This is a genomic window from Flavisolibacter nicotianae, from assembly GCF_003628535.1.
Taxonomy (GTDB): domain Bacteria; phylum Bacteroidota; class Bacteroidia; order Chitinophagales; family Chitinophagaceae; genus Flavisolibacter; species Flavisolibacter nicotianae.
In genome coordinates, this window is record NZ_RBCI01000018.1 from 1 (window position 1) to 57,671 (window position 57,671).

Consider the following 57,671-nt stretch of genomic DNA (forward strand, 5'->3'; position numbering starts at 1 on the left):
TCACTTCCCCTGATGCCCTCTTTGGCCATCAGCGAAGGATTGGTGGTCACACCATCCAGTATGCCCAGCCGGGCCGCTTCACGGATCTGCAAAAGGTTCGCCGTATCAATAAAAAATTTCATGCGATAATGTATGTATTTTGAAGTGATGAATTAAATGCAACCTGGAACAATTGGCTTTTCCTCTTTAAGAACGGAGCAACAAAGAAAGAACGCAACGATCCGGTCGTTTATCATATCCACAGGTTTATGGTTGACGATTCGGCAAAAATTGCAACATCTTTGATAGAAACAGAAAAGAAAAGAGTCCGCTGTAGACACAGCGGACGGATGATTGATACTGCTATATGAGAGATTTCTACTTTTCACTATTTCTACCAGTTGGTTTATAGTACACAGATTATTCAAAACGTATCCAGTCAGCTTCAACCGGATCCTTCCCTTTCGACACAATGAACAGGTGGTGAACGCCTGGACCGAGCTTTTGAACAGGTGCCTTTATCACTTTCCAGTCCTTCCCTGCAGGCACCTTCACCTCTGCGATAACCGGCCCTTTGAGGCCATCGGTGCGTATTTGCAAGACGCCACCGGAAGGTGATGCCGCTCTCGCCGAAACAAACCTGGCAGGCTTCTTTCCAAAATCCACGCTATTGTATTGCAGCCAGGCATCCGCCGCATTAAATACAGTTTTCCATCCCTGGAACTTGTTGAGCGTATCGAGGAAGGCGATTGACACGCCCTGGTCACTGGTCCGGCTGAACCGGTCGATCTGTATGTTTTGCGTTGCGTTCGTTAAGCCGACGCCTCTTAAAGTCGGAATGACCTTTCTGATGGTACCGTCTTCATTGAAAAACAAACTGTCAACCCTGACAGAGCGGGCCTTGTCAAACTGCGGAGACAGATCATTGTGATGATAAAACAAGTACCACTGATTTTTGAATTGAATGACAGAATGGTGATTGGTCCAGCAACCTGTCGGCGATTCGTCCATGATCACACCGGTCACTTTGAAAGGGCCTAAGGGGTTGTTGCTTGTTGCATATTCCAGTCGTTCGGTTTTGTTCGCCACATGCGGATAGGTCAGGTAATAAAGGCCGTTCCGTTCAAAGAGGTAAGGCCCTTCTTTCAATCCTTTTGTTGGCAGTTCCTGCAGAATGACCGGATCGGATGCCAGTTCCAGCATATTCTCTTTCAGCCTGGCACCGTAAATGTTTCCGGCTGACCAATAGAGATAAGCTTGTCCGTCTTTATCAATAAAAACATTGGGATCGATGCCGTGAACGTTTTTGATGGGTGTTGGCTGCGGAACAAAAGGGCCGGTTGGTTTATCGGCTATGGCAACACCAATGGCAAAGCCGCGACTGTATGTAGTGGTATCCTTCGGCGAGGTGGGAAAATAGAAATAATATTTCCCATTCCGCTCAATGCAATCCGGTGCCCACATGCTGTAGCTATCCGGTTTCACCCAGGGCACCTTGTTCTGCTGAACGATCACTCCATGATCTGTCCAGTCGGTCAGATTTGCAGACGAAAACACATGGTAATCTTCCATGCAAAACCAACCCACCCTTCCTTTGCCCGGAGTGGCAAGAATATCATGGGAAGGATAAACATACACCCGGTCACCAAACACCCTCGCCGACGGATCGGCGGTGTATTGCGTTTGAATAAACGGATTTTGGGCAAACGCACCTGTTGCGGTGCCACCGATGAATGCACTAAGCAAAGCGAGTCGATGGATGCTGCGTTTCGTTCCTGGTGTAAATAGATTGATAAGCCTTTTCATTTTATGCACCCGGTTCATGATTAATTTGTTGATGGTTGGATGACCTGGTATTTCCCACTGAGATGCAGCAGGCTGAATATGTACAGCAAGCCATCGTAGTACGGATCGAAGTAGCCATCTTCATACGGTTCCAGCCTGGCCTCCCAGAGTGCACGGACAAAGTCAAGGCTGTTCTTGTCCCCCTTTATAAGCGAAGTGGCAGCAGCGGTAGCAACCAGGCCCAGTGAATGCCTGAGCTTTTTCACACTGCCGGCCTGAAGAATGAATTCGGGCCGGGAGCCATCGAGGTTGAACTGGTCGTCAAAGCTGTTGATGCCTTTTGAGCGAAGAAAACGTTGAAAGCGGTTCGCATAGTCTTCCTGCCACCGCCTGTCTTTTCCAAACCAGTTGTAATCCATGGCGATGTTCATGGGCACCCGCCAGGAGTCGTAGCGAAAACCAACCGGCATCCAGGGGGCAGGATGAGGAACTCCGCTGAACTCCATGTAATCCGCATTGAGTCCTGTTACCGGGTGACAGGCCCGGTGCAGAAAGGCACGGGAGGTATCGGCGCAGTCACGGTAAAACTGTTCGTGTCCATCCTTTGCGTACAGGGCCCACACCTCCATAAACGCCGGCAGATGGTAGGACGGATCGGTCCAGTTGTACATGTCGCCTTCGGGGACAAAGGTGATTTGTTTGTGTTCCGTGTTAAAGAGATTTTTGATGCCGCCGGTGCCGTCTTTTTTCCACATGGCGTCCAGTATTCTTCTGGCCTCGCCGTAATAATCAATGCCGGTGTTATTGCCCCAGCGGTTGGCAGCAAATAAGAGACTGGTGACAAAATACAACTCTCCATCGGACGCCGAGCCTTCGGAATTCTTCTTTAGCGTTTGCGAATTGATGCTCCAGGCAAAATAGGCTTCCCTGGGTCCTTCCTGGTGCTGCAGGTATTTTTTCGACCAGCGCCAGATGCGGTCAAACACATCTTTTTTGTTCAATTGCACGGCGATCATCATGCCGTACGAAAGCCCTTCGGTGCGGGCATCATGATTCTTGATATCCGATACATAACCCATCGAATCACCCACTTCGAAATAAACGCGGTTGGGTCCTTCGAAAATATCGTGGTAAGCCTTGGTAACTTTCTCATCAATTGCTGCCTGGCTGTAGCCGGCTTCACGAAAAAGATTGCGGTACGTGCCAGTGTAAAATGCAGGTTGAGCTGCTGCCTTTTTCGGCTGCTTTTTGCTTTGACTAAAGGTTTGATAAGGAACAAATGAAGCACTGAAAAGCAGCAGCAAAAAGCTGAACGTAAAACAGTGATTAACGGTTGTATGGCGAGGGTTTCTATGTAGCATTATTGGTGTCAACTTCTGGTTGATTTGTTTTAAAATCAGGATTGCAAACTGCTGTAACGTTCTTCTCCAAGTCTGATTTCACACTTATCCAAATGGTATTTCCTCCTACTTTATCATTTTCGGTCCGTTTAAAAAATCAGTGGTCAGATAAAATCCTCTACAAGTGCATTCGTGAGCACCTGCAGAGGATGGAGATTATAAGAAATGATGAAACTCAACTTTGAACACTTCGGTTAGTTAACAACGACCGGATTGAACGTTTCCATTTTCACACCTCTGTCCCGAATCACGATGGTGTCGGTGATGGTGTGTACTGTCGTTCCAAAATTAACCTGGTATTTCAGGTGCAGCACATCGCGTTGTTGATTTCCCCACATGTCACCCTTCTTCACAAACTCACCATTACCGGTGATGGTGTAAGTGGCAGTAGCCGGGTTCGAAACAGTTACCTTGCCCTGGTTATCAAACTTCAGGACCAGTTGAAAGGGTACGTCAAGATTACTGCCCTTGTTCCTGGTGGTTAAAGTAACGGAGTTTTCGTCGAGGGCTCTCGTCGCCAGACTGACCACCTGATCCTTCTCTACATACGGAGCGTGGTAGATAAAATTGGTATCAAGCGCCGTGTTTCCACCCGCACCTGTTACCACATCAACACCTCTGCGCAAATACGAACCATGGTAAGGATTGATGTATTTAATGGCATACAGGGTAAAGTCTTTAGGTGCAATCACCCAGTCACCCGGCTTGCGGCGATCAGGCGAGGCCAATTCAGTTCTACCACGGAGTACCGAGTCGGCACCTGTTACGGAAGCGATCCGTAACGGGATCACAAAGGTGTTTTTAATGGACCGGGGATCCTGAAAGAATGCATCGGTCAATTGCACTTCTATACCACCCATCAGTTTGCCGGAAGGAATCACGATCTGCTTATCCTTAGGCAGTGTATAATAATTGGAGGGCAGGACAAAGACACTGTCGCCGGAGGGTGTCTCAAATTTGAGATGCTGGCCAAGTGCTTCGTCAACCTCTAAATTCAGCGTGATGTTTTTCTTGTTTTCATACACACCACCCATGGTCGCCATGATGAGAAATTTGTGCTGGTTGTCCAGTGTATTGTCGTAAATATCCTCGCCCAGCACCAGCGTTCTTACCGGCGACTGGTACGGGAAATAAACCGTGGTGTATTTATAGTCCGGAAACTCCCAGTCCTTGTTACAGGCGGTTAGCACTGTAAGTAAAACGGAGGCTATCAAAAGTGTTCTTTTCATTTTTCTGTGTTTGATTAGATTTAAAGATTGGCGTTACCACCCTTTATTTTGCTGGAGGTTTGCTTTCAACGCTTCACCGTAAGGGATTGGACCATAGTACATGAAATCGGCATACTGCCTGTTTTCAACCGGCATTACCGTGTAGGTGTTGTTGTTAATGATGACTCCCCTGGCAGGCTCCGTCAGTCTTTCTTTCCATCGGCGCAGGTCCCAGAAGCGGAAACCTTCAAAGCTCAACTCGAGTCTTCTTTCGTTGCGGATCAACTGGCGCATACCTTCCTGGCTGCTGATAGAGGCAAGATAGCTGTCTGGTTGTGCAATCCCGGCTCTCTTCCGAATGGCGGCAATCACATCGCGGGCAGAGTAGCCTTGCGTGCCGGTACCATCGGGTCCCCATGCTTCGTTGGCCGCTTCGGCATAGATCAGGAAGATCTCGGTATAGCGGATGTGTACAGGATAGTGCTTTTGCGCCGAGCTTGATGTGGGATTTGCATTCACATCTTCCCGCAACAACTTGCGCAGGTAATAGCCGGTTCTTGTTGAGGTGGGAAGAAAGTTAACCGCATCGCTGGTTGGATTGTCAATTTTGGTCCAGATGGTTTTGCTTGACATTGTTCCACCGTTCACCAGGATGTAGTTTTTCAACCGCGGATCACGACCCGCATAAGGATCGGTTGCAACATAACCACTGGCGGGATCTGTTATCGGATAACCATTCGCCATCGGAAATGCATCAACCAAATTTTGTGTTGGATTAACCCTTCCGTTGCCAAACAGTGTTGGCGGAAAGTTTGCGATCTCCATGTTGTTGCTACTTGTTTGATTGCTACCTCTCCACAACATTTCTTTTTGGTCAACGTTGTTGGCAAGGTTGATCGAATTCACATTGCTTGCGGTATAAAACAAAGCACCCTTAGGATCCAATCCGCTAACACCGCCAATAAGGCTCAACACATCACCGGCATAATTGGCTGCATCTTCCCATTTGGTAAACGTTCCTTGCGGGTTGTAAGCTGGAGAGGCTGCCAGCAAAGCTGCTTTTGCCCTGATGCCCTTTACAATCCGGCTTGAAACGCGTTGCCTGTCAACAGAACCAAAAACACTGTTGTAATCCGTTACAGCTGCAGCAGCGGCAGCGGCGTCAGGTAAAGCCATGCCACTATACCGGGAGGGCATTTGCGAAGCGTTGGAAATATTCGCATAATCCAGCGGCAAATATTTCTCTGCTTCGGCCAGATCGCTGTAGATCTGTTTCATGCAATCGTCAAATGAATTGCGGGGCCGTTTGAAGTCGGACGACGCATCGAGGGCTTCCGTAATAATGGGAACACCCAACAGTTGCCCGCTTGCCGTTACCCCTGCATGTGCCTGCAGCAGATTTAAGTAAAACATTCCTCTCAAAGCAAAAGCCTCTCCTTTCAAACGGTCCTGAAACATTGTCCTGCGATTCTTGCTCAACGGCGACCAATTGAGGGTATCTACCTGTTGGAGAAAACGGTTGATGTACATGATGGCCGTAAAGGAGTTGTTCCATTGGTCCACCGGGTTGTTGAAAGCCGACCAGGCTCCCGTTGCCATAAAAAGATAGTTGTTTGCCTTATCATTTGTTACGGCATCGTCGGTGGCCACTTCATTAAACGAGTAGCTGTTAGTCGGAAGCCTTGTGTAGGCATTCATCAGGAGTCCTTCAGCAAACAAAGGATTGCCGGCAACATCTTCCGGTGTAAGGTGGTTGTCGTCAAGTGGCGTAAGCAGCTCCTTTTTGCAACCCGCAAAAAAGACGGCCAGCACAACCAATACCAATATATTTTTTTTCATCGTCATGATTTAAACGTTTGTGATATGCTTTTAAAATCTGGCCCTGACACCAACCGTATAACTCCTGAACTGCGGCGCAGTGCTGATATTCAGATTCAGTATTTCACGGTTTTTTGAAAAGGTGATCAGGTTAGCGCCGGCCACATACATTCCCAGATCTTTGAAAAATGTTTTGCGCAGAATGTTGCCCGACAGATTGTACGTCAGTTGAACCTTTTGCAGGTTGAAACGATTTGTTTTGTACGTCCAAAAATCCGAATTGCGGAAATCGTTGTTGTTCTGCTGAGAACTGAGGCGGGGAAATTTAGCCATTTCCTTTGTTGTCGGAGTCCACCTGTCTCTTACAACCTCAGCGTATTTTTTATCACCAAAAGCCCAGTAGTAATCATTGTTCTTCAAGCCCGTACCGCCATTGTTTCCGGTGCCCAATACAAAAAGATTGAAGTTCTTATACGATGCGCCAAAGGTGATGCCATAGGCAAAAGGTGCAATGAAACGGCCGATCATAATTTCATCACGCTGGTCAATGAGATTGTCACCGTTTTGATCGACATACTTAATGTCGCCGGGCTTCACTTCGCCAAAGAGTTGTTTTGCGCTTCTGTCTATATCGGCCTGGTCGGCGAAAAAGCCATTGCTCCGGAGCCCAAAGATGGCATCAACCGGCCGGCCGGTCCTGTTTTGATAAGCATCTGCAAACAGTTCGTCACGCTTTACAACTTTCGAATCAGCATACGTGGCATTCAAGCCCAGGTTCAAACCCACAGCACCAACTTTTTTGTTTACGTTCAACATCAGGTCAAAACCCGAGCGTTTGTTTGCATTGTAGTTGGTGTAGGGGATGAAAGAACTCATGTAGCCCGGGTAACGTGAAAACTGTTGTGTCAGAAGCCCATCCATCCGGTTGACAAAAAAGGTTGTCTGCAGTGTCAGCAGGTTGTTGAAGAAAGCGCCTTCAAGGCTTGCATTCAGCTCTTTTCTTTTAGGAAAGGCCAGGGCGGGATTACCGGTGAAGTTGGAAAATGTAGTTTGGTTACCGGCCTGCACACCGTCATTCCAGGTAAAAGTGGTTCCTCTGTTGAAAACGTTATCGTACAGATAAAAACCGCTGATATCAAGGTCAGTGTTCAGGATGCCTGCAGAAGCAGACAGCTTCAGGTAGTCCACAACCTTCGATTGGGCCAGGAAGCTCTCGGAGCTTAACAACCATCCTAGGCTTACGGTTGGCGAAAACGCCGTCCGGTTGCCGTCGGGCAATTTCGTAGAGTTCACATAAGCGCTGCTGAAATCAACCCAGTACTTATGTTTGTAGTTGTAATTAAGCTGTAATCCCAGGTGGGCATTGGAGGTTGCCTGGTAAACATCGTTGGTTTTGATAGTTGAACCAAAACCCAGCAATGTTGCTGAAAAATTATGTGTTTCGTTCAACGATTTCTCGTAATTCAGCCAGGCGGAAAGCCCAATGTTCTGCAATTGCGTTGTACCACTGATATTTTGTGTGCCCGGACGCAGATCGGCTCCAAATTTTGCAAGCCCGTTTACGGAGTCAGCCGTCGCACTCCATGTAGGAGCATACGTTGCATACGTGTTCGGTGTCGACTGTATGTACGAATTGTTATAATCAAGATTGAACAAGGTGTGGAAAGACAAACCCTGCAAAAGATTTTTCAGGTTGAAATCAATCCCGTCGGTGACTTGGAAGGAGCGGCGGATGAATTTATCGTACCCGCCAACATACAAATCGGCAAGCGGGTTTGTGGGGAACTGCTGTGTGCCGCCCAACAGGTACTGACCGTCAATGATGTTACGGCTGGCTTTAATATAAGCCTGGGCCGTTGTGCTGCCCGGTGCGATCATGCTTAACGGAATCAGTGGCGTGAATCGGTTTGGCAGCAACGTAGCGGCATTGCTCCAATAGTTGGTCCGACCCCGGCGGCTGTCGTTAAAAACAGTTGACAAGGAAATGGAACTGCTGATGTAGTCATTCAGTTTAAGGTCGATGTTGCCCCTTACATGAAAACGGTTGTCTCCTTCGTTTTTTCCTTCGCCGGCATTCAACAGCGTTGAACTGTTTGCCCAACCAATGTTGGAATAAAAGCGGGCAATGTTATTCCCGCCGGAAAATTCTGCATTGGCATCTGTTGCAGTCTGGAACTTTTTCAGGTATTCTGAAGAGTAGTAGTCCACGCTGGGAAAGCGATAGGAGTTACCGGTGCGGTAATTTTGAATGGTAGCCGCGTCATACAACTCGGCAAGGCCATCGTTGCGGCGGGCTTCGTTGTAAAGCGTCATGTATTCCGCCGAACCAAGGTATTGCGGCAGTGCTTTGGGCAAAGCAACGCCGGAGTTCACCCTGACACCAATCTTACGGCTGTTGGCATCGCCTCTTTTGGAAGTAATCAAAATTACGCCTTTAGCCGCCTGGCTGCCATAAAGTGCCACTGCGTTCACGCCTTTCAAAACAGTGATCTGGTCCACTTCGTTCAACGTGATGTCGCTGAAATCCCGGCGAACACCATCGATCATTACGATGGCATTTTCCATTCCCCAGATGTTGTTGCTCCACAGCAAGCCGGCAACCCTGCCGTTCATCCCCCCTTCCACGGTAAGGTTATAATCCTGATCGATGTATGTCTCCGGGTTCAATACGCTGATGGCACCGGGCAAATCCTGCTTCTGGACTTTTTTATAAACAACATCAACGGGATTTGTTGCCGCTTGTAAAAGCGTGATTTTTTCCGGCACGGTGTCAACCCTAACACGTTGCGGCTGGAAACCGTTTGCTGCAATGACCAGGAGCGTTTTATCGGGCACGGTTACGGTGAATTGCCCCGTCACATCGGTTGTGGCTACAGCCTTGCCTTCGCTGTTGGCTACCAGGGCGCCGGAAACCGGCAGCCCCTGATTGTTGTATACGGTTGAAGTGAAATTGTGGCTGCTGGCATTTTGTGCATTCACATTGCCCGACAGGCAAGAGAATAGTCCACAAAAAGCCACCCCTATTTTGATATAGTTCATTCGTTTGATTTTAAATAATGTGACCTTTTCTTCGTTGCTGAATAACAGTGTGTTTAGCCGTTACCATCCCGGATTTTGCCCGAAAGATGGGTAGAGATTTACCTGGCTGAGTGGCAGGGGAAGCCAGTTGTGCTTTTTTTCAAATACCCGTGTTATCACCACTCTTTCCCGCAGGTTGACGGGTTTGCCATTTGCACCGCGATCAAAATCGACCGCTGTTTTCTCCTTGTATTTTTTCTCACCGGCAAGATTCCATCTGCGCAGGTCGTGCCAGCGAAGACCTTCGAAGGCAAGTTCCACTGCTCTTTCCCGGATCAGTTCACCCATAAAGGCCTCTTTTGAGGACGTAAATTTTGCATCAACATTCGAAACACCGGCCCTCTCCCGCACTTTGTTCACAGCCTGTTCTGCCGTCAGATAACCATTGTGGCTGCTTTGTGGCGTACCGTATCCGTTCAACACGGCTTCGGCATACATCAGGTAAACATCGGCAAGGCGCAGGTAAGGAATAATGATACTGATGTTGTTCCATTCGTTGTCAACATCGTTGCATTTGTTGGTAACAAATTTGCGAAGCAGATAGCCGGTGCGGCTTGCATCATTGTCCCGGCGCAGGTTTCCTCCATTGTAAAGATTGGCAAAACGGTAAGGTTCTTTATTGGCAGGCGCACTTCCCTGGATCATTTGCTGACCATCGTACGTGATACACTTGTAAAAACGCGGGTCGCGATTAGACCATGGATCGGCAATGTTGTAGCCCGAGTTAGGGTCATCAAGCGGAAGACCATTGGCCATGCCAAAATAATTTACGTAGTTGGCTGCAGGTGATGAAATGGCAGCCTCGCCACCCAGTTGCGGTGGAATAAACATGTTGACCAACGACCAACGGGATTCCCAGTTTGTGTAAACCGGCGGAGCCAAAAGCGTCTCGGGATAGCCAGGAACTTTGTTTTGACCGGAGGAAATGGTGTACCAGTTTTCGCTGTAGTTGGTGAAAGGAAGCAATTTGTAAATGGCTGATCCATCATCGGAGAGCTTCAGTGTTCTGTAAAATGCATCGGCTGCCTGCTTGCACAACTCCGCATCATAGGTCGCATTGCCGGTAGCTTCCTGGTTCATCATCGGGCTGGCTGCGTAAAGCAGGTCTTTCCCTTTAAAACCGAGAGCAACCGACTTGGTGATACGTTGGTTGTTGTTACCCTTTGTTGCAGCTCCTACAGTTGTATTGTCCCAGTTAGCCGGCAACAAAGCTGCAGCATCTTCCAGATCTTTTGCAGCACGCAAGGCCGTTTCCCTATAACTCAACCGTGGCAGGGTCAAAGGCTCATTGGATGGCAGCACCTTGTCTATATATGGTAGGCCACCCCAGAAACTCATTAATTCGAAATAGAAAAAGCCACGGAAAAACAAGAGCTGTCCTTTAACGATGTCCTTTTCTTCCTGTGTGGCATCCACCAACTTATCCAGGTTGGCCAAACCGACATTGGCTTTGCGAATGGCATACCAGGCCAGCGGCCACAGACCTTTGCCGTGCGCTTCGTTGGGGTTTGTCTGTGGGCCGGCACCATCCAGCCAGCTGTTTGCCCAACCGCCGCCGCCGTTGTTCCAGGCCCAATAGTTTCCGTTGTCGAACTCCATATTCAACCGGTAGTTTGCAACAGAGGTTGACAGGACGTCGTCGCCGAAATTCCATTCATTGTTCCAGGTGGCTTTCGACATATCCGGAATACAGGAATACAATTCTTCGGTAAAGCCCTGGAAATTCCGGAAGTTGATAAATACATCCTGCTCCGAAATGCTGGCTTCAGGTGATTTGTCCAGGTATTTCTTACAGGACACCATTCCCAATACAAGGAAAAGCAAACCTGCAGAGAAAATTATTTTCTTATAAGATTTCATGCTCTTGTTCATTTATCGTTTATAGACTAAGGTTCAGACCTAAATTGATACGGCGAAGCGTTGGGTAAGCACCCTGGCCAGAATAGCCGGCGCCGCCGATATTGGCTTCACGGTCATCCGGCATTTTACTCCAGAGAAACAGGTTGTTGCCATTGAGATAAACCCGCATGGATTGAATGCCTCTTTTCCTTAGCCATTCAGGATTGAAAGAATAGGCGATTTCGGCTGATTTTAAGCGAACGTAAGAGGCATCAAAGTAGTAGAAATCGCCTCTGCTATAATTCAATGATTTCCATCGCGGCAGCGGCGAGGCTGCAGTGGGATTGTCCATTGTCCAATAATCGCCTTGCTTGTAAACCGCATTCAGTGATCCATCAAAGCTGCCTTGCGTCAACTCCCGGCTAACATTGTTTACGCCATAGAACTGAACAAAGAAAGAAAGCCGTTTGTAGTCGAAGCCAATTGTGCCCGTGTAGGTATTCTGTGGCCTTGAGGGATAGGCATAGGGTACATTATCATAGCCATCGATAACGCCGTCGCCGTTGAAATCTACCAAATTGAAATTCCCGGGTAATTTTTGGATGTCGTATTGATTCACCCTGCTGCTGCCATAAACCTCATCCCAGGTATTGTAATAGCCTGCACGGAGTGTCGACCTTGACTGACCGATCTGGTAATCCTGCCTCTTTAAATAAGCGTCCAGCAATTGCGGATCATCGGCAAAAAGAATTTTATCCTTTGCGTGGGTAGCAGCCATGTTGGACCACAGGCGCCAATTTTTATTGAACCGCTTGTTAAACTTCAGTTCAACTTCAAAGCCTCTCACTTTTACCTTTCCCAGGTTGGCAACCGGCGGGGTATTACCAAAATAGGCAGGAACAGCCCGCTGATTACCGGGTAATAAAATATCGTAGCGGTAATCCTGGAACAAATCAAAACTACCTTCCACAAGCCCATTCAACAGGGAATAGTCAACGCCAAAGTTTGCTTTTGTCGCCGTTTCCCAGTGCAGGTCGGGGTTTCCAATGGAAAACTCCTTGTACCATACATAAGGGCTGGTGATATAGGCCTGGTCGCCAAGACGCGTCTGTCCGCCAGAGGACCATTGTGTTTGGTACAACCAACGGAAGTTGGTGGCCGGCCTGTCGTCTCCTACAAGTCCGTATGAGCCACGGATTTTCAGATTTGTTAACCAGGAAATATTCCGCATAAATTTCTCATTCGTCACCGTCCAGCCTGCGGCCGCAGAAGGGAAAAATCCAAACCTGTACTCCGGCGAAAACATCTCGGAACCATTGTAAGCACCATTGAACTCAGCAAAATACCGGTTGGCATAATTGTATGTCGCTCTGAAAACCCAGTCTTCTCGGTAGTGAGGAAACTCGCTTCCTCTTGCATATTCTTCGCGTTGAACCAGCCCCATTTCGGTGAGGTTGTGCTTACCGAACCGTGCGGAATGGTTCACTTGCGCCTGGTAAAACTTCCTTCTATAGGTCGAAGGATTTTGCATAGCATCGGGTCTTGTAGACCATAATGGCAATACATAGTCAAATTGGTTCGTTCCCGCAGTGTTTTTGTACGTTACCCGGCCATCACGGTCAACGTATTTGAGAATGGCACTGCCATCATCAAAAATGCCACCTTGTGTAACGAAGGTGTTATCCATCGCAAAAGTGCCCTTTACACTGAGGTTCTTCATAAGCATGCCCAAATCTTGGGTCAAGGTAAAATCGCTGTTGATCTGTGTGGTTTTTGTATTTCTGACACCGCTATTGGCAAGTACCTGAAGGGTGTTAGTGCCTCTTACCGGATCATTGGGATAATAGCCCCAGGAGCCATCACTGTACCGTGGATAAAAAATATCGGGAGCAAGGGCATAAATGGACTGATACCAGGTGTATTCAAAACCGTTCCAGGTATCCTGCTTATTGCCGCTAAGCCCTGAAAGGTTAGCTGCCAATGTGGTGGTGCTGGTTAATTTGAAATCAAGGTTGGCCCGGACATTCAACCGGTTGTAGTAAAATCCGGGTTTATAGCCCTTACCATTGTCCGGCACTTTCATGATGTCGCCTTCGTGAAGTAGATCCAAGGCTGTATAGTATTTGACAAATGATGAACCGCCGGAGATGTTCACGTTCAGGTTATTCGAGGTGGCAAAATCCTTCACCGTCTCATCCTGCCAGTCAATATTGGGGTATTGTTCCGCCTCCTGTTGATTTGCCGGGTGGCGGTATTTATCCAGTAAAGCATAAGGCGTGTAATCGGCCCAGGAAGAAGGGTTCAGCGCCAGTTCCCGTTCAATGGCCCAGTTTCTGATTTTCAGAGCGTCGTATGAATCGTACTTCTGCGGAATGCGGGAAGGGATCTTCACGGTTGTGTTGGCGGTAACGTTGATGTTTGCCTTTCCTTCCACACCTCTTTTTGTTGTAATGAGAATGACACCGTTGGCACCTTTTACCCCAAAAACGGCTGTCGCGGATGCATCTTTTAATACGGATATGCTTTCAACCGAACCGACGTCCACCCCACTCATCGGACGTTCAATGCCATCAACCAATATCAGCGGGTTGCTGCCGTTCATGGTACTCTGGCCTCTTATATATATGGTGGGGTCTTCGGCTCCGGGAGTACCGGACCCCTGTACCGTGATCACACCGGGCACATTGCCGGTTAGTGCGCCGCCTATGGTGGACACGCCGCCTGCTCTTTGCAGCACTGCGCCGGTTGTTTGCGTAATGGCTCCTACCACACTTTGCTTCCGCTGCCGTCCATACCCCACAACAACGATGCTGTCCATGGACAGCTGCGACGGCGCCAAGTGAATGAAAATATCGCTTTGTCCTTCATTGACGGTCACTTCCTGCTGCGTATAACCAACAAAGGAAATCACCAACACAGCCTTGTTTTTTGAAACAGTTAGCGTAAAGGAACCATCGCTCTTTGTCAGTGTTGAATTTTTTGTTCCTTTTTCTGTAACAGTTGCCCCGCCAAGTGGTGTTCCTTTGTCGTCCACGATTTTTCCGGTTACGGTTAAAGCGTAGGCGAATTTGCCCTTACCGCCGGTGCCCGCAAAAGAATGTACCGGGCAAAAGCAAAAAAGCGGGATGGCAAACGTTGCCATCATTAGACAGTTTACAGTCAGGCGGAACCCGTCAAACGACGGACCTCGTTTAATTTTTTTCATTTCTTAGTCTAGATAAAGTGATAGGAATTTACTCAGGCATGAGCAAGTTGTATCTCTCGAAAATTCAGTGGAGAAAGCCGGTGCATTCTCCACTTTTACAGGTGCCAGCAATCAGGTAACTTTTTTCATACAGCAGTCTTTACGTTTAATTGGGGTTTAAAAAATAACTATGAGCAATCTGGTATTGATGTGCGTATCAGGCCAAAATCATCCGTAAACCTCTTTTACCCCTTTTTCACCTCCCTCATTCCGAGTTCCGCCGTTTTCTTCTCCCGCCTGCCTTCCTGGCAGCCGGGCAATAGACCTAACCTGTTGTCTATTTTCGTCGAAGTCGTCTAAATCTCATAAGGTGTATCTTAAACATTTCTCGTGCAATCACGGGTCCGGTCATCGTCGACCGGCCTTTATGTCTTTCCGGATTTTCCGCAAGCCAATCTCTCTTTCCCGAAAGCAGGCATTCACCCGTGCTTCTGGAAGTGTTCCAAAGCTAATCGCCCAGGGAGATGAAAGCGGGTTGATTTGTTGAAACTTATGGAACAAATGTCTAGCTTCAGAAATTTTAATCGTCAAACAGACGTTTTTTCCAAGATTAATTATATTTGATAGCTGATGTGGATGCGGGGGACGATTCCCATGCACTGAATCAATCATTGCTATTCATTTCCAAAACACATAACCTGTATACCCGGTAAGACCGGAAATGCAGCAGCTTTGGGGAGCAGTTCCTCAAGCATCTCTTTTATTTCTAGTCAACGTGACTTTATTTATGTGTACAACGCTAAGAGGGAATACAATGGTAGATAAAGACAAAATGGCACCAGTTTCGAACCTGCCTTTTTTTCTTCTGTGTTTTTTTAAAAAGCCCCTGCTGACTTTCTTCTGTATAGCAGGATGGGGCCTGCTGGTTTCTGCGCAACAGACCAACATCAATTTTACAGCCTTAACCACCAAGGATGGCCTTTCTTCCAATACAGTAAATGCTATTCTCAAAGACCGCTATGGCCTGATTTGGTTTGCAACGGAGGATGGACTGGATAAGTTTGATGGTACCAATTTCACCGTCTATCGTCATAAGCCGGGTGATCCGGCCAGCTTACAGGCAAATGAAATCTTAGCGCTTTATGAAGACAATTCCGGGAATTTGTGGGTTGGTACAAGCGGCGGTTCCTTAAGTCTTTATGACCGAACCAGGGACGCTTTTCTTAATTTCCCCGCAAACGGTTCAGCAAACGCCATTAGCAACAATGTCATCCGTGACGTTTGCAGCGATTATCTTGGCAACATATGGATTGCCCATTTTGGGGGCGTGAATATCCTTGACCCGGTAACAAAAAAAGTATCGCAAATGGATATACGCTCCGGTAATGCAGGTTCCAGCCTTACAAAGCCCGGTCTCTGTCTGTTCGAAGACAGTCAGCACCGGATGTGGATCGGCACTACCGAAGGGCTGTTTCAGTATAACCCGAAAACGAAATCCCTGACACAGTTTGTCCATTCCGACAACGACCCACGCAGTATAAGCGGAAACAACATCAATGCAGTCGTCGAAGACAAAGCGGGAAATATCTGGATTGGCACGAATGGCGGTTTAAGTCTTTTTAAACCTGGTGCGAATGATTTTATTTATTTCGGTAAGACCACTAAAAACGGACTATCCTTAAGCAGCAATTTCATTTCTTCCATTGCTGTGGACGGCGACAGGTTGTGGCTGGGCACCGGTGACGGGCTGGACATCCTGGACACCAGGACGGGCGGGATCGCGAAATACAGTTTTGACTACCGTAATATCCATAGCCTGACAGCCAAATCGGTTCGTTCTATCTACATTGACCGGCAGGGAATCTACTGGCTGGGCATGATTGGTGGAGGCGTTAATAGATATGACAAAAACCTGAATCTTTTCAATTATGTAAAAAGCAATGTCTTTGATGAAAAAGGGTTAAGCGCTCCTGTTGTCAATGCGTTTGCCGGGGACAAAAACGGCAATGTTTACGTTGGTACGGAAGGTGGCGGCCTTAGCCTCTTCGACCGCAAAACAGGATTGTTTCAACCTGTCTCTCTTCGATCCGAAAGAAAAAATGCTGCCAGCAGCCTGACTGTTCTTGCCCTTAAAATGAAACGGAACAATCAGTTACTGGTGGGAACGTTTTCAGATGGGTTGTTTGTCTTCGATCCGGGCTCGGGAAGCTACCGGCAACTGCTGCAGGAAGACAAGACCGGAGACCTGAATTCGAACGATATTTTTTGCATAGAAGAAGATCACCAGGGAAAAGTGTGGCTGGGTACTAACGGTGGCGGCATAAAAGTCCTGAATGACGAAAATAAAGTTGTTATGCACTACACGCCGGTCCCGAAGGCAGCAACCGATGTTCTTTTACCCATCAACGGATACATCCGGGATATCGAGGAAGACAGGGAAGGCAATATCTGGATTGCCACCCATGGCGGGGGTATCGCCGTTCTTGATCCTGTTTCGGGAAAATTCACCATTTATAACTCATACAACAGCAAATTACCAAACGACAAGGTGCTATCCTTATTGGAAGACAGCCGGGGGAATATGTGGGCGGGAACTTTCGGCGGAGGCTTGGGTTTGTTCAACAAGCGCACAAAACAGTTCGTCACGTTTTCAGAAAAAGACGGTCTGCAAAACAACGCCGTTTACAAAATCCTGGAAGATCAAAAAGGTTTACTATGGCTCAGCACGAACAAAGGGATCAGCAGCCTTGATATCGGCACCAAAAAGATCAACAACTACAACTACCATAACGGGGTACAGAACAACAACTTTGTTCATGGTGCAGGCCTGCGGATGGCGGATGGAGAATTATTTTTTGGTGGACTGGAAGGCTTCAATTATTTCAACCCTGCTTACCTGAAGAAAAACAGCAATATCCCTTCGATCCTGATCACTGATCTACGGGTGGCAAACCAATCGGTTGCACCTTCGGAAGACGGCCCCATACACGAGAACATTGCTATTGCCAAAGAGATCGATCTCGATTATAAACAAAATTTTGCGTTGAGTTTTGTGGGCTTAAACTATACGTCGCCGGAACAAAACCAATATGCCTACAAACTCGAAGGATTTGACAAGGACTGGAACTACGTGGGAAACACCACGGCTGCTTCGTACACCAATCTCGATCCCGGAACATATGTGTTCCGAGTAAAAGCCAGCAACAACGATGGCGTTTGGAACAATGAGGGTAAAACCATCCGCATCATCGTACATCCACCTTTCTGGCGCACTACGATTGCTTATATTTTTTACGTACTGTTCCTTGGCGGCCTTGTGCTTTACTTCCGTCACCGGAGTCTACAAAAACTGAGGCGGACGTTTGCCTTGGAGCAGGAACGAATGCAGGCAGAACAGGAACGCAAAGAAACCGAACGGATACGTGAACTTGACCAGCTGAAAATAAAGTTCCTGACCAATTTGAGTCATGAATTCAGAACGCCGATTTCGTTGATCCTGGGTCCGGTAGATACCCTGCTGTCGCAGGAAAAAAAGGAGCAGTCATCGGGTCAGCTTCAAATGATCAAACGGAATGCAAGGAGGCTGTTGAATCTCGTAAACCAATTGCTTGACTTCCGCAAGATGGAAGAAGATGAGCTAAGACTGCAGGCAACCGAAGGTGAGTTGGTAGCTTTTGTGAAAGAAGTGTCCGACTCCTTTAAAGACCTTTCGGAAAGAAAGCAAATTGATTTTGCCTTTGAGAGCCGCATTGCACAATTGAACACCCTGTTTGACCACGACAAGGTCGAGCGGATCTTGTTCAATCTTTTGTCCAATGCCTTTAAGTTCACACTGGAAGGTGGACACATCCGTTTGCTCGTCGACCAGGAAAAAAAGGCGTCCGATCCATCACAAACCTGGGTGACCATTAAGGTGAGTGATACAGGCATCGGTATCCCTGCCGATAAAAAAGAAAAAATTTTCGAACGCTTTTTTCAAAGCCCCACAGCGGCCACCATCCTCAACCAGGGAACCGGCATTGGCCTAGCCATCACAAAAGAATTTGTAAAAATGCATGGCGGCAGCATCGAGGTGGAAAGCGAATTGGGACAGGGTACAACCTTCGTCCTTCATCTTCCCTTTGTTCCTCTCGAAGCGCCGAAAACCGGCGGTGAATTGCAACAGAAAACGACAAATCCCATTATTGAAACGGAACAGGTGGAAGAGCCAACGGAGGAACTGGGCGAGTTGGTCCCGGTAAGTGGCAAAACAGAATTGCCTTTGATTTTGATTGTGGAAGACAACGATGACTTCCGGTTTTATTTGAAAGACAACCTTCGGCTGCAGTACAAAGTGTTTGAAGCAGCCAATGGAAAAGAAGGCTGGCAAAAAGCCCTGGCCCATCACCCGCAGTTGATAGTCAGCGACGTCAACATGCCCCTAATGGACGGAATTGCCTTCAGCAAGAAAATCAAGTCCGACAAACGGACCAGTCATATACCGCTGATCCTGCTAACGGCGTTAACAGGCGAAGAAGACCAGTTGCGGGGATTGGGAACCGGTGCCAACGACTACATCACGAAGCCTTTCAATTTTGAGTTGCTCAATGCAAAAATCAAAAACCTTCTCGTGTTGAACAGTAAATTGAAAGACACGTATACCAGGCAAATAAAAGTGCTCACGCCGGAAGTAAACGTTGAGTCGGAGGATGAGAAATTGCTGGCAATGATTATGCTTTACCTGGAAGAAAACCTGACCAATCCGCAACTGTCGGTGGAGGAGTTGAGCCGGCACGTGGGCATGAGCCGGAGTTCGTTGTACAGCAAGCTGCTGGAATTAACAGGTCAGACACCGGTAGAATACATTCGTTCAGTAAAGCTGGACAAAGCCGCCGTTTTGCTGGAGAAGAGTGATCTGAACATTGCGCAGGTGGCCTACTCCGTTGGCTTTTCCACACCGAACTATTTTGCCAAATCCTTCAAGGCGAAGTTTAACATGCTGCCGTCGGAGTATGTGAATAAGATGCGGAAGGAAAGAGAACAGAAAGATGCCTAATCGGAAAGGAAACTGTTTCAACGTGCTGGACAGGCATCTCCCGGGGTTCTTTCAACTATAATTTTGTCTTTTTTCTCTTCTCTGATGCGTCACCCACAGTGGCGCCTTGCACCTTTTTCAAGTTTGCGTGGGTACGCATCGCTGTGGGATCTTACGCTAACCGATGCGTCGCCGCTGCGGGTTTCACTTTGAAGCAAGCACTGTCAGCGGAAGACGCATCGGAAAACACTCTTTCCCTTCAATGAATTTTGTTAGCTGGATTTGGCTTTGAGGAAGCGGTTGACATCCAGCCAGTGCATAAAAGCATCAAACCAACGATTACTTGTCCGGTCGGGATTTCCAAGGCCGAAACCATGGCCACCGTTCTGGTAAAGGTGAAACTCAACCGGTATGCCTGCTTTGAACCAGGAGTCAATCACACCAAACTGACCGCGGAAAAGAAAATCATCGGAGGCGATCACATTGAACATCGGAGGAGCATTCTTCGGAACCTCAACCGGACCCATTCCGCCATAAATCGGGCCGATAAAAGCCAGTTTCATGTTCTTTGAGTGAAGTGTTGCATGCATCGTTAAACCAGCGCCGGCCGAAAAGCCAATCATGCCAATTCTGGCCGTATCAACCCCCCACTCTTTGGCGTGTTTGAGAATTAGGGCATAGGCGGCTTCGGCGTCCGCTAACTGGTTAGACAGATCCAGTGGTGGCGGAGGTGCTGGTGTTGCACTTTTCGACGAATCCGAAGACGCGGCTGGTGCCGGGCGGGGCCGGTTCATCCAGGCTTTAAAGTCTTCGAGCGATGTAGGGGTCGGGTGAAGCCGGTACTTGAGCACAAAGGCGGCAATTCCTTGCTTCGCCAGAGCCTCTGCGACTTCCCAGCCTTCGTTGCCCATCGAAAGCCACCGGAAACCACCGCCTGGTGCCACGATAACGGCCGCGCCGTTCGCCGTGCCGGGTTTGGGCAGAAAGGGAGTAAGGGTGGCTGTAGTGATGTTCCGCGCCATGGGATCGCCCCACTGGCGGAACCAGGTCTCGGGGGCTGGTTGATTGGCGACACCACCTGTGCCGAGTGGAATGGCATTCGGCTCTGCAGGGGTTTGGAGGGGATAGATGGTTCCGTCCTGTGCCATTACTGAGGCGGAGAAAATCAGTAAGGCGACTAAAATGGACGACTTAGCAAGGCTTCTACGTTTGTCAGTCATAAAGATGTTGTTACTAATTTAAAATTAAAATATATCCTGTTGCAGTGTCTTTAACGCCAGATGTCTGTTCTCTATCTACAATAATTTTCACCCGGTGCAAAACGCAATTGAACAGAGTAATTCCGGGAATGACATCTCCCTCCATTCTGGTAAATCCTGTATTCGCTGTAGCTCTTCTTTCCCCGAACTCAATATCCTTCCTTCGGAGCATACCCCAACAACGAAAGCATTTTCAACCCATACCGCTTTCCAAACTCACGGTAACCCGCTGCCGTAAAATGCAGCTTATCGCCCCGTTGCGGTAAGCCAGCCGATGAAATGACATACGCATTCGGAATGGTATTCGGCAAGGTGGCAATGATCTTGTTCATGCTGGCACAGGCACCCCCCTGGTCGGCATTCACCGTTTCACCGGCCAGCAGCGGCACGGCCTTTGGTTTCAGGTGTAAATCCTTCAGTAGATTGTCGTAGACCAGTTTCACCTTTTGCGGCCAGGTGGTATCGCCGGTGTTGGATTCGCCCTGGTGCAACAGCACACCTTTGATCACACCGTCTTTCTGCGCCAGCTTCGCCATTTCCACCAGCCGTTGATACGGATTACCATCGTATTCTTTGATCATCGGGATCATCCACGCCGGTGCTTTGGATACATAAGACTGAAGGCTGTCCTGCATGAATAACTCGATCTTGCACCCGCCGATGGCCACATTGATCACACCCACGGTGACGTCCTTCGGTAGATTGGCTACCAACGTCCGGCCAAAATAATCGGCCGGCGAAAGGCCGGTGCGGCAACGGCACAGCGGCGGAAGGGCCGTGTACCACTCTCCTTTCTTCCGTCCAAGGTTCGGGCAATCCACAGCTTCCAGCACTTTGAACCGGCTATCCACGCCGGCAGAATCCACCGCTTCCGGTCTGGCGTTGCCTTCCATGTTCGACTGGCCAAAGCAGAGGAAAATATAAAATTTCTTATCCTGCGAAAAGCCTGTAGCACTGAAGCAGTGCAAGGCTGTCAGCGTCAATAAACTGTATATGATTTTGCGTTTGTTCATGTTTGTGAGCAGGTGGTTTGCGTGTTTATTACCGGGTTTGTAACTGCAGGATAGTGACCGAATACGGGTCGAGTGATCTGGTAAACACCGGTTTGATACCTTTTATTTTCGTCGTTACCGGCACGATCTTTTCCGGCTCAGTGAGGGTGTTGGTCGCCTCGGGCTTATCGCCTTTGACCACCACCAGCGTTGCCTCCGGCGATACATTGGCCAATTCGTTCAGGTTGATGTCCACAGCTTGCTTTTTGCCGGTGGTGTTGACTAACTTCAAATAGATAGCGCCTGTCTTTTCGTCCTTTGTGGCCGCATAGAACAACGTCGGAACGGGCTTGGGCTTTGTGTTTGCGGCGCTGTCTCTCCTGCTCATCGGCCTGTCCTGCATCGGTACATTTTCCGCTGTCACCGGCACAATCTTATCACCCAGGTATTGGCTGAACAACTTCTGTACATAATACGAAGGCGAACCATAAGCCGTCAGCGCATTGTAGCCAATGAGGTCCGAGTCCCATTGCCAGGCTTTGGGAGCGGTGGCGGTAGCCGTGTTCACATTCACAAACAGGGGTGCATAACAGGACATGATGATATGGTCTGCATTGCGTTCCATGCCCGTCATCCAGGCGGCATCGCCAAGTGCTGCATTCAGGTTGGTGGTGGGTGCGCCTTCCCGTGTGGCCCATTCACCGACAAAAATCTTTGGACCATTCCGGTCGTAGCTGTCGTATTGCGACGCGTTGGCCCACATGTCCCAGGAGCTGCGGTAGTAGTGCTCATCGAGAACAGCCGGCTTTTTGCCCGAGGTAACTTTCAAGTTCGGGTATTGTGCATCGGCGATGGTAGAGATGCAGGTCAGTTGAGGGTATTTTTTTTCAATGGCCTCGCGGAATTGCGTAAACCGGCCGTCGTAGCTGCCCGAACGGTCGAACCAGTCTTCGTTTCCAACTTCCACGTACTTTAGCTTGAAAGGCTCGGGATGACCATCGGCGGCCCGCTTCGCACCCCAATACGTATTGACATCACCGATGACGTATTCAATTTCATCCAGGGCATCTTCGACATAAGGCTTTAAAAGCGGACCCGCGTCAACGTGATCGCCCTGTAAGGAATAACCGGCATACACACCTAACAGCGGTTCTGCTCCGATGTCTTCACACCACAATAAAAATTCAAGCAGTCCCATACCATCGGAAGCACGGTAACCCCAGGAACCTTTGTGACCTGGCCGCTGCTCCAAAGGACCCAATGTTTGTTTCCACGGAAAAGCATCAGTAATGAGTGGTCCTTCCAGGTAGTTGCCGCCGGGAAAACGCAGAAACTTTGGCTTCATGTCCACCATCATTTGCATCAGGTCCGGGCGGTTGCCGTTAGGCCGATTCTTGTAAGTTGGCGGAAACAAGGAAACCAGGTTGAAATAATATTGACCGATACGATTGGTTGAAATGACAAACCGTGCATCTGCCGTGGGTTTTACATTCGCTGCCGTGGTCAGTGTCAGGTCATATTTTTTCCAAAAAGGGCTTTTTTCAAGATTGATGACACCCGAAGCATAGATTGTTTTGCCATCCCTGCTTTCAATTGTAACCGTTATTGGTCCGGGGGTATTGTTTTCAATCACCGGGAGCGGTGGCGTGGTCGGCTTTGGCTCCCAGGCATTCCGGAATGGTTCCCTCCGGTCTGTTCCCTTTAAATAAAAAGATGCTTTGTAGGCGGTGGAAGGCTTTACCGGAATGCCCCAATAGCCATCATTGGCGATGCCTACTCTGCCGGCAGCTTTCTCGACGGTCAGCCGCAAGCACGTGGAGAGTGCACCATTGATGGCAAAGCGACGCTCTTCATAAGGAACATGTTCTTCGGACGTACCAATCAGTTTTATGCTCGCTTTTGCGACCGAATCATCCCGAACAAGACTCCATCCTTCCGGTATATTTTTATTGTCCTTGAATATACGGTTGCGTATCAGTTCGGCGTACAAACCACCGTCATACGAATGGTTGATTTCCTCTGTCATCAATCCATACAACATCGGGCTGACAGTGGCACCGGGCTTTGTTAGGTCCAAGGTGAGCTTTGGTTTTTGCGCTTGCGCACCGGGAACGATCAAACCAGAAAACAACAGCACGCAAAAACCCAGTTTTAATATACCTTGTTGAAACGTATTCATTTTCGTGAATTCTTTTACTTGAAAAACTTTTTGTCTTGTTATGAAAACTACAGAATCATGTGATTTTTCTGCACCTTATTTTGCCGCATCAAAACGCACCACATCCCAATATGCTTTTTTGGGTTGACGGTTTGTATCGAACAACAAAGGATAATTTTTTCGGCCTCTTCCATCCAGCCAGGAATAGCGGTCGCTGAGGTTCCAAAAGGTGATGCCGGTAAGCTTGCCTTTGTACTGACGGAATACATCGAAGGCCATTTTGTATTTCTCCCGCTGCTGTTCTTCCATTTCAGGAGTAAACGCCGATGCTGAGTCACGGCGCTGTCCCTGTATGAGCTGACCACCCTGCCGGCCCGCATACACCGACACGTCCAGCTCCGTGACCTGTACTTGCAAACCCAGGGAGGAGAACATCTTGATCGACTTTTCCAGTTCTTCCCGCGACGGATTGTTCACCGACCAGTGGCCCTGCAAGCCTACCCCATGAATGGGAATACCCGCTTCTTTTAACTTCTTTACCATCTGGTAAATTTTTTCCCGCTTCTTTGGGTTTTCGGTATTGTAATCGTTGTAGAAAAGAACAGCTTTCGGATCAGCAGCGTGTGCATACTCAAACGCCTTAGCAATGAACTCTTCGCCGCAGATGCGATACCAGGCCGACGGACGATAAAAGACATTCTCCCTGTCGTCAATGGCTTCATTCACCACGTCCCAGCCATAGACATAATCTTTGTAATGCTTCACCACGGTGGTGATGTGGTCTTTTAACCGTTGCAGCAACACTTCTTTCGTTACGGTATCGCCGTTTGCATTCTTGAACATCCAGTTAGGAGCCTGCGCATGCCAGCACAGGTTGTGGCCCCTTAACCGCAGTCCGTGCTTTTTGGCAAAGAACGCAATTGAGTCGCCATCTTTCCAGAAGTATTCGTTTTCCCTTGGGTGAAGAGGTCCCATCTTCATGGCGTTTTCCGCGGTCAGGCTATTGAACTGGTTTACGATCAGTGCCGAATCCTCACCGTGCAACATGCGCGGCGCAACGGCCACGCCGATGGGGAAAAAATCCTTGTAGTAATCTTTCAATCCTTTGGTGTTGGCTGTACCGGGCTTTTCACCGGTTATTTTCACGCTGCTGGAGCAAGACGCAAAAAACAGCGTTACGGCAAGCACAACGAGTGTTCCTTTGAGTGTATTCATGTTTGAAGAAATTGCGTTGAAATAAATCGTACAGGATGGACAGACAGGGTCCTCCCCTTTTATTCAAATACGGCGACAAAGCCGTCGTTTGCTTTTAATGTGATGTTCGTTTTGCCCGCGGTTGACAAGGTGACCGGCGTCTGTTCAAACGAGGGTTCGTCGCCTGTGACAGGACCTGAGGCAATCAGTTTTCCTTTTTTGTTTTTCAAAAAGGACAGGTCAAGCGTCAATTGCTTGTCCCCGTTTTCACCGTTGATGCCGGCGACGTACCATTTATTTGCAGCCTTTCTTGCCACCACGTAAAATTTGCCAGGATAACCGTCAACGAACCTGACATCGTCCCAGCTATCGGGAAGCTTCCGCAAAAAGTCTTTTACATATTCCGGTACATGGGCCATCCCGTCCGGGCTTTCGGCATAATGCTGAATGCCCGATAAAAACAGGACGGACGTTGCCAGTTCAAAAGCGGCTGTCGTCACCCGTTTGATGCGGGGGATTTTGTACAGGTTCATCGGTGTGAAATCCATCGGGTCAAACGCATTGCGAACCATCGCAACCATCGTGGCATGAGAAGGAAATCTGTTGGCATCCCCCTGGTTGAATGTAATCATTTCATACCCTTGCACCGCTTCCGTGGTCATTAAATTCGGATAGGTCCGGTGCCATCCTCTTGGCAGCGTGGCACCATGAAAATTGACCAGTAACCGGTTGGCCGCCGCATCTTCCAAAATGTCCTGGTAATAGTTAATCATGGACTGACCGTCGCCGCCGAAAAAATCAACCTTGATGCCTTTCACCCCCATTTCATGCAGACGGGAAAACTCTTTCCTGCGGTCTTCATGCGTGAGCAGCTTGTCTTTCGGGGTCATTTTCACGGTGTTCCAACTGCCTGCGGAATTGTACCAAAGCAAAAGACCCACGCCTTTTTGTTTGCCATAGTCAGCCAGCAGTTTCACTGAGTCATAGCCAATCCGTTTATCCCAATCTGCATCAATCAGGCAGTATTGCCACTTCATGCCGGCGGCAAAATCAATGTACCGTTTTTGTACGCTGAAGACTGTCGAATCATCTTTTTTCAACACCCAGCTCCAGGATGCTTTACCCGGTTTGATAAAAGAAGGATCCATTCTCTTCGCCGGCAAAGCCAGGTCGGTTCCGAGCGTGGATTCTGTGATCGTTTTTAAATTACCGATAACAATGATCCGCCAGGGTGTTTTCCAGGGCAAGGTGGACTCCGGATTCAAGGTTGGCTTTCCATTGGTAAACACTTCTTGCGGTTCAGGAAAATTGATTTTGTATTCGTTATCGGGAGAAAATTGTTGCAGGGCCGTACCGCAATAGGTTCTTCCCAATGCCGCTTCGGTAATCAGCAGCCAGGTGTCGTTGTACCGAAACAAAGCCGGAAAAACCCATCCGTTCTTCCCCGGCGAGGGTGTGCCCGTTGCAATATCCGTCATGTAGTGTGCTTCGTACGACGGGTTGGTATGTTCAAACCCGGTTTGCGCTTCAGTTTTAGGTTGCAGCCATGCCCTTGTGCCCTCGTTGAAATGAAAAGACGTTGCTTCAGCGCTGATCTTCTTTACATCAGTTGAGACCTCCGGAAATTCGTACCGGAACGCTACGCCATCGTTGGATACCTGGAATGCAATGTTCATCCGTTTTCCGGAAGCGGTCTTGGTTTCAATGACTCTCCGGGTAGCTGTATAGGTGATGTTTTTCTTCTTTGCCGTCAATAGCGTATAACTGTCTTTTACCGTCGCAGCGGGTGAAGCGTTTACCACCTTCAGGTTTCGGGAAAAGTCTTCATCGTCTCTGATCAGGCCAAGTTTTGAATCGGCAAGAACAGTTTGCCCTTTGTACTGAATCTTGTAAACGGCCGCAGCAGGAACGCAGCTGACAACAATGTTTTTATCAGGGCTGGTGATCGTGTACGTTTTCTCTTGTGCGCTGGCAAACAAAAAGCAAATCACAGAAAGGACTAAAAGGCTTGCGTTCTTCATTTACGGCAATCGTTAGCTGGGTTGTTCAAAAAAACGGTTTGTCTTATTTCGTTGGTGAGATTTTATCGGCGATGCGGAAATAATCGAAGTCCACGTATCCGCCGGCTTCTTTGGTGGCATAATTGAACAGGCCAAAGCGGTAGCCCATGAAATGCGCCAGTGTATAGACCATCTGTATCGGCGCACCGAGCGGCGTCCATGTTTTGCCGTCGAGGCTGTAATAGAACCGGCCTTTATCGGAACGGTTGGTAAAATCAGCATCGGCTTTCAGGTACAGCTTTTTTTGCGTCAGCGGAACACGCTCCACTTCTTCCGGCGCCGCTTTTTCGCCACTTACCATCACGATGTATTTTGCGCCGCCCTCAGCCTTTACACCCACCCAGCCGTATTGCTTTGACCAAAGTGTAAGACCCGCACAGTCACCGTCCTTCATATTCTCCACGTCAATAGCCGTAGTACCGGAACAGACCGGGCCCACGGTGCGTTGCGTGAGCATATTGCGGGCAAAGTAAATGGAGGTGTCCACCCGGCCGGTGGTGAGGCGTAGAAAGCCTTTCCGGTCTGTAACCGACCATAAACTGTTATCGGGATTGTGGTTCCATTGCCAAACCAGGGACAATGCTTGCCTGCCTTTTTTATAGTAAAATTCATCGGAGGCCACAATGCCGGGGATCAAACCTTTGCTGGCAGGCAGGTCGAGTGTTCCGGGCACTTTTCCATCCACGCCCAGGACAGGCCAGTTATCTTTCCACTTTACCGGAACCAGGTAGGGTATCCGGCCCACCGCACCGTAGTCACGAAACAGGTAAGCAAACCACTCTCCTTTGGGCGTGTTGATCAATCCACCCTGCGCCACGCCCAAATCCTGCAGCGCCACCCGGCCTTCCCAGGGACCGGTAATTTTATCGGCCCGGTGTATAACAACGGTGCGCATGCCGCCTCTGGGCCAGGTGATGTTGAAGAGGTAATATTTACCGGCCACTTTAAACAGTTGTGAACCTTCGGCAGGCAAACCAACATTTGCACCGGAAGGTGCGCTGGCATTTTCAATAATGACTTGCTCCGTTGTACCGGGCTTTACACCCGAGGCATCGGCTGTGAGCTCTACCAAACGAAGCCTTCCGCCGCCATAGACCAGGTAAACCCGCCCGTCGTCGTCAAAGAACAGGGAATGGTCGTGGAAACTGGGCTTGAAAGAGGATACCTTCCAGGGGCCTCGCTCTATGTTTTTTGTTGAATAGATGTAAGTCTTCCCGGTGGTCTGCGCAAAAGTGGAAACATAAAACGTGCCTTTGTGGTAACGCAGGCTACTGGCCCAGGAGCCTTTTCCATAAGCGCTTTTCCCGTTTTCCAGGTTGAGCGCATCCACATTGGCCAGCGTGTCGTAAGCATAATTTACCAGCTTCCAGTTCACCAGGTCTTTGGATTTCATGATGGGCACACCGGGGCTCAGGTGCATGGTGGTGCTGCTCATGTAATAGGTATCGCCAACACGGACCATCGACATGTCCGGCACATCGGCATAAATAACCGGATTGGTTGCTTTCTGCGCTTGCGCTTGCGACACAAGAAAAAGAAAAGCAGGAACAAGAAACCCATATCGAAACAACCGTCTCTTCATTTGACTATTTTGTTTAATTGGTGGCAAACCCATACCACTTCTCCTGTTTCTCCTATTGGCTCAGACAGCTGAAAGATAGTTTCCAAATGCCTCAACCTCCTCATATAATGACTGCCTTTTTAGTTCTTACGACGCTTCATAAACAGTTATTGCATAATTGCACGTTTGCCTCATTCTGCCTCTGGCACCTTACGCTATCGGGGCTGGCTGCATACCGGACCCTGGCTTCAATGGTAAGCGCACCCAAAAAAGAGGCAAGCAAGTACCGCAATCCTGAGGCTCATTTTATCCTGTCAATTTGGCTTGAAATGGGTCGTAAAAGTAGATAGGCCAGTCCCGCTGCAATGGCTGAATTGTTGAAATGAATGGGACAAATGTTCGCAAACGAACTTTTCTGCCCTTTTTACTGGCTAAGCGTCGACCTTACTGATAAAATCCAAAATCTTTTTTTGGAGGAATCAGCCCTTGGATTTGAGTGTGTCTAAACCAACTTCCAAAAAGGATGATAACTTGCAAACAGTCTTCGGCCACGTACGTTGCCGCTAATAACGTCCTATTCTTAGATCCTGTATGTTGCATTGCTTCAATCGGTTCAGCTTATGGAGCTCTCATACCACACCGGGTACTCCTCATTGGAGATCTGATCGACAATTTTTGGGTAACACATAGCAACCCATTTACATTCGTTGCAGTTGGCAGGCATGACTCAAAAATAATCGTGTAATGATCGTAGGCGTAGAAGTTTAAGTTACCGGACCTTCCAAATGGGGTCTTATGCCGCCAAGCTTTACGCGGATACGGTTCAGCGCCGTGATGGGAAGGTTATACATATCAGCAGGGGTGGAAGATAAACGGTATGGGTAGAGTTGTTTGTCGCGTCATTTGCCACCTCTTTTTTCGAGGACCTATGATAGAATCGAGAAGGTAAACCTACGTTGACTGCAGGTCAAATCGCTCGAATTTGCCGGTGATGGAAGCCGCTGAAGTATTTTAAAGAAGGAAGTGGTAAAAAATCCTCACCGTCTGCAAGTTGCTGGGTACTTGGCTTTGCTTTCTACATCCTTTTGTCCTGGCAGGAATGGAACATTAGCAATTGCCAAGTTTTTCCCTATGCAACTTTTCACTCTTAGCTGAGTAGATGACCTATATCTTCGATTGTGTATAAACGATAGAATGTAGGGGCTCCTTTTTTGCTCTGTCTTCACCAAGGTCCTGACCTGCTCTTTGTCGTCGAATAAGAAAGCTGAAGCACTTGATCTTTTACGTTATACCGGGCACAACTATATCAGGACATTTCGTTTCTATTTGCGATGGTATCACGCAGCTCTAATTCCTTGAAGCCTTTCTGTGCGATCATTTGAACTACGAACAACTGTTGATAAAAACAGCAAAAAAAATTTGTATTGTAATGTTATAAAAATTTAATTTCAAACAATCTGTCAGAAGTAGATTAGTTGTACAATAATCTATTGGCACCGCAAACTCAATTAAACCTTGCTAAATGAGAAGAAGTCCTTCCCGGGTTTTTTCCGTAAAAACCTTTGCTCGTATTTGTTATGCCCTTTTCCTTTTCCTTCCTTTTTCTTTAATAGCACAAATTGGAACGCATACTGTTTCAGGCACTGTGCTAGACAGTAAGAATAGCCCTTTGCAGGGTGTAAGTGTGGTTGTAAAAGGAAGCTCAAAGGGTACAACCACCCTTAGCGATGGCCGTTTCATGTTGGAGAATGTGCCCGATAATGCAGTTCTGGAAGTTAGCTATACAGGCTACACCCCCCAGCAAATTTCTGTATCCGGGAGAACAAGCATTTCAGTCACCTTAGCTGAATCTGCCAATACCATGAGCGATGTGGTGGTAATCGGTTACGGTACGCGTCAACGGAAAGACGTAACCGGTGCCGTATCGCAGGTAAAAGCCACGCAGTTGGAAAATGAAAACCCAACCAGCGTGCAGGATGTCCTGAGAGGGAATGTACCCGGCTTGAGTGTCACGTCAAGTCCGAATGCAAAAGGAGGCGGAAATCTGCTGGTCAGAGGCCGGTCGTCTATTAATGCAGGAACCTCTCCGTTGATCGTGGTTGACGGTGTCATTTATCCCGGCGATCTTTCCGATATCAACCCGAACGACATCCTGACTGTTGACGTCTTAAAAGATGCGAGTTCGGCTGCCGTTTACGGTGCAAAGGCAGCTAGCGGTGTTATACTGATCACTACGAAAAAGGGGTCCGGTTCAAAGCCGACCATTACGTTTAACAGCAACTTTGGCCTGGCCACCCTGGCCATGAATGAGCCACTTTATGACGGCCCAGGCTTCATCAGATGGAGGACCGACGTCCTGAAAAGCATCAACATTAGCAACGCAAAGCCTTACCAGTTTGATGATCCCAGAACGCTTCCTTCAAATATTTCAATTGATCAATGGAAGGCGTACGACAACTCACAGGGTGATCCGATTGATATTTGGCTGACCCGGTTGAAATTATTGCCTGTAGAACGGGAAAATTATAAAATTGGTAAAACAACCAATTGGTATAACATGATGTTTCAAACGGGCATGCGAAACGATCATACGGTAAGTATTTCAGGCAAGAAAGATGAGGTCTCCTATTACCTGTCAATGAACTACACCAACAATGAAGGCTACATTGTCGGTGATAAATTTTCTACATTCAGAACCCGTGTGAATGTTGAAGCGAGAGCTGCAAAATTCATGACGGTCGGCCTTAACATGCAGTTTGCTGACCGCGACGAAAGCCAGGTGCCGGTTACCTGGGGACAAATGGTGAATGCCTCGCCTTATGGTGAAGTGTACAAGGCCGACGGGGTGACTTTGCGAGACAGCCCCAACGACGACGTTGGTAACAACCTGAACCCGTTTCTGGATAATACCTACACCAACCGCCTTCAGAAATACAATACCTTATTCGGAAGCCTTTACGCAAAAGGGAACCTGCCTTTTGGCTTTTCCTACCAGGTCAATTTCACACCCAACTTTGAATTCTACCGCTACTTCAACGGAATTTCCGCAAAAGATTTCAGGTATTCTGTCAGAAAAGGCGTTGCGACAAGAAGAGATCAAACAACCGTCAACTGGCAGATGGACAACCTGCTGATGTGGAACAAAACGTTCGGCGATCACAAGTTTGACGCGACCTTTCTTGTGAATGCAGAGAAATTCCAGTTGTGGAATAATCAAATGGACAACGAAGGTTTTGACCCTAACGACAAACTGAGTTATCACAACATTGGCGCCGGGATAAAGCCAGTCGTTAGCAGCAATGATGAAAGAAGCACCGGCGATGCCTTGATGGCTCGTTTGAATTATGCGTTTAGAGATAAATACCTGCTAACATCATCCATTCGCCGTGATGGCTACTCGGCCTTTGGTCTCCAGAATCCAAGGGCGACGTTTCCCTCAATTGCTCTGGGCTGGGTGTTCTCGAAAGAGAGCTTTGTGAATGCACGGTGGTTAAACTACGGTAAGCTGCGTGCCTCCTGGGGTATTAATGGCAACCGCGACATTGGCCGTTATTCTGCCCTGTCGAATCTAACGACTGGTAAGTACCAATACATCCTGCCCAGTGGCCAAATCCTGCTCATTTCACAATTATATGTAAGCCGCCTGCAAAACCCCGGCTTGAAATGGGAACGAACCGAATCGTATGACATTGGTTTGGATTATTCTCTTTTCAACAACAGAATAAACGGTTCTATTGATGTGTATCGCAAATCAACCAAAGACTTGTTGATCAACCGTGCCTTACCCGATGTTACCGGATTTGCCAACGTGCTTGACAACCTCGGTGAAGTACAAAACAGGGGCATTGAACTCAGTATCAACACAGTGAACCTGAAAAACCGGGATTTCTCCTGGCGATCAACCGCCAACTTCACCTTGAACCGTAACAAGATCGTGCATTTGTATGGACCAACGCCCGATTATGATGCCACCGGTAAACTGATCGGGCAGTCCGAGAAAGACGATGTTGCTAACCGCTGGTTTATCGGACATGAGATTGACGAAATCTGGGATCTGAAAGTCCTGGGTGTATGGCAACAAAACGAAGCCACGGAAGCGGCCAAATACGGTGTGAAGCCGGGAGATTTTAAAATTGAGGACGTCAACAAGGACGGAAAATTTTCGGATGCCGACCGCCAATTCCTGGGTTACCGAAGCCCGCGGTTTCAATGGACATTGCGAAACGATTTTACTTACAAGAACTTCGACTTCTCCTTCATGATCTACTCGCTTTGGGGGCAAAAGGAGGAATTTAACCAGGCTAAAAACAACGGTGGCTTTATTGACCGGCAAAATTCATACATCGTTCCCTACTGGACGCCTGAAAATCCGATCAATGACTATGCAAGGCTTTTTTCAAGCAATGGCAGCGCTGGTTTTAGCGTGTACCGGAAAACATCATTAATTAGATTAAGCACGTTGGCCCTTGCGTATACATTACCGGAGAAGTTAGTTTCGAGAGCTAAAATTCAAGGCTTGAAGTTTTATGTAAACGTCAATAATGTTGCTGTTTATCAACCCGACTGGATTTATTGGGATGCAGAATACCGGGTGAATCCGCCATCAGACCGTTCCATCATTCCACCGCCGCGGTATTACACATTTGGCATCAACCTGACCCTTTAATCACTTTAAACAGTAAAACCAAAATGAGAAATACAGTAAAATATATTCAGGTAGCTGGCTTTTGTGCAACGATCCTGGCGACTGTCGTCGGATGTAAAAAATCCTACCTGGCACCGGAGCCGCTTTCTTTTTACGAACCCTCTGCAACCTATGTAGATGCTGCCGCCATGCGCTCTGCTTTGGCATCGTGTAACCGGAACCTGCGGCAGGAATTTTACGGTGGCAACCCACCCATTCTAACTGAGATGCTGTTTTCAGAAATCGCCGTGGAAGGTACAACGGACAAGTCTGGCCCTGCTGTTGACCTGAACCTGCTGATCACTCCTGACCTCGTTCAGTTCAACGACGACGACCACAATAAGATCTATGTTTATTGGACGGAAGGTTACAATGCAATCAAATATGCCAACACCATCATCTCGCGGATTGACCAGGCGACGTTTTCTTCGCCGGCAGAACGCAATGCGATTCTTGGTGCCGCTTACTTTCACAGGGCACTTCGCTATTACAGGTTAGTTCACCAGTTTGGCGATGTTCCTGCCATCATGAAGGAGATCACTGCACCGAAACTGGACTTTTATTCTACGAAGCGGGAGGTGATCCTCCAAAAAATTAAGACTGACCTGGACTCGGCCCTGCTCTGGACGTCCGATAATGTCAACAAAGGGGAAGTAACCAAAGGCGCCGTGGCCCATTTGCTGACCAAGGTAAACCTTGCCCTTGGCAATTTTGATGCGGCCATTACGGCTGCCAACTCCGTGATCAACAGCAGTCCTTACAGTTTAATGAGAGCGCCGTTTGGTAATGCCGCCCCACCGGTTGAATTCATTGAAGGTTCGCCCACTCCCGTTGCGTTACCGCATAATGTGATTTGGGATTTGCACCGGCCCGAAAACAAATCGCTAGCCACGAACAAAGAGGGATTGTTTATGATCATAGACCGTTTTGGCGACGGTCAGTTTGGTACCGGCATGACCATCATGCGCCAAGCCGTTGCTTTTTGGGGAACAAACGTAAATGCGCCTAGCGGCAAAAAAGGCACCTACGATAACCTGACAGCAGAATTTGTTCAGTCGAACTATGTTGGAAGGGGAATTGGTCGGTCCCGCCCAAGCAACTATGCCCAATACGAAATTTGGGATGACCCGAACGATTTGCGCCATGCCAAGGGCAACTGGATGCGGATGGAAGACCTGCTCTACAACGACCCGGGTTTGAAATCAACGAACGATCCGAATTACCTGAAACATGTACGGCTTCGGAACTCGTCCGGCGGCCTGCTTTGCACCGACACCATCAGAAGCTATTTTGGTTGGCCGCAGTATAAATTGTTTGTCCCCGATTTTGAGAACTCTCCCATGCAGGGTGGGCACAGCGACTGGTACATGTTCAGGTTGGCAGAAACCTATCTTTTAAGAGCCGAAGCCTATTTCTGGAAAGGTGAACTGGGATTAGCAGCCGCTGATATCAACGAAGTAAGAACGCGTGCCGGCTGTGCGCCGATCACGGCGGCCGATGTAAACATGGGCACCATCCTTGACGAAAGAGCAAGGGAACTGTTCTTTGAAGAACCCCGCAAAACAGAGTTGACAAGGATTTCTTACCTCTTTGCCAAAACAGGCATCGCTGCTGAAAACGGCAAGACTTATACCCTGAATAGTTTCTCTGACAACAATTATTTCTACGACCGGATCATTGCCAAGAACAATTTCTATCGGCTAGGTATTGTCACCAACCATGCCGACAAGTACACCATTAGTCCTTACCATGTTTTATGGCCTATTCCCACCCGTTCAATCAATGGAAACACCAACGGGCGGATCAATCAAAACAAGGGCTATGTGGGCTACGAAAACAACGTTGCGCCCTTGGACAAAATTGTTGATTAAGAAATAGACGTAAGTGACCAGTCCAGGAAACAATGTTGTTTCACTCACAAGATCCACTGCCTTGCTTCGGCTAGGCACGTTGAATGATGGTAAAGTGAAATCCACCAATTATCATAACAAGCATGTAAAGAAATGCGGAAGATGAACCCGCATTTTCAATAGACCACAATCCCTAAACCATAATCATGAGCGAGATACAAAATGCAAATAGCCGAAGAGATTTTCTAAAAAATACCATCAAAGCAACCGCCGGCACCATTGCCCTTTCAAGTTTTCCAACCATTGTGCCGGCTTCCGTATTTGGTAAATATGCGCCGAGCAACCGAATAAACATTGGCCAGATCGGTATTGGCCGTATCGCCCGTACACACGACCTTCCTGAAACTTTCAAGTTCGATATTGCTAACATTATGGCCGTAGCAGATGTTGACAGAAACCGGCTGGAAAGCGGCAAGAAGATGATCGAAGGCTGGTATGCAAAGAAAACAGGCAAGCCGAACTACCAGGACGTGAAGATTTATGACGACTACAAAGAATTGCTGGCGAACAAAGACATAGACGCAGTGATCATCAGCACCCCTGACCATTGGCATGCGCAGCCGGCGATTGAAGCGGCACTTGCCGGAAAACACATTTATTGTCAAAAGCCCACCTCGCTGACAATCGAGGAAGGACGCACCATGAGCGATGCGGTGCGAAAGGCAGGCGTAGTTTTTCAACTGGGGAGCCAGCAACGCTCCATCACGCCATGGCCCCAATTTAAAAAAGCGTGTGAGCTGGTGCGAAATGGCCGTATTGGAAAACTCCACACGGTGCGGATCGGTCTTCCTTCGGATCCGGCGGGTGGAGAAACTACGGAGATGCCAATACCGCAAAACCTTAACTATGATATGTGGCTTGGCTCAACGCCCTACGTTTATTATACGCTTGATCGGGTGCATTCGCAAACCGATCCTAACTCGCGAGGCGGCTGGCTGCGTTGCGAACAGTTTGGCGCCGGCATGATCACGGGATGGGGCGTTCACCATATTGATATTGCGCATTGGGGAATGGACACCGAATACACAGGCCCGATCGAAGTGGAGGCCACCGCCGAATTCCCGAAGAAAGGATTGTGGAATGTGCACGGAGACTATGAAGCCACGATGAAATATGCGAACGGCGTCACCATGTATTTAAGCAGTAAAAATCCTAATGGTATTCGCTTTGAAGGCACTGATGGATGGATTTTTGTAACCAGGGGAAATGTTGGCGTAACGGCTTCGGATCCGACCAGCGGACCTGCACAAAAAGCATTTGACTCCAGCCATCCTGGTTTGTACACGTCGGAAATCGGCCCCAACGAAATTCATTTGTATGCCAGCCCCGAACAACATGGCAATTGGCTGGATAGTATTCAAACAAAAAAGCCCAATATCAGCCCGGCAGAGGTAGCGCACCGTTCGTGCAGCGCCTGCCTGCTGGTGCATGCCGCCATGAAAACACCGGGGCGGCTTTATTGGGATCCAAAGAAGGAAAAGTTCAAAGATAATGTCGAAGCCAATAAGCATTTGTCGCGGCCACAACGATTCCCTTACGGAACCAACTATATCAAAAAAGTGTAAGAAAGATGGAAAGCCTCTGCTCTGTCTATGAACAGCAAAAGCACAACGCAGTTTGAAGCAGTTTCGGTTGACTGGATGGCAAAGGCTTTTTCTACATCCAAAACTTCATAGCCAAAGAGGGTCTTGCTTCGTATTACGAAACTCGTTTTCTTAGGCTGCAAAAATCCTCCGGTTGAGCCGGAGGATACACAATTCGATGACCATGAGAATTTTTACCGTATTCATTGCCATTTCTTTTTTGATCGCTTTTACCGGATTTCAAAGGGCCGGCGCACAGACAGGCGTTAACTGGAAAAATGTCCGTGTGATGGTTTACACCAAAAACGGTAAGGGCTACGTTCATGACAACATTCCCAGCGCTGTTGCTTGTATTCAACTCCTGGGACAGCAGCATGGTTTTAAAGTTGACACGTCGGCAGATGCCTCGGTGATGACGGAAGAGAACCTGAAAAAATACACGCTGCTTATTTTTCCCAGTACGAACAATGATGTTTTCGACACCGATGAGCAGCGGCTGGCTTTTCGTCATTATATCGAAGCCGGCGGTGGCTTTGTGGGCATTCATTCCGTCACGGGTACAGAACGCAACTGGGATTGGTTCAAGAAGATGCTTGGCGCCACATTTGCGTGGCATGCAAAGTTTCAAAAATTTACGGTGAGGGTGATTGATCCTTCCCACCCTTCTATGCTGGGGCTGCCGAAAATTTGGGAGAAAGAAGACGAATGCTATTTCGGAAAGGAATTGTATCCCGGACCCACCGTTTTAGCGGTGCACGATATTTCCACCTTAAATACCAGTGACACCGCCCAAAAAAACTTGATCGTGAAACACGCCGGTACGTTCAGCACTTTATATCCTTCAATATGGTTTCAGGATTACGATGGAGGCCATACCTGGGTTACCGTTTATGGACATGACAAGAAAGACTATTCAGATCCGATTTATGTGAAACATTTGTTCCAGGGAATTCGATTTGTGGCGGGAAAGGTCAAAAAGCTTGATTTCTCAAAAGCGTATGCCACTTCGAGAGACACACCGGTGAAGTACTGATACGGTTTATGACGAGCCCCCTAATTTTGTATCGCAACGAAGGATGCCGCCACTATCCTTTCCGATAATAGCGGCAGCATCCTCGCCAATGATGATCTACGATTCCTTACGGTTTACCTTTAGTGAAGCGATCCCATGGCGCCTTTGAAATAACCCACTGATTCGGCAATGCCCGGCAACGGATCCTTCATGTCTTTCTCAAATTCGATACTGCAAACCCCTTTATAATTTATCTTGTTTAACGTCTTTGCCAGGGCTGCAAAATCAATCACTCCTCTTCCGATTTCAATGGCTTTCGCCTCTTTATAGGGTCCTGTTACGTCTTTAATGTGTAAATCAAAAAGACGGTCCTTATACGCTTTGATGCTTTTGTCCACATCGGCACCAGCCCGCACCGCGTGGCCGATATCCATGCAAAGGCCCATGCGTGGATCCCTGTCTTTGATGCGCTCATAAACGCTTTGCGGACTGGGATACAAGGCATCTTCGGGACCGTGGTTGTGAATGGCTAATTTGATGTTCATCGCCTTCACTTTTTCTTCCGCGTAATCCAGTAACTCATACGTGGGCACACCAACGATCATATTCACACCGACTTTTCTGGCGTAATCAAACGCTTCATCAACGGCCGGCTTTGTTTTCATATAGATCACACCAACCGTGTAAACGTTAATGTTGCCTTCTCTGCATTGGTTCAGCACCGACTTTATTTTGTCATCACTGCTGTTTAGGGGAAGATGTTTGTCCTTGAGAGACAGGTACCCGAGATTTAACCGCTTCATCATGGCAATGGCCTGGTCAAGCTCAAATTGAATAAATGTGTATCCGGCGATACCAACCGGTAAAGGTGCTTCGGCTTTTGGCAAAGCGGATTTGACCAACGCCGTGGAAGAACCAACAAAGGGAATGCTGGTCATAGCCGCTAAGCCGACACCGGCTTTTTGAATGAAATTCCGCCGGGACTCAATTGTTTTATTTTGCTTTATCATAAAGATTGTTCGCTTGTGTAATGGTTAATGTTGGTCTTGATGTGAAAGTCGCTTACGCAAAAGTTAACCTAAACCTTCGGCTCCCAGCCGGGCTGGTACTCACGTCCCCACAATGCCATAGCTTTCTGGTTTCCCACGATATGGCCATTCTTCTGATCAATGTGCAAGGTTTCGCCTATCCGCTGTGAAATGTTGCCCAACTGTACCCACAGGGTACTCTTCCTGCCGGTTTCCACGTCGGCATTTGGCGTCCCCCCTTCGCGAATGCATTTCAGGAAATTATCAATGTGCACAGCGTCCAGGCCTGCGCTTGGACTGGAGGGATCGCGGCCATCAATCTTTTCGCTGGATTTTACTTCTTTGACGATCTTGTTCTTTACATCCCGAATGACGTAGCTGTTGCCACCGGTGGCCATCGAACCGTTTTCACCATAAAAAATAACTCCCCGGTCCTCTCCTTCTACCAAAGCGCCATTACAACTGCGTCCTTCCCAGACCACCGAAGCACCGGGACATTCAAACGTAATGACCTGCGTATCGGGGGTTTGCCAGTCATCCTGGTAACGGTACCGTCCGCCAACAGAACTGACTTTCGTCGGGTAGTCAATACCAAGCCCCCAGCGGGCCACATCAATTTCGTGGGTGCCGTTATTGAGTGCTTCGCCAGTGCCCCAATGCCAGAACCAATGCCAGTTGTAATGCACCAGATTATCTTGATAAGGGCGTCTTGGCGCAGGACCTTGCCAGAGTTCAAAATCCAGGTTGGAAGGCACCGGCACTTTTTTTCCAACGCCGATGGGCCCACGATTGTTCGTGTACCAGGTCTTCGCCATATACACCTTGCCGATAGCACCGTTGTGCAGTTCCTGTATACCCTGTGTCAGAACGGGCCAGGACCGCCGCTGGCTTCCCATCTGAACGATGCGTTTGTATTTTCTTGCCGCTTCTACTGCCAGTTCACCCTCCCTTGGGTTGTGGCACAAAGGCTTTTCAACGTACACATGTTTTCCTGCAGCGCAACAGATGATCGTGGCCGGCGCATGCCAGTGATCAGGCGGCGCCAGGTACATCGCATCCAGGTTTTTATCACTCAGGATCGTACGGAAATCTTTTACCGCTTTGGGCTCCTTGTCCACCGCTTTCTTTACGGCATTGATGCCTTTCGCCAGTGCATTTTCTTCCACATCACAGATGTAAACAACATCGGTATTTTTCTGCCTGGCAAAGGTGGCGGCCATACCGGCACCGCGACCATTAGTTCCCATGATGCCAACAGTAATCCGTTCGTTGGCACCAATGATGCGGGCATAACTTTTTGCGTGAAATCCCAGTCCACCTAAGGCAACCAGGGTGCTGGTATTCTTAATGAAATCTCTTCTTGTTTTGTCCATTGGAAAAGGTATTTAAATGACGAAGCAATAAGGTTCTGGCTTTTAAGATCGGAAAAAAAACATTGCCATGGTGCTTCAAAAAATTAAGTGCTGATTCTATCCTTCGTAAAGCCGGAAGATTTTTCAAATACTTTCGACCTGGCTAAACATAATTTACTTAGAAGCTGTATCCTTTTACGTCTACGTTTCTGTTTTGTTCTTCCTAAATGTCGTTTTTGCCCAATGGACAATATCAATTTTAGCCTATTCTGCTCCGTTTTAGTGAATAAATTTTGGCGGCCGCTGTACTGCTTTCTGATTTCCGTTACGTCTGCGGGCTTGATGGCCCCGGCTTTGTTGTTCCAGGAAGAGCGGATAAAATTGAGCACCAGAGCAAATTTCCTCGTCCGTGAACGCCTTTTTGTTCCCAATTCCCGGCATTTCGCCATTGATCCCGGGAGCTTTGTACACTTTGCCATTCACTCTGACAGGCCCGCTCAATCCATACAGCACAATCGGGATGAGACGGTTTTTGTTGCCCGGCACTCGTTCCGAAATACGTTAGTGGTTTATTGTCAACAGAAACAACGCATAAAGCGATTCTGGCTTTCATGGTGTTGAGCACCTGCTACTATTTTTCATACGTTTTACCAGCATCTTGCTGATGATCGCATAACCTTTATCGAAAGGATGTAAGCCTTCGTGAGTCAACTCAAAAGCTTCCGAAAGATATTCGTCCTCACCAGGAAAAAAAGGAACGTTGACGTAATCAGGAACTAACCGGTAACAAGTTTGAACAGTGGATCACAATTTAGATTATCCCTCTATCGACGCCTGGTTGCGTTTCGGTGCCTCTTTATTAAGATTCGTACAGGTTAACGAGACGGATATTCAACTATTATTTTTATCTTTTTGGCTTTTTACATCGGAGTAGTGGTGCAGTGAAAAATCCAGATTGGTTTGCAACATTGAATTGGCCATCGTACAAATGTGGTGACGAAAACGAAGCCGGGCAGTACCACTGAAGCAAGTGACAGAAAGTGATTCGTTCAAGTGAGCCATAAACTTTTCGGTGTTCGAAACCCAATATCCATTGAGGCCTGTAGAAAAAATTTAAATCTTCATTCATCTTTTATGCGACAGTCTAACGTTAATCGACGACAGTTTTTGAAAAATACGGCCACCACTGCGGCCGGGATAAGCCTGCTGCCTGCATTTGCCGGAAACACAACCGCTGCCGGAAGGTTCCGGGAAACCATTACTGAGCAGGCTACACGACGCCAATGGGACGAGCCGCGGATAAAATTTTCAGTCATCGGCATTAATCATGGGCACATTTACTCGCAGGTGGAGGCGGTGATCAGAGGCGGCGGCCAATTGGTGTCGCTTTACGCAAAAGAGCCAGACCTGGTTGCCGCTTTTGCCAAGCGCTACCCGCAGGTTAAATTAGCCAGGAGTGAAAGCGAAATCCTTGAAGACAAGGCGATTCAACTGATTTTAAGCGCAGCCATACCCGTTGAACGGGCAGGCATTGGCATCCGGGCCATGCAGCACGGCAAAGATTATATGACCGACAAACCGGGCATCACCACACTGGAGCAACTGGCAGAAGTAAGACGCGTTCAAGGCCAAACCAACCGGATCTTTTCGATCATGTACAGCGAGCGATTTGAAAACAAGGCGACGGTGAAGGCGGGTGATTTAGTCAAGGCAGGCGCTATCGGGAAAGTGATTCAAACCGTTATTCTTGCTCCGCATCGAATGAGTTTGACGACCCGCCCACAATGGTTCTTTGACAAAAAATATTTTGGCGGCATTATCACGGATATCGGCTCGCACCAGTTCGACCAGTTTCTTTTTTTCACCAATTCGGACAAAGCAGATATCGTCGCGTCGCAGGTGGGAAACGTAGCCCATCCGCAGTACCCTGCTTTTGAAGATTTTGGCGACGTGATGCTGCGTGGTAACGGCGGCACAGGCTACATCCGCGTTGATTGGTTTACTCCCGATGGATTAAACACCTGGGGCGATGGAAGGCTCACGATCCTTGGCACAGAGGGATATATGGAGGTGCGCAAGAATACGGACCTTGCCGGAAAAGAAGGCGGCAATCATCTCTTTCTGGTCAACAACAAAGAGACAAAGTACATCAACTGCAGCAATGTTGAACTGCCTTACGGCAGGCAATTGGTGGACGACATTATCAATCGCACCGAAACAGCGATGACACAGAAACATTGCTTCCTGGCAACAGAACTTGCACTGAAAGCGCAAAAGGCGGCAGAGAAACTTAATTATCAAAAAGCGTAGGCGCTCTTAAAACTTCCGGTATGAACGGGCAGCAAAAAAGCATCAGCCGCATCGCATTTTTTTACGATTCAGCAAAACCATCAGTGGGACCTGCCCTCGCGTTAAACTTTCCCGGTATTGCCCCAGCTTCTGTTTTCGGAAAAAACGCACAGGGCAATTGGATCGACGCAGCTTCTATTGGTTGCAACAGCATCTCGATCACCCACTACATAGTTACCATAGCCCGTTACAGTGGTACACTAACCATCGTCGTTTACGACTCGGACAAAGCGGGAGCCGCTGCCGGTCCGCAAGCCTTTCAACGTACCGAATATTCATCAGTCTTCCGTTGCGTCCTTCACTCATCTATCAACAAGTTTATTGAACCATGAGAAATCTGATCATCACAACATTTTCAGTCATGCTGATTTCGTTCGGCACCCATCCTTCGTTTGCCCAAAAACGGGTGCGCCTGCTGACACTCGATCCCGGCCATTTTCACGCAGCCCTCGTGCAGAAAACAATGTACAGTGATGTTGACTCCACTGTGCATGTGTACGCACCTGCCGGCCCTGACCTGCAAGCGCACCTCGACCGTGTAAAAGCGTATAACTCCCGCAGCGAATCGCCTACGAAATGGAAAGAGGTTGTGTACACCGGCCCTGATTACCTCCAAAAAATGCTTACCGAAAGAAAGGGAAATGTCGTTGTGCTGAGCGGCAACAACGAAAAGAAAACCGAGTACATAGTAAAGTCATTGCAAGCCGGTTTTCACGTATTGGCCGACAAGCCAATGGCCATTGATGAGAAGGGGTTTGAACAACTGAAACAAGCCTTCGCCGTTGCCGAAAAAAAGAAACTCTTACTCTACGACATCATGACCGAACGTTTTGAAATCACGTCCATCCTAATGCGTGAACTGGCCATGATGCCGGAAATTTTTGGCACCTTGCAAACCGGCACCGCGGCCGACCCGGCTGTGGTGAAAGAAAGCATTCACTATTTCTACAAATACGTTTCCGGAAATGTGCTCACCCGGCCCAAATGGTTCTTCGACGTTTCGCAACAGGGCAACGGGATTGCTGACGTCATGACGCACATTGTGGACCTGGCGCAATGGGAATGTTTCCCTGAACAAGCGATTAATTATACCAAAGACATTCAGTTGCTTTCAGCCAGACGATGGACCACGCCTCTTTCGTTAACACAATTTAAAACGCTGACAAAATCGGACAGTTTTCCCGCCTATCTAAAAAATGCCGTGTCTGCAGACACGGTACTGAATGTTTTTTCCAACGGGGAAATTCGTTACCGGCTTCGCGGCGTGTTCGTAAAAACATCAGTGGTCTGGAACTACGCCGCACCCGAAGGTAGCGGCGACCGCTACACGGCCCTCATGCGGGGAACAAAGACAATGCTGCTGATTAAACAAGGTGCCGCTGAAGGCTACAAACCTGTCTTGTTTATCCAACCCTTCTCCACAACAAGGCGCACTGAAATTGAAGAAGACTTCAAAAAATTACAGACAAAATACCCAGGCGTTGAATTAACTAAAGTGGAAAATGGCTGGGAAGTCGTCATTCCCGATAAATACAAAGAAAACCATGAAGAACACTTTGCCCGTGTGACACAAAACTTTTTGGAATACCTGAAACACCGCAACCTGCCTTCCTGGGAAGTGCCTAACATGCTGGCAAAATATTACACCACCACCAAAGCACTGGCCCTTGCCATGAAAAAAAAGCTATGAACAAAACCAGTTCCCTCAAGCGTTTTTTTTTGACAATATCGGTGCCTGGTCTGCAACTAGCGGGGTCAGGTGGTGAGCGGGTGACGGAAGTCGAACCGGTTATTAGAAGATTTGACGATATTATCGAATCTAGTTAGTTAAAAAACAGCAAACTGTTACTAACCTGGCAAGAATTTTAGCAATTGAAATTGCGAACTATTTCTCTATTATGAATAAGCCACTTTAGCAGAATTGATAAGGCTAACCTAGGTTGTATCGTAGGCACAAGTCTATATTCTGTTCTCCAAAACATGACCAGAAAATCAATATTCTTTACTTACACCGGTACGTAACTGAATACCAGAATCGAATAGCTGGCGTTTTCTGCTTGCATTCACTCAAGTCATCCCGTTAAACATCACAGTGCCAAAGAAGCTGGCCTTGTACGAACATTCACAACACTAAAACGGTCCACTTCTATTTCCTTCCCGCGAAGCACGACCGTATCGACCCGTTCCCGGAAACCATTCATATCGTTTCAGGCGTTTTATTCGAACGCCTGAAACGAAGAAGTCGCGCTGGTACCGTTTGCATTCGTCCCGAATTTGGGCCGTCGTATTCAACACATCACTGTAATAAACGATCTCCCGTTTCAGATCGACACTTTGGGCGCTGACGATTTTTCCGAAATACAACCCGGCTTTGAATGCCCGCCGTACACCAAAATCCCGGAAGTATTCCTCGCTTTTCCTGGCATTTTATTGTGGGTCAAAGCCGACCTTTTCAAACCGTTGCCCGTTCAGTTGGTTCCCCGTTGCATACCAGAACAACCTTACCCGTAATTCCTCCCCTGCCAAGCAGTTCATGGGCCTTTCTTGCTTCGGTAAGCGGAAACCGTTGTGCAATAACTGGCTTGATTTTGTGTTCGTGAAGGAGGTTGAAAAGCGTGATCAGGTCCTGCCTGAATAGGTCCGGCTTCAGCCGCATAAGCGTTTGGATGCTGTAAGGGACCACCCGTTTACGGCCGGGCAGCATCCAACTCACCGCAATGTACCACCCGAAGATGGCAATTGCCCGAAAGCGGTGACGACGACCCTGCCCACCTCCCGTCGACCGTCCACCACGAAGTGAGCCGGTAAGCCCAAAGGCAACGACTTTTCCGCCGCGACGCAGCGCTTTGCGTGACTGCCAGATGTGCCGACCACCAATGCTTTCAAAGACAGCGTCCACGCCATCACCCGTCAGGCGATGAATTTCTTTTACAAAATCCTGGTGTTCAAAATCAATGGGCACGGCACCAAAGGCAGAAACGGCCGGCGCATCGTGTAAGGAACAGGTTCCGTACATTTCAAGCCCGGCAAGACGGCCAAGCTGCAGGAGTGCAGTGCCCACACCGCCTGCTGCGCCGTGGATCAGCACACGTTGACCGGCTTTTACTTTTGCAGATCGGTGCAGCATCTGGTAGGCCGTGATGTAGTTCAGCACGAGGCTGACCGCTTCGGCAGGATCCAGGCCGGGCGGTACGGGAACCAACCGATTTTGCGGAAGGCAAACGAACTCGGTGTAGGCTCCAAAGATCGGCAGCGCAGCCACCATCTGACCCTGCTCAAGGCCTTCAACACCTGCACCACGTTTATCAACCACACCCACCAGGTCCCATCCCGGCGTGAAGGGCAGCCGGGGTGTTTCGGGGTGGATGCCTTCCCGCATCATGACATCGGGCAGGGAGACGCCTGCGGCCAGCACTCTTACCCGCACTTCTCCCCTCTTTGGCTCAGAGCATTCTTCTTCTATAACCCGAAGTTCATCGGGGCCGCCGTAGTGAGCAACAACAATGTGTTTGTATTTCATGATTTATTCCTCCTTTTTGGGCAACGGAGGGTGCAGCTAAGGTCCCGGGGTGCGGTAGAAAATCTTTATGATCTCGGCGATCTATGAAGCTGCTGATGAAGGTAGTTTAAAAAGCAGCCAGCAGCAATGATTTGGGTCAGCATGCTGAGTAGCCCATAAAGGGTATCTTAAATTTAACTGCTCTTCCGTGTAACTTTGATGTCAGGGATTAAAAAATGTGACCACGAAATCAAACGGCGTTCTTATTTCACCAGGGCTAAAGACAGCAATGAAGAAAAGCTTCGACCGTTCCTTCTGAAAAAACAACTTTAACCCTGCCCTGCACCTCTTGACTGACAGAACGATTAATTTTCCGGAGCTAATTTCAAAGAGTATCACACAGAAGATACAGGTACTTTGGCCTGAAGCAGGCTTTGACAAAACGTTATAACAACTGATTGGCAAGGGGCACACTCTGCCGGTATCAGCAAACTGTTTTAGTATTTCAATTCATTCATTACGTATCATCCACCCTTTTGTGAAACCTGTTTTCATCACCGGGAAACTTTTCACAAATGACAAGCGAGCAGCAAAGAATCGACAAAGGAACCTGGAAAATTTGGGGACCATATGTCAGCGACCGGCAGTGGGGAACGGTGCGGGAGGATTACAGTGCAAACGGTGCTGCCTGGCAATACACAACACATGATATAGCCAGGAGCTACGCCTTCCGTTGGGGCGAAGAAGGCATCGCAGGTATTTGTAATGAAGAGCAGTTGCTTTGTTTTGCCCCCGCGCTCTGGAATAAGAAAGATCCCATTCTGAAAGAACGCTATTTTGGTCTAACGAATACAGAAGGCAATCATGGCGAGGATGTAAAGGAACTCTATTATTACCTGGACAATACGCCTACGCATTCGTACATGAAGATGCTGTATAAATACCCGCAGCAGGAATTTCCCTACACCATTCTGGTGGAAGAAAACAGGAGGCGAACCAAGCAAGAGCCCGAATTTGAAATCCTTGATACAGGCATCTTTAACGATGATAACTATTTTGATGTTTTTGTTGAATACGCAAAAGAGCGTGAGCAGGCGATTCTGATAAAAATAACCGTGTACAACCGGGGCAGGGAAGCGGCATCACTGCACGTATTGCCCACGCTGTGGTTTCGAAATACCTGGGCCTGGGGCTATGATGATTACAGGCCGCAGTTGCGTTCGGTTTCACCGGGAAATATTGCCGTTTATCACCAAGCACTGGGCCAATTTTACCTGCAGGGCGAAGGCATGCCCGAAGCCCTTTTCTGCAACAATGAAACAAACACCGAAAGGTTATATGGCGACAGAGGGAACACTAATTTTTATAAAGACGGCATCAACGACTTCCTTGTTTTCGGCAGCTCGACCATTAATCCGGCACAAACAGGTACAAAAGCCGCTTTCGATTATCACCTGACCATTCCTGCCGGTGAGCCGGTTGTTGTTCGTCTTTCCCTTTCGCAGGACATGAAATATGACTTTACAAATTTTGACGAAACCTTTCAGCAAAGAATAAAAGAAGCGGATGTTTTTTATGCGAACGTTTTCAGGGAGGAAAAAGACCCGGATGTCCGCAACATCAAACGGCAGGCATTGGCGGGCCTGTTGTGGAACAAACAATTTTACGACTACGATGTGCACCAGTGGCTCAGGGGCGATCCTGGACAACCGCCGCCGCCATCACAACGCCTGCGTGCAAGAAATGCCGAATGGGACCACCTGCACAGCAAAGAAATTCTTTCGGTGCCCGACAAATGGGAGTTTCCCTGGTTTGCTAGCTGGGACATGGCCTTTCACTGTTATGCGCTAGCGATGGTGGACACGGAATTTGCCAAAACGCAATTACTCAATTTGGTCAACGAATGGTACATGCACCCCAACGGCCAACTCCCGGCCTATGAATGGAGCTTCAGCGATTGCAATCCACCGATTCATGCGATGGCCACCTGGGAAATTTACAAAGCCGAAAAGCAGGCCAACGGGGGCAGAGGCGACGTGCTGTTTCTGGAAAAAATCTTCCACAAACTCATGCTCAATTTCAACTGGTGGGTAAACCGCAGGGATGCAAAAGGCGACAACATTTTTGAAGCTGGTTTTCTTGGGTTGGATAACATAGGCGTGATTGACCGCAATGCCGTGTTGCCCGGTGGCGGCTACCTGCAGCAATCCGATGCTACCGGTTGGATGGCCATGTATGCACTGAACCTGCTGCACATTGCCCATGAACTTTTTCGGTACAATCCTGCCTATGCGGAAATGACGTCGAAGTATTTTGAACACTTCCTGTACATCGCCGGAGCAATGAATGGTGTAGAAGGAAATTTATGGGATGACGAGGACAATTTTTATTACGACCAGTTGCTCCTCCCCGGTAACAAGTCTGTACCGTTAAAAGTCAGAAGCCTGGTGGGATTGATCCCGCTTTTTGTGGTCGAAACCGTTGCAGATAGTGAGATGAAACAAGACGAGTTGTTTGAACGGCGCCGGAAACTATTTGCAGAAAACCGGCCCGACCTGGCCAATCTTGTTTCGCACTGGGATATTGTTAACAAAAACGGTGTTCATCTCTTCAGCCTGATGCGGGGCTTTCGCATGAAAATGACCTTGAAACGCTTACTGGACGAAAACGAATTTTTGAGTGACTACGGCATTCGCTCCCTTTCCAAATTTCACCAGCAATATCCCTATCAATTCAATGAAGACGGACAAGCCTACACCGTCAGTTACACGCCGGGCGAAAGCGACACAAATATATTCGGCGGCAACAGCAACTGGCGGGGATCGGTGTGGATGCCAATGAACTGGCTAGTAAATGAAAGCCTGCGGCGCTATTATACCTATTACGGCGATGAGTTCAAAGTGGAATGTCCCACCGGGTCGGGCTGCTACATGACGTTAAACGAAGTAGCCGATGAGCTGAGCCGCCGGGTGATGAGTATTTTTTTGCGAAATAAAGAAGGCCTTCGCCCGGTATTTGGCCATGTTGAAAAAATGCAAAAGGATGGGCTCTTTAACGACTATCTCCTTTTTCACGAATACTTTCACGGCGACAGCGGCAAGGGTTTGGGCGCCTCGCATCAAACAGGGTGGACGGCCTTGATTGCATGTTTTTTTTACAATCTCACCAACTATGATTAGCAGGAATGCCAATTGCCTGAGTTGGAAAATAAAGCGACACCAATTTTGAGGTCGCTACTCTTTATATAGCCCGGCCGGGTGATGGGCACCGGGTCTTGAAAATCGTTTTGGTTCCAGCTCTGGAACAGCGCCATAAATACTGCAATCTTCAGATGCGGTGACCCTCCCGGATGGCTTTTCTTCCTGGTCGAATATTTTAGAACCTTCCTGGTTGCCCATTATTATTTTAACAGCCTATAATGTCGGTCAAAGGGTAATGCTTTCGTTACAACCTTGACTTTACCACTCCACCAGTGCTTTTGGTTCGGAATGTATTTCCGCAACTTACCGCTCGGCGTTGCCACGTAACCGGGAACCTGCTTCTCAAAATTGTTCTTTTTATCGGTAGAAGAATGAATATTACTCCAATAACCCACAAGAAAATTTCCGTGTGAATGAATGTCGGCGACCAGGCTGATCGGCTTACCTTCTATTTCCAGTTCAGAGAGGAATACACCCGCTTTTTCTCCCTTATTTGGCAGGGAATAAGCATAAAATTCATCGCCCTGGGCTGTTTTGTATCGGTAAATTGACGAGCCATACTCCAGCCCCTGCGCAATGGACTGTGGGTTATAGGTGTGACCCCAGTTGATTGCTGCCTCATCTGCGCTGTTAAAACCCAGCCGGCTGCCTTCCGATAAGGCGGCATAATAGGCTTCGTCGCCTCCACCTTTATTTCTGATCTTATTTCCGTTGGTAATCGAAATCCAATTGGCTATTCGTATATTATTTCCTTCACCGTATTCGCCGCGGAATCCGCCGTCTTCATCGTAGAACCTGTCATTCCCAAATGGATCGATATAGGTAACAGGATTATTTCCCACATAGGCATACGGCGATTTGTTGATTTGATCGGGTTTCTTCCAGGCCGGATCTACATTCTCCCAGACACTTGTTCTTGGATCATAATACCGGGTGCCATAATAATACAATCCCGTTTCGTCATCCAATTCCTTCCCATTGTACAAGTAAGGCGTTCTCCACTGGTTGCTATGTTCGTCAATAAAGGTTTCGCCAAAGGGGAAGTATTCCAGGTGCTGGTACACTTCGCCTGCCGCGTCGGTGATAAAGGCCGAATTCCCAATGTTGTCGGGATGATAATAAAACTGGAAGGTTTCCTGTTTTTTCGGATCGCTTACTCCCAGTTTGCTGACAATTCGCTGGCCTTCTATGTAAATATGCTTGGTAAAGCCTCCACTGCGTACCACCTCATATGGATTCACGTAAATGGTATAATTGCCCAATCCGCTGGTTTTCGCAACCTGTGTTCCATTGATGGCTACCGTTTGGCCGTTTCCATTGCTTTTTAATACTCTTATTCCTGAAGCATCATACGTATACCTGAATAAGTCACCATTATCAGAAACTGTTGTTATCCTGTTTTCTTCATCCCATTCGATTTGCCTGTTCTGGGCACTCACATCGTGCTGCATGCTTGATTGATTACCGTTTGCGTCGTAGGTGAATGCCTCGGCTCCAATATGGATGGGTGCATGCGGTGTATTGCCTGCATTATAATTGTAATCGTAACGATAAGACGTCTGGTTTTGCAAGACCCAACCCAGGTCAGCAGTGCCCTTTCTTTCATGAACCTGGTTCTTGCTGGTGATGCCGGAAACGCTGTTGTAGGTCATCACCTGTGTGAAACGGTTTACGTGGCTGCTTGTTGTAAAATTCCCGCTCGTGTTGGTCAACCTGTATAAATCATCATAGGTAAATTGATAAGCGGATTTTCCACCCATCAGGTTATTCGGCGGAACAGGGGCATTGTTTACAATATTCAGAAGATTATTTTCCTTGTCATACGAATAGGTATTGTTCATCATGAAACGCCCCCCGGCCGTCCTGGCTGTAATCTGAGCAAGGCGCCTGCGTTCAGGCTCAAACGCGTAGGTCATTTCCGTGCCATTACCATAGCGCATGTAAACCTTCTTCTCGAATTTGTCATAACCGAGTTGTGGCAGGTAGTTGTACGTGGTTCCACCTTTGACGCCGGACATATTCTGGAGCATGCCCCCGAGATTGTAATGGTAGGTCAGTGTTTCCCCATCAGGATAAATCATATCGGTCAACCGGTTCCAGGTATCATAGGTCCATTCCGTTGTGAAGGTTTGCGAAAGCGCATCCGGTACAGTGATCACCCGGACGTCTTTCACCATTGCGCCAAGCGGGTTGTAGAAGAACTCCTGTGTCCCGGAGGCATCCTGCTGTTTCTTGATCCTTCCTGCCCTGAAAAATGCCTCACCCGCGGCACCATAGGTGATGGTAACGTTGTTTTGCGGATTTTGGGGATAGGCGATTTTTACCAGCCGCTCCTGGTCGTAGGTATATTTAATTCCTGTTCCACCACTTTGTAAGTTGGCTGTTGTTTTATTAATCAAATTTCCCGCAAGGTCATAGGTATAATTTGTCGTCCCGGCATCGGGGTGCAAATCGCCGGTTTTTCTTCCAAACTGGTCGTACACCATCGTGATCGGGTTGCCCTGGTCATCAGTCACTTTTGTCAACTCGTTTACCGGGTTATAGCTGTAGCTTGTCCATACATCGCTGCCCTGCCGGTATTGCTGCTTCGTGGCTGTTAACAGCCCTCTCACATTAAAGAAGCGTTCGGTGCTGATTCCGTTGGCGTCAACAGACCTTGTTTTGAATTGGGTGACTCCGTTGCGATCGGTCCCGAAACCGTATTCCATCTTTTCCACTGCCTGATCGGGCAATGAGGTTGTCAGTAGCCTGTCCATTACATCGTACGTCATTTGTGCCGGCGCAATGTCGTCCGTGTTGGGGTTTTGCACCCCAGTGGTTCCTTTCGGTTCCGTAATCGGATAGTATTGCGTTACCGTTCTGCCAAATGCATCAAACGTGTTAGCGCCGGAGACCAGCATAACTTCCTGGTCAGCCATTTGCGGGCCGACGAACAGGGCAAAGTCTTTTTTGGTCGGTACGTCGCGTCCCAACCCGTCACTGAATGATGCGGTTTCGATAAAATTATCAGGATGCGCAGGGTCGAAATGTTTTGTCAGCGCCCACGGCACAACTGCTTCCGGATGGTATTCAAACGACATGGTAAACGGCTGGTTTGCTGCAATCTCCAACGGTCCCCTGATGGTCGAAATGCGGCCGGCGTTGTCGAGGGTATACTGGGTTTGCTGGCCGTTCAGGTCAGTGGCAGACAGTAGTTTGCCAAAGCGGACGTCGTAACTTGCGCCGGAAGCGTACCCATAAGAATCTGTCGTTTTCGTGATATAGGTCTGTACTTCCGTATCGTATTGGTAGGCATAATTGAGGCGCTGCCCGGCAGCATTTTGTGGCCGGGTAAAACTGGTGAGATTTCCCAATGCGTCATAAGACATGTTGAATTTAGCCACGTCCCCGGATTGCAGGAAAAGCTTCATTTCGGTAAGGTTCCCGGTGTTGTTGTCTATCGTCGATGCCCGCTGGCGGTAGACCTGCCCGCCTCCCGATATGGTAACGGAGCTGGGAATATTCATGATATACCTGCCGGGAACCGAATGGTAACTGATTGCAGTTGAAAGGTCATCCTCCGGTCCGGGATCACCAAAATCAATCGATCCTTTCAGATTGCCCAGCACATCATAAGTAAAGGTCGTGCTGGTGGTTTTCCCGGCAACAGCCTGTCCTTCGTAAAACAATTGCTCTGTTGCCACAAGTGCAGGAAAGGCTGCGCCATCATCACTTTGCCTGATGGTGTTCGGCAGCGTGGCACCGGTGTTTATGTCCTTTAATTCATACGAATATTTCTTTTCCGTGAATTTATTGCCCGCGGCATCTTCTAAAACTTCTGCCTTCACCAAGCCCTTTTCATAAAAATTGTCGTTGAGGTATTCCGCTTTCACTACCCGGTAAACGGCATCACCTTTTTCCGTATCGCGGTGCCTGGTGATTACGTGTCCAAAGCCATAAAATTCCCTTTCGTTGCGATCGTAGCGACCGTTTTGGTACTCAAACGTACTGTTCGTCCGGTCTGTGCCATCACCGGGAACGCCATCGAAAACATCTACACTGGATAGGGTCCAGACAGTATTGGGCAAATCGTAAGTATTGCCAACCCGTTTATAGTCCAGCGTAAAACTTCCGCCGAGTGGACGGCTCACTTTTTTAAGTTTGTTGGTTCGTTTCATTGTAGAGCGGGAAACGGTGAGCTTACTGTCTACATCCGACTGGAGAAAATCAGGAAAACCATCGCCATCGATATCGGCAAATTGAATCTTCGTTCGGTCAGCTCCCTGCCCAATGTTAATTGAAGGGTTGATACATAATTTCACCACAGGAAGTATGGGGAGGATTGAAATCCCGATTGTAAAAGCCACATCAATGGCTTCGCCAGTTGCAACGCCTTTATTGACCCCATCGGCACCTGTCCATGGAATCGGTGGTCCAAAGCCAGTTCCGGTATTGATGCGCACCATCAGCGGCGAAACGCCTGCGATGTAATCAAGAAGCCCATCACCATTCAAGTCCTGAAGGGTTCTTTTGGTTTCATTTTCCGTTCGTGAAAGCGATACGCCAGCAGCAATACTGTAATCTTCGATATTGATGCTGAGGCCACCGCCGTAACTGATAGCCGTTCCATCACTTAGCCCTGTATAGCCCCATTGTTCTTTCGGGAGAAATGAATAACCGAGGTTGAGTTCTACCTGTCCATCGGTATAAACCCTGTCCGGCAGGCCATCGCCGTTGATGTCCATAAAGGCAAAAGCCATATTGTCTGTATTCACATTAAACTGCACACTGATGCCAGGCGAAACGGCGGATTGAGACTCCGCCCTTTGCGCTTTTGCACCTTTGGGTGTGGATGAAGCATTCGGAGCGCTGGAGTTGGGAAGTTTGCCTCCAAGAGAAAACCCGGCTGAAAAATGACTCGACAGGGAAGGATCCCCAAAAGAATAGGGATTGGCAGTGGCTTCAAGGCCACCATTCGGAAGGGTGTATTGAATTTTACTGTTTGATAAGATATCCGGGTATCCGTCGCCGTTCATATCGGTATAATCATACACGAATTTGGTGGTCCCCGTGCTCAGGCTCCCGCCCAGATTCTGATCCGGGCCAATGCCAATACCAAAAGAAACATTATCCGTTTTTGAAACCCTTTTTATACCCACTGCACCTGATCCTGATCCGGGATCCGGATGAACGATCGGGTTTACCGGCAATAGATCATCCTTTCCCATTCGGGATGAACTGATGGTGTTCTTGTTTACATAGGTCATGTTGTCGAAACCGATCCATGTTTTTGATTCGTTGTTGGGCACCAGATAAATGAATTTGTCTTCTTTGGGTTGGTTTCCACCTGCAGCGGCGTACATCTGCTGCATTTCGTCGGCGCTTTTAGCGGTACTTAAATCAATGGGAGGTTTTGGCGTGGTAAATGTTGGATCCAGTACGAGGTCGCTTTCGATGATGGGTTGATTTGCACGGGTCCTGTTTCCGTTGTAGGCAAATTGCCCCCAATGGCGGTACATGGGCCCGAATAGAAACGATTCATCCATTGTATGCAAACCACCCTGTACGGTTTTCGGGTCGTTCTGTCCTGCATCTGTCTGGACATCGGCCGATACAAACGCACTGGCTAATTTGGTATTTGTCGTGTGGTACTCGAAAAAGACCTTGTCCCCGCTGTTGAACACAAGATTCAAAATTGGAGAGGCCCCTAAAACACCCGACGTAACAGGTATAACCTGTTTCGCCACTAACTGCTTTTCTTTTTTTACGGAAAAAACAATCTCCCCGTTTTCAACATTGGTAGTAAGGACCGGTTTTGCCTGGATGCTAAACGTTTTGCTGGCAGGTGCCATCCAGGGAAGGCTGGGCTGAAGGGTCCGGGTGAACGCCTGGAAATCTACGGTTGGAGAGAAATGAATTAAAGCCTTGCCGTTGTCGTCGATGACGCGGGGTATTCTCGGATCGGTTGAAGCGGTATAATAGACAAATGGATTCCATTGCAAGGCCGTCCAGTCAATGTTCGTTTTGGATGAAACCCGGAAGAACAGGTCATCTCCTTTCAGCACATTTTCGTCTATGGACACGGGACGTGTGACGACCTGGTCCCAGGAGTAAGTCTCCTGCAAAAGGGTGGTGAATACGGCACCTGACTTCTTCAATACCTGTACAGTGACATCGTCGGAGGTTACCGGTTTGATAAAATCGCCCTGGATATGAATGGTTCCCCCAATGCTTGCGCCTGTTGAAAAAACGGCAGACACTAAAAAGTCTTTATCGGACGTAAACTGGTAGAGCGGTAAGGCGTTGGCATCATTGAGGCCAGGCGATTGGTTGGTGTATGTGATCTGCGGAGTCCACAGCACCTGGTCATAAGCGCCGTTAAATTTCGACTGCACCCGAAAATAGAGCCTGTCTCCTTTTTGCACGGAAAGAGCATCCACGCCGACCGGTGTTTTAGGAGTAAAATCGTTTGCAGCAATATCGGCTGACCAAAGCTCGACCGATTTGTGCTGGATGGCTACCCGTACACCGTCGGCGGCTGTGTACGACTGGGCCTCGGGGCTGTTGTCCCGGACAAGCGATACCGGTGCGGCAATGCTTACGGTTCCATCAAAGGGTGCCACCCAAACTTTTACCACATCGTGTAAGGGGTTGTCGTCAATGGCTTTTTCCAATGCCTGCGGATCGTTTTCCACCAGGGCCGCATCAATTGCGGAAGCTGCCTTGAGAGGGCTTGGCGTATCGCCGCTTGACGTGGTAAAGACCGGGTTTCCATTGTTGTCAATATGGTTGAAATACACCGTACCGTCCTTCACGATATCCACCAATTGGTCGCCATTTACGTCGGACAGATAAACAGAGGTTATGTCTTCCGTATGGGTATAGTCAAAGCCCGCATAAACCACAAAATTGGACTCCAGTCCAACGCTGACGGCAAAGCTTTCACCGCGGTTAAAATTGTCAATCCCGGTTATGTTTTGGATCGGCCCGAAAGCAACATTGTTATCCTTCGCCGATTGATTTGCCCGGTAAAATAATTGTCCGCCTTTTTTATACACCTTATCAACCAGGCCGTCTCCATTAATGTCAACCAGCGCCAGCATGCCTTCGTTGGTGGAAAAGTTGAATCCAAATGTGACACCTGCGGTATTTGTTTTGAGTGCCAGGTCGTCATCGTCGGGACCGATGGTAACGGCCACACCAAAACCGCCGCCAATGGACTTGTTTCCGCCAAGTGCGGAAGCATTGTCATTAAAAGCCGGTATCGGATTTAAAAACGAACCCTTCACCTGGTCGTCCTGCGGGTTCCATTCTTCTGGTCCGGATAGCGGCTGGTAAACACCACCCGCTCCCTGGATATCATTGTAATACTCGAGAGAATGCGTGGTAAACAGTGCACCGGCAGCGTCAAACTCCCTGATGTTTTGCAAGAGTGTCTTGTAAAAGGCACCCTCCGCATAATTCAGTTCATAAGACCGTATGTTCTGTCCGTTGAACTGAACTGCAATTTTCCTGAGTCTATCTGCGGTGACCTGCTTGAATCCTAGCTTTGCACTGATGGTTACATCTTTCCTTTTTTCTTCCCCCAATTCCCGGTCGCGGGTAAAAACAACGCTGTATTTACCTTCCGTGTTTCCGTTGCCGGTGTAGCTGATAGAAGCCAGGTAAAGGTTAGATCCAGGGCTTCCTCCTGCAGTTCCGGCATCCAGCACTTTACTATACCGGTACCGGATGAAATTCTCATTAAGGTCTCTTGCTTCGGTTAACGCCCAATAAGCGATATTGCCGCTTGCGTCGGTCAGGATGGCTGTTGCATCAATACCGTTACCGGGATTGCCTCCAAAAAACCGGCGGGTTCCGTTTTTTTCTGTTACCTCCCACCAATAGTTTTTGGGATTATCGCCATGCCTGATAATCTTTTGAAAGTCTTTCTCTACCCTGGTATGAAATTGTTTATCACCTGTTCGGACAACCGGGTCCGAGCGGTGAGCCACAGGATTCAGCTGCTCGCCGTCGGCGATATAGGTTTCCGTTTCCAAAGTTGGGTTATACCTCGGTACGCCCCAGCGGGTTTCGATAGATACAGCCGGTGTAGCCAGGTCCCAGCCAAGGCCCAGCCAATTATTTTCACCCTCACTGTTGTATTGAATGGCCAATTGTGGCTCCATCCCATTTCTGCCGGCAGGCAATTTAATCGGGTATGCCAGCGCTGCACTTCCGGTTTGGTTTGCCGTGGGTGGCGCAATGAGTACAATTTCTGAGGTGGACCCAGCCATTGCAATGCCGGACATCGCGTTTGGTGTATAGGCTTCGGTTTCCGGCGACTCGGGAACTTCGAGAACCGCGTTAATCATGTCGGTAAAATGCGTTGTTGTAGAAATAATTTTTTTGTTGACGACATCTACCGAATCCCTGCGAAGCGGTAACCACTGATTCGCTTTCGTATCAAAGTAAAAAGTAACCACATCATTCGCCGTATATCCCTTCGGTATCTTGGTTTCATCGTACGCCATGCCAAGCAAAACAGCCTTGGCAAACCGGTTGCC

Annotated in this window: 27 protein-coding genes and 1 pseudogene (1 of these 28 running past the window's edge); 9 read left to right on the forward strand and 19 right to left on the reverse strand. The window is 48.3% G+C overall.

Annotated elements, in window-relative coordinates; all coding sequences use genetic code 11:
• The 8 genes from D6024_RS27475 to D6024_RS25010 form a co-directional block, all read right to left on the reverse strand.
• The coding region (locus D6024_RS27475) for a transaldolase family protein (protein WP_317125278.1) at positions 1-122 on the reverse strand (122 nt) is incomplete at its 3' end.
• Positions 123-399: 277 nt separating this feature from the next.
• Positions 400-1,785, reverse strand: a complete 1,386-nt coding sequence (locus D6024_RS24980; RefSeq protein WP_121357591.1) for a family 43 glycosylhydrolase — start codon at positions 1,783-1,785, stop codon at positions 400-402.
• A gap of 20 nt (positions 1,786-1,805) precedes the next feature.
• The gene (locus D6024_RS24985; protein WP_121357559.1) at positions 1,806-3,125 is read right to left on the reverse strand and encodes a glycosyl hydrolase family 8; all 1,320 of its coding nucleotides are present in this window, start codon (positions 3,123-3,125) and stop codon (positions 1,806-1,808) included.
• Positions 3,126-3,358: 233 nt separating this feature from the next.
• Positions 3,359-4,393, reverse strand: a complete 1,035-nt coding sequence (locus D6024_RS24990) for a DUF5627 domain-containing protein (protein ID WP_121357560.1) — start codon at positions 4,391-4,393, stop codon at positions 3,359-3,361.
• Between the two features lie 33 nt (positions 4,394-4,426).
• Entirely contained in the window at positions 4,427-6,211 is a 1,785-nt protein-coding gene (locus tag D6024_RS24995; protein WP_121357592.1) for a RagB/SusD family nutrient uptake outer membrane protein, read from the reverse strand.
• Between the two features lie 30 nt (positions 6,212-6,241).
• Positions 6,242-9,229, reverse strand: coding sequence for a SusC/RagA family TonB-linked outer membrane protein (locus D6024_RS25000; protein ID WP_121357561.1), 2,988 nt, complete (start codon positions 9,227-9,229; stop codon positions 6,242-6,244).
• 60 nt (positions 9,230-9,289) lie between these two features.
• Complete coding sequence (locus tag D6024_RS25005) at positions 9,290-11,128, reverse strand: RagB/SusD family nutrient uptake outer membrane protein (RefSeq protein WP_121357593.1); 1,839 nt, start codon at positions 11,126-11,128, stop codon at positions 9,290-9,292.
• A 19-nt stretch (positions 11,129-11,147) separates the two neighbouring features.
• Positions 11,148-14,252, reverse strand: coding sequence for a SusC/RagA family TonB-linked outer membrane protein (locus D6024_RS25010; protein ID WP_121357562.1), 3,105 nt, complete (start codon positions 14,250-14,252; stop codon positions 11,148-11,150).
• Between the two features lie 871 nt (positions 14,253-15,123).
• On the opposite strand from D6024_RS25010, the gene D6024_RS25015 reads away from it, so the two are divergent.
• Positions 15,124-19,326: a hybrid sensor histidine kinase/response regulator transcription factor gene (locus D6024_RS25015; RefSeq protein ID WP_162945017.1), complete on the forward strand. Its 4,203-nt coding sequence runs from the start codon at positions 15,124-15,126 to the stop codon at positions 19,324-19,326.
• A 251-nt stretch (positions 19,327-19,577) separates the two neighbouring features.
• Here the strand turns inward: D6024_RS25015 and D6024_RS25020 are convergent, their stop codons facing one another.
• The 6 genes from D6024_RS25020 to D6024_RS25045 all read right to left on the reverse strand — a co-directional run bounded on the left by D6024_RS25020 (position 19,578) and on the right by D6024_RS25045 (position 28,550).
• Entirely contained in the window at positions 19,578-20,525 is a 948-nt protein-coding gene (locus D6024_RS25020; protein WP_121357564.1) for an alpha/beta hydrolase, read from the reverse strand.
• A gap of 188 nt (positions 20,526-20,713) precedes the next feature.
• A complete protein-coding gene (locus D6024_RS25025) occupies positions 20,714-21,577 on the reverse strand; it encodes a sialate O-acetylesterase (protein WP_121357565.1) in 864 nt (287 codons plus the stop codon).
• 28 nt (positions 21,578-21,605) lie between these two features.
• On the reverse strand, positions 21,606-23,735 hold the full coding sequence (locus D6024_RS25030; RefSeq protein WP_121357566.1) for an alpha-L-arabinofuranosidase C-terminal domain-containing protein: 2,130 nt from the start codon (positions 23,733-23,735) through the stop codon (positions 21,606-21,608).
• Positions 23,736-23,810: 75 nt separating this feature from the next.
• On the reverse strand, positions 23,811-24,929 hold the full coding sequence (locus D6024_RS25035) for an endo-1,4-beta-xylanase (protein WP_121357567.1): 1,119 nt from the start codon (positions 24,927-24,929) through the stop codon (positions 23,811-23,813).
• Positions 24,930-24,988: 59 nt separating this feature from the next.
• Positions 24,989-26,929 carry a glycoside hydrolase family 97 protein gene (locus D6024_RS25040; RefSeq protein ID WP_121357568.1) on the reverse strand — a complete coding sequence of 647 codons (1,941 nt, stop codon included), beginning with the start codon at positions 26,927-26,929 and terminating at the stop codon, positions 24,989-24,991.
• A gap of 43 nt (positions 26,930-26,972) precedes the next feature.
• Positions 26,973-28,550, reverse strand: coding sequence for a glycoside hydrolase family 43 protein (locus D6024_RS25045; protein ID WP_121357569.1), 1,578 nt, complete (start codon positions 28,548-28,550; stop codon positions 26,973-26,975).
• Positions 28,551-30,051: 1,501 nt separating this feature from the next.
• Here D6024_RS25045 and D6024_RS25050 point away from each other — a divergent pair.
• The 4 genes from D6024_RS25050 (at position 30,052) to D6024_RS25065 (ending at position 37,739) form a co-directional block, all read left to right on the forward strand.
• Complete coding sequence (locus D6024_RS25050) at positions 30,052-33,195, forward strand: SusC/RagA family TonB-linked outer membrane protein (protein ID WP_121357570.1); 3,144 nt, start codon at positions 30,052-30,054, stop codon at positions 33,193-33,195.
• A 23-nt stretch (positions 33,196-33,218) separates the two neighbouring features.
• Complete coding sequence (locus tag D6024_RS25055; protein ID WP_121357571.1) at positions 33,219-35,084, forward strand: RagB/SusD family nutrient uptake outer membrane protein; 1,866 nt, start codon at positions 33,219-33,221, stop codon at positions 35,082-35,084.
• Positions 35,085-35,269: 185 nt separating this feature from the next.
• The gene (locus tag D6024_RS25060; protein ID WP_121357572.1) at positions 35,270-36,688 is read left to right on the forward strand and encodes a Gfo/Idh/MocA family protein; all 1,419 of its coding nucleotides are present in this window, start codon (positions 35,270-35,272) and stop codon (positions 36,686-36,688) included.
• 202 nt (positions 36,689-36,890) lie between these two features.
• Positions 36,891-37,739, forward strand: coding sequence for a ThuA domain-containing protein (locus D6024_RS25065; RefSeq protein ID WP_240410158.1), 849 nt, complete (start codon positions 36,891-36,893; stop codon positions 37,737-37,739).
• Positions 37,740-37,858: 119 nt separating this feature from the next.
• Here D6024_RS25065 and D6024_RS25070 read toward each other — a convergent pair whose 3' ends face one another.
• A complete protein-coding gene (locus D6024_RS25070; protein ID WP_121357574.1) occupies positions 37,859-38,728 on the reverse strand; it encodes a sugar phosphate isomerase/epimerase family protein in 870 nt (289 codons plus the stop codon).
• A gap of 68 nt (positions 38,729-38,796) precedes the next feature.
• Positions 38,797-40,119, reverse strand: a complete 1,323-nt coding sequence (locus tag D6024_RS25075) for a Gfo/Idh/MocA family protein (RefSeq protein ID WP_121357575.1) — start codon at positions 40,117-40,119, stop codon at positions 38,797-38,799.
• Positions 40,120-41,232: 1,113 nt separating this feature from the next.
• Between D6024_RS25075 and D6024_RS25085 the strand changes: the two genes are divergently transcribed.
• From D6024_RS25085 to D6024_RS25095, 3 genes are read left to right on the forward strand one after another with little or no spacing between them, the layout of a single operon-like run.
• Complete coding sequence (locus D6024_RS25085; protein ID WP_121357577.1) at positions 41,233-42,408, forward strand: Gfo/Idh/MocA family protein; 1,176 nt, start codon at positions 41,233-41,235, stop codon at positions 42,406-42,408.
• A 20-nt stretch (positions 42,409-42,428) separates the two neighbouring features.
• Positions 42,429-42,779, forward strand: coding sequence for a hypothetical protein (locus tag D6024_RS25090; protein WP_121357578.1), 351 nt, complete (start codon positions 42,429-42,431; stop codon positions 42,777-42,779).
• Positions 42,776-44,137: a putative oxidoreductase C-terminal domain-containing protein gene (locus tag D6024_RS25095; RefSeq protein ID WP_121357579.1), complete on the forward strand. Its 1,362-nt coding sequence runs from the start codon at positions 42,776-42,778 to the stop codon at positions 44,135-44,137. The genes D6024_RS25090 and D6024_RS25095 overlap by 4 nt, the downstream gene beginning before the upstream one ends.
• 762 nt (positions 44,138-44,899) lie before the next feature.
• On the opposite strand, the gene D6024_RS25100 is transcribed toward D6024_RS25095, so the two are convergent.
• Positions 44,900-45,967 (reverse strand): medium chain dehydrogenase/reductase family protein, encoded by a 1,068-nt coding sequence (locus D6024_RS25100; protein ID WP_121357580.1) that lies wholly within the window; start codon positions 45,965-45,967, stop codon positions 44,900-44,902.
• Between the two features lie 554 nt (positions 45,968-46,521).
• Between D6024_RS25100 and D6024_RS25105 the strand changes: the two genes are divergently transcribed.
• Positions 46,522-49,125, forward strand: a complete 2,604-nt coding sequence (locus D6024_RS25105; protein ID WP_121357581.1) for an MGH1-like glycoside hydrolase domain-containing protein — start codon at positions 46,522-46,524, stop codon at positions 49,123-49,125.
• A 221-nt stretch (positions 49,126-49,346) separates the two neighbouring features.
• Here the strand turns inward: D6024_RS25105 and D6024_RS25110 are convergent, their stop codons facing one another.
• Positions 49,347-54,977, reverse strand: a complete 5,631-nt coding sequence (locus D6024_RS25110; RefSeq protein WP_394338478.1) for a toxin TcdB middle/N-terminal domain-containing protein — start codon at positions 54,975-54,977, stop codon at positions 49,347-49,349.
• A gap of 1,854 nt (positions 54,978-56,831) precedes the next feature.
• Positions 56,832-57,671 (reverse strand): annotated as a pseudogene (locus D6024_RS27665) (SpvB/TcaC N-terminal domain-containing protein); its annotated part runs 768 nt beyond the window's last position; the annotation flags it as partial.

What these genes read in the sequence shown, in the direction of transcription:
- D6024_RS24980 (WP_121357591.1), bottom strand. Translation starts at nt 1,785, where the DNA reads ATGAAAAGGCTTATCAATCTATTTACACCAGGAACGAAACGCAGCATC.
- D6024_RS24985 (WP_121357559.1), bottom strand. Translation starts at nt 3,125, where the DNA reads ATGCTACATAGAAACCCTCGCCATACAACCGTTAATCACTGTTTTACG.
- D6024_RS24990 (WP_121357560.1), bottom strand. Translation starts at nt 4,393, where the DNA reads ATGAAAAGAACACTTTTGATAGCCTCCGTTTTACTTACAGTGCTAACC.
- D6024_RS24995 (WP_121357592.1), bottom strand. Translation starts at nt 6,211, where the DNA reads ATGAAAAAAAATATATTGGTATTGGTTGTGCTGGCCGTCTTTTTTGCG.
- D6024_RS25000 (WP_121357561.1), bottom strand. Translation starts at nt 9,229, where the DNA reads ATGAACTATATCAAAATAGGGGTGGCTTTTTGTGGACTATTCTCTTGC.
- D6024_RS25005 (WP_121357593.1), bottom strand. Translation starts at nt 11,128, where the DNA reads ATGAAATCTTATAAGAAAATAATTTTCTCTGCAGGTTTGCTTTTCCTT.
- D6024_RS25010 (WP_121357562.1), bottom strand. Translation starts at nt 14,252, where the DNA reads ATGATGGCAACGTTTGCCATCCCGCTTTTTTGCTTTTGCCCGGTACAT.
- D6024_RS25015 (WP_162945017.1), top strand. Translation starts at nt 15,124, where the DNA reads ATGGCACCAGTTTCGAACCTGCCTTTTTTTCTTCTGTGTTTTTTTAAA.
- D6024_RS25020 (WP_121357564.1), bottom strand. Translation starts at nt 20,525, where the DNA reads ATGACTGACAAACGTAGAAGCCTTGCTAAGTCGTCCATTTTAGTCGCC.
- D6024_RS25025 (WP_121357565.1), bottom strand. Translation starts at nt 21,577, where the DNA reads ATGAACAAACGCAAAATCATATACAGTTTATTGACGCTGACAGCCTTG.
- D6024_RS25030 (WP_121357566.1), bottom strand. Translation starts at nt 23,735, where the DNA reads ATGAATACGTTTCAACAAGGTATATTAAAACTGGGTTTTTGCGTGCTG.
- D6024_RS25035 (WP_121357567.1), bottom strand. Translation starts at nt 24,929, where the DNA reads ATGAATACACTCAAAGGAACACTCGTTGTGCTTGCCGTAACGCTGTTT.
- D6024_RS25040 (WP_121357568.1), bottom strand. Translation starts at nt 26,929, where the DNA reads ATGAAGAACGCAAGCCTTTTAGTCCTTTCTGTGATTTGCTTTTTGTTT.
- D6024_RS25045 (WP_121357569.1), bottom strand. Translation starts at nt 28,550, where the DNA reads ATGAAGAGACGGTTGTTTCGATATGGGTTTCTTGTTCCTGCTTTTCTT.
- D6024_RS25050 (WP_121357570.1), top strand. Translation starts at nt 30,052, where the DNA reads ATGAGAAGAAGTCCTTCCCGGGTTTTTTCCGTAAAAACCTTTGCTCGT.
- D6024_RS25055 (WP_121357571.1), top strand. Translation starts at nt 33,219, where the DNA reads ATGAGAAATACAGTAAAATATATTCAGGTAGCTGGCTTTTGTGCAACG.
- D6024_RS25060 (WP_121357572.1), top strand. Translation starts at nt 35,270, where the DNA reads ATGAGCGAGATACAAAATGCAAATAGCCGAAGAGATTTTCTAAAAAAT.
- D6024_RS25065 (WP_240410158.1), top strand. Translation starts at nt 36,891, where the DNA reads ATGAGAATTTTTACCGTATTCATTGCCATTTCTTTTTTGATCGCTTTT.
- D6024_RS25070 (WP_121357574.1), bottom strand. Translation starts at nt 38,728, where the DNA reads ATGATAAAGCAAAATAAAACAATTGAGTCCCGGCGGAATTTCATTCAA.
- D6024_RS25075 (WP_121357575.1), bottom strand. Translation starts at nt 40,119, where the DNA reads ATGGACAAAACAAGAAGAGATTTCATTAAGAATACCAGCACCCTGGTT.
- D6024_RS25085 (WP_121357577.1), top strand. Translation starts at nt 41,233, where the DNA reads ATGCGACAGTCTAACGTTAATCGACGACAGTTTTTGAAAAATACGGCC.
- D6024_RS25090 (WP_121357578.1), top strand. Translation starts at nt 42,429, where the DNA reads ATGAACGGGCAGCAAAAAAGCATCAGCCGCATCGCATTTTTTTACGAT.
- D6024_RS25095 (WP_121357579.1), top strand. Translation starts at nt 42,776, where the DNA reads ATGAGAAATCTGATCATCACAACATTTTCAGTCATGCTGATTTCGTTC.
- D6024_RS25100 (WP_121357580.1), bottom strand. Translation starts at nt 45,967, where the DNA reads ATGAAATACAAACACATTGTTGTTGCTCACTACGGCGGCCCCGATGAA.
- D6024_RS25105 (WP_121357581.1), top strand. Translation starts at nt 46,522, where the DNA reads ATGACAAGCGAGCAGCAAAGAATCGACAAAGGAACCTGGAAAATTTGG.
- D6024_RS25110 (WP_394338478.1), bottom strand. Translation starts at nt 54,977, where the DNA reads ATGGCACCTGCCAGCAAAACGTTTAGCATCCAGGCAAAACCGGTCCTT.